The 57671-nt window shown below is 45.9% G+C and carries 57 protein-coding genes and 2 other annotated features (1 of these 59 running past the window's edge); of the genes, 14 read left to right on the forward strand and 43 right to left on the reverse strand.

The window, feature by feature from the left end:
- Positions 1-230: 230 nt before the first annotated feature.
- Positions 231-1103, reverse strand: coding sequence for a nucleotidyltransferase-like protein (locus NFR98_RS07250; protein WP_017551383.1), 873 nt, complete (start codon positions 1101-1103; stop codon positions 231-233).
- Between the two features lie 138 nt (positions 1104-1241).
- Between NFR98_RS07250 and NFR98_RS07255 the strand changes: the two genes are divergently transcribed.
- The gene (locus NFR98_RS07255; RefSeq protein ID WP_035183901.1) at positions 1242-1601 is read left to right on the forward strand and encodes a YgzB family protein; all 360 of its coding nucleotides are present in this window, start codon (positions 1242-1244) and stop codon (positions 1599-1601) included.
- Between the two features lie 111 nt (positions 1602-1712).
- On the opposite strand, the gene budA is transcribed toward NFR98_RS07255, so the two are convergent.
- Both budA and alsS read right to left on the reverse strand, forming a co-directional pair.
- A complete protein-coding gene (budA, locus tag NFR98_RS07260) occupies positions 1713-2462 on the reverse strand; it encodes an acetolactate decarboxylase (RefSeq protein ID WP_017551385.1) in 750 nt (249 codons plus the stop codon).
- 84 nt (positions 2463-2546) lie between these two features.
- Positions 2547-4235 (reverse strand): acetolactate synthase AlsS, encoded by a 1689-nt coding sequence (gene alsS, locus NFR98_RS07265; protein WP_017551386.1) that lies wholly within the window; start codon positions 4233-4235, stop codon positions 2547-2549.
- A gap of 193 nt (positions 4236-4428) precedes the next feature.
- Between alsS and alsR the strand changes: the two genes are divergently transcribed.
- Positions 4429-5316 carry an acetoin biosynthesis transcriptional regulator AlsR gene (gene alsR / locus NFR98_RS07270; RefSeq protein WP_014097391.1) on the forward strand — a complete coding sequence of 296 codons (888 nt, stop codon included), beginning with the start codon at positions 4429-4431 and terminating at the stop codon, positions 5314-5316.
- Between the two features lie 194 nt (positions 5317-5510).
- On the opposite strand, the gene perR is transcribed toward alsR, so the two are convergent.
- The 3 genes from perR to NFR98_RS07285 all read right to left on the reverse strand — a co-directional run bounded on the left by perR (position 5511) and on the right by NFR98_RS07285 (position 7441).
- A complete protein-coding gene (gene perR, locus NFR98_RS07275) occupies positions 5511-5966 on the reverse strand; it encodes a peroxide-responsive transcriptional repressor PerR (RefSeq protein WP_017551387.1) in 456 nt (151 codons plus the stop codon).
- A 205-nt stretch (positions 5967-6171) separates the two neighbouring features.
- On the reverse strand, positions 6172-6726 hold the full coding sequence (locus tag NFR98_RS07280; protein ID WP_014097389.1) for a cob(I)yrinic acid a,c-diamide adenosyltransferase: 555 nt from the start codon (positions 6724-6726) through the stop codon (positions 6172-6174).
- Between the two features lie 310 nt (positions 6727-7036).
- Positions 7037-7441 carry a potassium channel family protein gene (locus NFR98_RS07285; RefSeq protein WP_014097387.1) on the reverse strand — a complete coding sequence of 135 codons (405 nt, stop codon included), beginning with the start codon at positions 7439-7441 and terminating at the stop codon, positions 7037-7039.
- A gap of 143 nt (positions 7442-7584) precedes the next feature.
- Here NFR98_RS07285 and NFR98_RS07290 point away from each other — a divergent pair, with 143 nt between their 5' ends.
- The 5 genes from NFR98_RS07290 (at position 7585) to NFR98_RS07310 (ending at position 13429) form a co-directional block, all read left to right on the forward strand.
- On the forward strand, positions 7585-8877 hold the full coding sequence (locus NFR98_RS07290) for a glutamate-1-semialdehyde 2,1-aminomutase (protein ID WP_061086968.1): 1293 nt from the start codon (positions 7585-7587) through the stop codon (positions 8875-8877).
- Between the two features lie 807 nt (positions 8878-9684).
- Positions 9685-10689 carry a sulfonate ABC transporter substrate-binding protein gene (locus NFR98_RS07295; RefSeq protein WP_014097385.1) on the forward strand — a complete coding sequence of 335 codons (1005 nt, stop codon included), beginning with the start codon at positions 9685-9687 and terminating at the stop codon, positions 10687-10689.
- The gene (locus tag NFR98_RS07300) at positions 10686-11468 is read left to right on the forward strand and encodes an ABC transporter permease subunit (RefSeq protein ID WP_014097384.1); all 783 of its coding nucleotides are present in this window, start codon (positions 10686-10688) and stop codon (positions 11466-11468) included. The genes NFR98_RS07295 and NFR98_RS07300 overlap by 4 nt, the downstream gene beginning before the upstream one ends.
- Before the next feature lie 16 nt (positions 11469-11484).
- Positions 11485-12273 carry an ATP-binding cassette domain-containing protein gene (locus NFR98_RS07305; RefSeq protein ID WP_061086969.1) on the forward strand — a complete coding sequence of 263 codons (789 nt, stop codon included), beginning with the start codon at positions 11485-11487 and terminating at the stop codon, positions 12271-12273.
- A gap of 514 nt (positions 12274-12787) precedes the next feature.
- Positions 12788-13429 carry a YitT family protein gene (locus NFR98_RS07310; RefSeq protein WP_061086970.1) on the forward strand — a complete coding sequence of 214 codons (642 nt, stop codon included), beginning with the start codon at positions 12788-12790 and terminating at the stop codon, positions 13427-13429.
- A gap of 104 nt (positions 13430-13533) precedes the next feature.
- Here NFR98_RS07310 and NFR98_RS07315 read toward each other — a convergent pair whose 3' ends face one another.
- Complete coding sequence (locus NFR98_RS07315) at positions 13534-14805, reverse strand: MFS transporter (protein ID WP_230951750.1); 1272 nt, start codon at positions 14803-14805, stop codon at positions 13534-13536.
- Between the two features lie 130 nt (positions 14806-14935).
- On the opposite strand from NFR98_RS07315, the gene NFR98_RS07320 reads away from it, so the two are divergent.
- Positions 14936-15157 carry a hypothetical protein gene (locus NFR98_RS07320; RefSeq protein WP_230951749.1) on the forward strand — a complete coding sequence of 74 codons (222 nt, stop codon included), beginning with the start codon at positions 14936-14938 and terminating at the stop codon, positions 15155-15157.
- A gap of 410 nt (positions 15158-15567) precedes the next feature.
- Here NFR98_RS07320 and NFR98_RS07325 read toward each other — a convergent pair whose 3' ends face one another.
- Positions 15568-15846, reverse strand: a complete 279-nt coding sequence (locus NFR98_RS07325; RefSeq protein WP_081092971.1) for a YqhV family protein — start codon at positions 15844-15846, stop codon at positions 15568-15570.
- 237 nt (positions 15847-16083) lie between these two features.
- On the opposite strand from NFR98_RS07325, the gene NFR98_RS07330 reads away from it, so the two are divergent.
- Positions 16084-17163, forward strand: coding sequence for an aromatic acid exporter family protein (locus NFR98_RS07330; protein WP_061086990.1), 1080 nt, complete (start codon positions 16084-16086; stop codon positions 17161-17163).
- 156 nt (positions 17164-17319) lie between these two features.
- Here NFR98_RS07330 and NFR98_RS07335 read toward each other — a convergent pair whose 3' ends face one another.
- The 10 genes from NFR98_RS07335 to gltC form a co-directional block, all read right to left on the reverse strand.
- On the reverse strand, positions 17320-18189 hold the full coding sequence (locus NFR98_RS07335; RefSeq protein WP_061086971.1) for a MurR/RpiR family transcriptional regulator: 870 nt from the start codon (positions 18187-18189) through the stop codon (positions 17320-17322).
- Entirely contained in the window at positions 18189-19658 is a 1470-nt protein-coding gene (locus tag NFR98_RS07340) for a PTS transporter subunit EIIC (protein WP_017551400.1), read from the reverse strand. Before NFR98_RS07340 ends, NFR98_RS07335 begins: the two co-directional genes overlap by 1 nt.
- 17 nt (positions 19659-19675) lie before the next feature.
- Entirely contained in the window at positions 19676-20563 is an 888-nt protein-coding gene (gene murQ / locus NFR98_RS07345; protein ID WP_017551401.1) for an N-acetylmuramic acid 6-phosphate etherase, read from the reverse strand.
- Complete coding sequence (locus NFR98_RS07350) at positions 20554-21633, reverse strand: DUF871 domain-containing protein (RefSeq protein WP_026104614.1); 1080 nt, start codon at positions 21631-21633, stop codon at positions 20554-20556. Before NFR98_RS07350 ends, murQ begins: the two co-directional genes overlap by 10 nt.
- A 331-nt stretch (positions 21634-21964) precedes the next feature.
- Complete coding sequence (locus NFR98_RS07355; RefSeq protein WP_017551404.1) at positions 21965-23713, reverse strand: ABC transporter ATP-binding protein; 1749 nt, start codon at positions 23711-23713, stop codon at positions 21965-21967.
- Positions 23714-23814: 101 nt separating this feature from the next.
- Positions 23815-24345, reverse strand: coding sequence for a nucleoside tri-diphosphate phosphatase (ntdP, locus tag NFR98_RS07360; protein WP_014097372.1), 531 nt, complete (start codon positions 24343-24345; stop codon positions 23815-23817).
- Positions 24346-24499: 154 nt separating this feature from the next.
- Positions 24500-24754 (reverse strand): YgaB family protein, encoded by a 255-nt coding sequence (locus NFR98_RS07365; protein ID WP_014097371.1) that lies wholly within the window; start codon positions 24752-24754, stop codon positions 24500-24502.
- 146 nt (positions 24755-24900) lie between these two features.
- Positions 24901-25131 carry a gamma-type small acid-soluble spore protein gene (locus NFR98_RS07370; RefSeq protein WP_014097370.1) on the reverse strand — a complete coding sequence of 77 codons (231 nt, stop codon included), beginning with the start codon at positions 25129-25131 and terminating at the stop codon, positions 24901-24903.
- A gap of 95 nt (positions 25132-25226) precedes the next feature.
- Positions 25227-25976, reverse strand: coding sequence for an enoyl-[acyl-carrier-protein] reductase FabL (gene fabL / locus NFR98_RS07375; protein ID WP_251459889.1), 750 nt, complete (start codon positions 25974-25976; stop codon positions 25227-25229).
- Positions 25977-26163: 187 nt separating this feature from the next.
- Positions 26164-27069 carry a glutamate biosynthesis transcriptional regulator GltC gene (gene gltC / locus NFR98_RS07380; RefSeq protein WP_206691610.1) on the reverse strand — a complete coding sequence of 302 codons (906 nt, stop codon included), beginning with the start codon at positions 27067-27069 and terminating at the stop codon, positions 26164-26166.
- Positions 27070-27202: 133 nt separating this feature from the next.
- On the opposite strand from gltC, the gene gltB reads away from it, so the two are divergent.
- Together gltB and NFR98_RS07390 are read left to right on the forward strand one after the other, a co-directional pair.
- A complete protein-coding gene (gene gltB / locus NFR98_RS07385; protein WP_251459891.1) occupies positions 27203-31768 on the forward strand; it encodes a glutamate synthase large subunit in 4566 nt (1521 codons plus the stop codon).
- A 304-nt stretch (positions 31769-32072) separates the two neighbouring features.
- A complete protein-coding gene (locus NFR98_RS07390) occupies positions 32073-33530 on the forward strand; it encodes a glutamate synthase subunit beta (protein ID WP_104851549.1) in 1458 nt (485 codons plus the stop codon).
- 131 nt (positions 33531-33661) lie between these two features.
- Here NFR98_RS07390 and NFR98_RS07395 read toward each other — a convergent pair whose 3' ends face one another.
- From NFR98_RS07395 to NFR98_RS07415, 5 genes are all read right to left on the reverse strand, one after another.
- Positions 33662-33970 (reverse strand): YfzA family protein, encoded by a 309-nt coding sequence (locus NFR98_RS07395; protein WP_035190004.1) that lies wholly within the window; start codon positions 33968-33970, stop codon positions 33662-33664.
- Positions 33971-34004: 34 nt separating this feature from the next.
- Positions 34005-34643, reverse strand: a complete 639-nt coding sequence (locus NFR98_RS07400; RefSeq protein WP_104851550.1) for an ABC-2 transporter permease — start codon at positions 34641-34643, stop codon at positions 34005-34007.
- On the reverse strand, positions 34621-35496 hold the full coding sequence (locus tag NFR98_RS07405; RefSeq protein WP_104851551.1) for an ABC transporter ATP-binding protein: 876 nt from the start codon (positions 35494-35496) through the stop codon (positions 34621-34623). Before NFR98_RS07405 ends, NFR98_RS07400 begins: the two co-directional genes overlap by 23 nt.
- 330 nt (positions 35497-35826) lie before the next feature.
- Positions 35827-35985 (reverse strand): small, acid-soluble spore protein K, encoded by a 159-nt coding sequence (locus tag NFR98_RS07410; RefSeq protein ID WP_014097362.1) that lies wholly within the window; start codon positions 35983-35985, stop codon positions 35827-35829.
- Between the two features lie 86 nt (positions 35986-36071).
- Positions 36072-37052, reverse strand: a complete 981-nt coding sequence (locus NFR98_RS07415; RefSeq protein ID WP_014097361.1) for a metal-dependent hydrolase — start codon at positions 37050-37052, stop codon at positions 36072-36074.
- Positions 37053-37230: 178 nt separating this feature from the next.
- Between NFR98_RS07415 and mutY the strand changes: the two genes are divergently transcribed.
- Positions 37231-38349 (forward strand): A/G-specific adenine glycosylase, encoded by a 1119-nt coding sequence (mutY, locus tag NFR98_RS07420; RefSeq protein ID WP_061086974.1) that lies wholly within the window; start codon positions 37231-37233, stop codon positions 38347-38349.
- A 261-nt stretch (positions 38350-38610) separates the two neighbouring features.
- Here the strand turns inward: mutY and NFR98_RS07425 are convergent, their stop codons facing one another.
- Together NFR98_RS07425 and recX are read right to left on the reverse strand one after the other, a co-directional pair.
- On the reverse strand, positions 38611-38928 hold the full coding sequence (locus tag NFR98_RS07425) for a YfhH family protein (RefSeq protein WP_071452049.1): 318 nt from the start codon (positions 38926-38928) through the stop codon (positions 38611-38613).
- Between the two features lie 2 nt (positions 38929-38930).
- Positions 38931-39725: a recombination regulator RecX gene (gene recX, locus NFR98_RS07430; RefSeq protein ID WP_071452050.1), complete on the reverse strand. Its 795-nt coding sequence runs from the start codon at positions 39723-39725 to the stop codon at positions 38931-38933.
- Between the two features lie 87 nt (positions 39726-39812).
- On the opposite strand from recX, the gene NFR98_RS07435 reads away from it, so the two are divergent.
- Positions 39813-39935, forward strand: coding sequence for a YfhE family protein (locus NFR98_RS07435; RefSeq protein ID WP_073193833.1), 123 nt, complete (start codon positions 39813-39815; stop codon positions 39933-39935).
- Positions 39936-40015: 80 nt separating this feature from the next.
- A complete protein-coding gene (locus tag NFR98_RS07440) occupies positions 40016-40198 on the forward strand; it encodes a YfhD family protein (protein WP_017552868.1) in 183 nt (60 codons plus the stop codon).
- Positions 40199-40445: 247 nt separating this feature from the next.
- On the opposite strand, the gene trpA is transcribed toward NFR98_RS07440, so the two are convergent.
- From trpA to NFR98_RS07530, 18 genes are all read right to left on the reverse strand, one after another.
- Positions 40446-41237, reverse strand: coding sequence for a tryptophan synthase subunit alpha (gene trpA, locus NFR98_RS07445; RefSeq protein WP_251459893.1), 792 nt, complete (start codon positions 41235-41237; stop codon positions 40446-40448).
- Complete coding sequence (locus NFR98_RS07450) at positions 41230-41634, reverse strand: hypothetical protein (RefSeq protein WP_035183857.1); 405 nt, start codon at positions 41632-41634, stop codon at positions 41230-41232. Before NFR98_RS07450 ends, trpA begins: the two co-directional genes overlap by 8 nt.
- A complete protein-coding gene (gene trpB, locus NFR98_RS07455; RefSeq protein WP_017551421.1) occupies positions 41627-42832 on the reverse strand; it encodes a tryptophan synthase subunit beta in 1206 nt (401 codons plus the stop codon). The genes NFR98_RS07450 and trpB overlap by 8 nt, the downstream gene beginning before the upstream one ends.
- The gene (gene trpCF, locus NFR98_RS07460; protein WP_017551422.1) at positions 42810-44234 is read right to left on the reverse strand and encodes a bifunctional indole-3-glycerol-phosphate synthase TrpC/phosphoribosylanthranilate isomerase TrpF; all 1425 of its coding nucleotides are present in this window, start codon (positions 44232-44234) and stop codon (positions 42810-42812) included. The genes trpB and trpCF overlap by 23 nt, the downstream gene beginning before the upstream one ends.
- Positions 44235-45260: an anthranilate phosphoribosyltransferase gene (gene trpD, locus NFR98_RS07465; RefSeq protein WP_061086977.1), complete on the reverse strand. Its 1026-nt coding sequence runs from the start codon at positions 45258-45260 to the stop codon at positions 44235-44237. It abuts the gene before it with no gap.
- Positions 45244-45843 carry an anthranilate synthase component II gene (locus tag NFR98_RS07470; protein WP_035190608.1) on the reverse strand — a complete coding sequence of 200 codons (600 nt, stop codon included), beginning with the start codon at positions 45841-45843 and terminating at the stop codon, positions 45244-45246. Before NFR98_RS07470 ends, trpD begins: the two co-directional genes overlap by 17 nt.
- Entirely contained in the window at positions 45824-47206 is a 1383-nt protein-coding gene (gene trpE, locus NFR98_RS07475) for an anthranilate synthase component I (protein ID WP_061086978.1), read from the reverse strand. The genes NFR98_RS07470 and trpE overlap by 20 nt, the downstream gene beginning before the upstream one ends.
- A gap of 171 nt (positions 47207-47377) precedes the next feature.
- Positions 47378-47627, reverse strand: a binding site (T-box leader).
- A 46-nt stretch (positions 47628-47673) separates the two neighbouring features.
- Positions 47674-47916: a binding site (T-box leader), on the reverse strand.
- 272 nt (positions 47917-48188) lie between these two features.
- Positions 48189-49370: an ABC transporter permease gene (locus tag NFR98_RS07480; protein ID WP_017551428.1), complete on the reverse strand. Its 1182-nt coding sequence runs from the start codon at positions 49368-49370 to the stop codon at positions 48189-48191.
- Entirely contained in the window at positions 49367-50050 is a 684-nt protein-coding gene (locus NFR98_RS07485) for an ABC transporter ATP-binding protein (protein WP_014097348.1), read from the reverse strand. Before NFR98_RS07485 ends, NFR98_RS07480 begins: the two co-directional genes overlap by 4 nt.
- Positions 50051-51109 (reverse strand): efflux RND transporter periplasmic adaptor subunit, encoded by a 1059-nt coding sequence (locus NFR98_RS07490; protein ID WP_014097347.1) that lies wholly within the window; start codon positions 51107-51109, stop codon positions 50051-50053.
- 72 nt (positions 51110-51181) lie between these two features.
- Positions 51182-51379 (reverse strand): hypothetical protein, encoded by a 198-nt coding sequence (locus NFR98_RS07495; RefSeq protein ID WP_014097346.1) that lies wholly within the window; start codon positions 51377-51379, stop codon positions 51182-51184.
- A gap of 15 nt (positions 51380-51394) precedes the next feature.
- Complete coding sequence (locus NFR98_RS07500) at positions 51395-51622, reverse strand: DUF5970 family protein (RefSeq protein ID WP_014097345.1); 228 nt, start codon at positions 51620-51622, stop codon at positions 51395-51397.
- Between the two features lie 13 nt (positions 51623-51635).
- The gene (locus NFR98_RS07505; protein ID WP_035190618.1) at positions 51636-52160 is read right to left on the reverse strand and encodes a stage II sporulation protein M; all 525 of its coding nucleotides are present in this window, start codon (positions 52158-52160) and stop codon (positions 51636-51638) included.
- A complete protein-coding gene (locus NFR98_RS07510) occupies positions 52153-52854 on the reverse strand; it encodes an ABC transporter ATP-binding protein (RefSeq protein ID WP_014097343.1) in 702 nt (233 codons plus the stop codon). Before NFR98_RS07510 ends, NFR98_RS07505 begins: the two co-directional genes overlap by 8 nt.
- A complete protein-coding gene (locus NFR98_RS07515) occupies positions 52841-54157 on the reverse strand; it encodes a hypothetical protein (RefSeq protein ID WP_152598496.1) in 1317 nt (438 codons plus the stop codon). The genes NFR98_RS07510 and NFR98_RS07515 overlap by 14 nt, the downstream gene beginning before the upstream one ends.
- Before the next feature lie 397 nt (positions 54158-54554).
- The gene (locus NFR98_RS07520; protein WP_035190623.1) at positions 54555-54893 is read right to left on the reverse strand and encodes an uberolysin/carnocyclin family circular bacteriocin; all 339 of its coding nucleotides are present in this window, start codon (positions 54891-54893) and stop codon (positions 54555-54557) included.
- Between the two features lie 53 nt (positions 54894-54946).
- Complete coding sequence (locus NFR98_RS07525; protein ID WP_035190626.1) at positions 54947-55519, reverse strand: hypothetical protein; 573 nt, start codon at positions 55517-55519, stop codon at positions 54947-54949.
- A 645-nt stretch (positions 55520-56164) separates the two neighbouring features.
- Positions 56165-57671: the 3' portion of a bacteriocin-associated integral membrane family protein gene (locus NFR98_RS07530; protein WP_061086979.1), read on the reverse strand. The gene runs 467 nt beyond the window's last position; only the last 1507 of its 1974 coding nucleotides appear in the window; its start codon lies beyond the right edge, outside the window — the gene reads right to left on this strand; its stop codon occupies positions 56165-56167.

The raw sequence follows: 57671 nt of genomic DNA on the forward strand, positions 1-57671 counted from the left end.
AACTCTCAGTAAAGATGTTTGATAAAAGCTCAAAAAGAATTTGACGTTTCGTTTTGTCCAGTTTTCAAGGAACAATCCGTTTTGACAGTGACTAAATTATTATACCATCATAACGAAGTCTTTGTCAATAACTTTTTTCGTCTTTCGTCGTTGCTCTTTCATGTTCATCAGCGACGTATATAACTATACCAAGTTATTTATTATGCGTCAATACTAAATTTGATATTTTTTTATTGTTTTTTTGGAATCCGGTACCGTCTATGGAAGATTTCAGGCCCCTTTGTCGGCACTGTAATTTCCTCGATCATATTTTTTTCAATTAAAAATTCAAGCAGAACAGGCAAGTCAATACTGTACGATTGAAGGCCTGGATGGAAAAGCAGTTCGTCAATTGTCCATTCTTCCCGTTCTTCCATCAGTTCCAGTAAATGCTGCGCGCCAAACGATGTCTTCGAATAAATGTGGAATTCACTCGCAAGAAAGAGCAGTTCAAGGCGCTTTTCCAGCGACTCTTCACTTGTTACCAGTTCTTCGTACAACTTGAAGATTTGCAGATCAATTTGCTTTACCTGGTTCCAGACGGTTATTTCCGGGTGAAAGCCGTTTTCGATCACCGCGAGTCTGGCGAGATGGTGCAAGGCGTGAATGATGTGATTATAGGCATCGAGGTACTGGCGCTGTTTGAAGAAGTCTTTCCCGTTTAAATACCGACGGATCAATTTGGCAAATTCCGTGCCGATTTTGACCTTTCGTTCATGAAACGGAAAATCCCTTACTTCATCTTTTAAACGTGCCATGTACTCATTCCGGTCAAATAAGATCAGCCCTTCTGTAATCCATTCAAATATATTGCTGTTTGTCCCGTACAGCATCCACTCTTTCAACTGGTTCTCTGCCACGACATATAAGGCGGCTTTTTTGTCTTCATAGCGGTAATGCTTGACGTAGAGCGGCTGGTCCTGCTCTTTGACAATGATGAAGAGAATGGCGTCGAACAAATTGGTTGCGGCATCTTCATCCGGCTTTTTTTCAATATACAGGACAGAAAGGGTATTTGGAAGGCTTGCCCTTTCCTGGTAAATCGGCCTTAAAATGTCTCTCATGCGTCATTCCTCCATCATGCTTTCTATGAACGTATTTCTGCAAATCCCGGGAAATCCCCTGCAAATTTTCGAAACAAATTTCAGTATATTGCATTCCTTCCTTTTTCGCCAGTTATGTTATATTAAAAGAAAGGGGGAATGGTATTGGCAAAGTATTCAAGCAAAATCAATAAAATTCGGACATTTGCCTTAAGCTTGATTTTTTCCGGATTTATCGTCATGTATATCGGGCTGTTTTTCCGGGCGCATCCGGTTGTTGTAACCCTTTTTATGCTGTTCGGCCTGTTCTTTATTTTATTGAGCACAGTGGTTTATTTCTGGATCGGCATGCTCTCGACGAAAGCGGTGCAGGTTGTATGCCCGGGCTGCGGCAAGCCGACAAAAATGCTGGGCCGGGTAGATATTTGCATGCATTGCAACGAGCCGCTGACACTGGATCCTGAGCTTGAGGGAAAAGCGTTTGACGAATCATATAATCGTAAGCGATTGCAGAAGTGACAGGCGGGGTGGAGATGAAAAAGCCTAGGTTGCCGGAGTCAGGCAAGCCCCGCCCAATTTGAAGAAACCCGCATCCGGTTTTCGCCGGATGCGGGCCGTCTTCGCCTTCGTTCAGCCTTCTGTCTTTTCCAGTTCCTCTGCCAAATTGGCGCGGGAAAGGTTCGCATTTAAAAAAGCGTCTGTTTCCGGAAGTTCCAGATGCATATGCGTTTTTTTGCTGATCCGGATCGTCCCGTAGTCAAGCACATAGTCAAAGACATGGCCGCCGCCGGTGCGTTTGTCGTCAATAAAATGGAGGTGGAAGCCGGCGACCGCGATTCCTTGTGCAAACATCGGCGTCCAAAAACCAGCAAGCGTTCCTTTTGTATTTTCAAACGAGTAAACCGGCTGGGATTTCACCGCTTCCGTCATGGGAACCGGTTTTTCCTGGTAGGAGACGGTTCTTGTGTTCATTTTTTTAAAAACACCGTCCACACGAATGGCATAAAATAAATTTTCGCTGCGGACGAGATCTTTGATCAAGTCTTCCAGTTCGGGTTTTGCTAGAGGACCTTCAGCTGTATAGGTGATATCCTCCGAAAAATGTGCAAGCGAGCAAAACGGTGACTTGTCTTCAGGCTGTACACGTTTTGCCGTCCCGTCCTTCAGCTGATAGAACGCATTGTCAAAGGCAATCAATTCCCCGTCCAAATGGTTGAAAGTGCCGATGCCGAAATCGCCGAACTTTTTTAATTCAGCAAACGTCTTGTCGCTTTCGTATACGCCGTCAAGAAGCGATGTCATCGTGGACAATTGGTATACTTCATCGGTCCGGCTTGTTAAAATTTGCTCTGTATTTTGATTTTCTGCAGCAGTACGCATGGTAAACCCCTTCTTTCTATCGTATCCTGAAAAATTTGTGCCGGCTGAGTCCAAGTTATAGCAGCTGCCCGCCGCAGTAAGTGATTATACCAATTGGTTAGGCAGCAGTTTTTTCGCCAGTTCCAGGTTGTCGCTATAATCAACCGGGACATCGACCACGACCGGGCCTTCTGAGTCCAGCGCTTCCTTCAGTACAGAAACCAGCTCATCAGGTGCATTCACCCGCAAGCCTTTTGCGCCGTAACTTTCCGCGTGTTTTACAATATCAACGGGGCCGAAGTCTGCTCCCGATGTGCGCCCGTATTTCATTTGCTGCTGGAACGCCACCATGTCATACGTGCCGTCGCGCCAGACGATATGCACAAGCGGTGATTTTAAACGGACGGCCGTTTCAAGTTCCATGGCGGAGAACAGGAAGCCGCCGTCTCCGGAGATCGATATTACTTTTTCATCCGGATTGACAAGCGTTGCGGCAATCGCCCACGGAAGCGCAACCCCGAGCGTCTGCATGCCATTTGAAAACAGCAGGCGGTTCGGTTCATATACCCTGAAATGGCGCGCCATCCAAATATAATGGGAACCGACATCGCATGTCACGGTCACATGGTCATCAATCAACGAACGCAAATCATGAATGAACTGGAGCGGATGCACAAGATTTTTATCCGCCTTTTCCGATGGTTCGTCGCGCAAATTCAGCTGGTTGCGGAGATGTTCCAAAAGTTCCATGGACTTACTGCTCATATTTAAACGGGCCAGCTGTTCTTTGATGCTGTCAACGCTCGCTGAAATGTCACCGACAAGTTCGATTTCCGGCTGGTAATCATGATCGATATCGGCGCGGATTTCATCGAGATGGATGATTTTTCTTTCCCCTTCGCTGTTCCAAAACTTCGGATCGTACTCAACAGAATCGTAACCGATCGCAAGCACCACATCCGCATGCTCAAGCAAAATATCGCCCGGCTGGTTGCGGAACAAGCCGATGCGGCCGAAGAAACGGTCTTCCAAATCCCTTGAAATCAAGCCTGCCGCCTGGAATGTTTCAACAACTGGCAACGCGATTTTTTTCAGGAGGGACCGGACCGCATTCACGACTTTCGGGCGGCTCGCACGCATCCCGACCAGAATGACCGGCAATTTGGCATGCTGGATCGCTTTTACAGCTTCTTTAATCGCTTCTTCATTTGCTTTCCCGAGTTCCGGGCTTTCAAGCGGACCCAAAGCTTTGACAGACGCCGGCTCCATCAGCACATCCTGCGGGAAGCTGATAAAAGCTGCCCCTGCCTGTGCTGAAGCGGCAGAACGAAATGCATTTGTCATCACTTCCGGCACTGTATCCGGATGAACCACTTCCGCTGCGTATTTTGTAATCGGCTGAAACAGGGATACATTGTCCATCGACTGGTGCGTTTTTTTCAGTCTGTCTGCGCGCGGCACGTTTCCTGCGATTGCAACGACAGGATCGCACTCCGTATTCGCAGTAGCAAGCCCGGTGGCAAGGTTGGAAGCCCCCGGCCCGCTCGTTACCAGGCAGACACCCGGTTTTCCTGTTAAACGCCCGATAGCAGCGGCCATAAAAGCGGCATTTTGTTCGTGGCGGCATACAATCAATTCCGGGCCGCGTTCTTTTAGGACATCAAATACGGCATCGATTTTTGCGCCCGGAATGCCGAAAACGTACGGCACTTCCTGCTTTTCAAGGCAATCGACAACCAGGTCTGCAGCTGTTTTTTTCGTCGTATTGGTTGGATTTGAATTCTTTTTTTCCACAGTTCCCACTCCCAAGGACAGCCCTATTTTGAACTTTCCCCCGTTTATTACAGGGGAAAACGTTCATCTATAGGCTGAGCGAACTTGTTTCTATCTATACTTTACACCACACGAGGAAATGTTTAAAATATATTATTGTGCTATAAATAATATATAATAAATATTAATCCCAATGAGGGAGGAGGAAATACAGATGGAACTGCGCCATCTTCATTATTTTTTAACGGTCGCGGAAGAACTACATTTCGGAAAAGCAGCAGAGCGGCTGCAAATGACCCAGCCACCGCTTTCCCAGCAAATCCGGCAGCTGGAAGAAGAAATCGGGGTGGACCTTTTTATCCGCAATAAACGTCATGTTGAACTGACGATCCCGGGAAAAGTTTTTTTAAAAGAGGCCAAGCAGGTCCTTGAGCAGCTGGACAGGGCAGTGGAAAATGCACAGCGGGCTGAGCGGGGGGAATTCGGGAATGTGGTAGTCGGCTTTGTCGGTTCGGCGACTTATGACATTTTGCCGGCTATCGTCCGGGAATTCCGGCTGAAATATCCGAAAACGGCCGTTTCCCTTCATGAGTTGTCAACCCCGGACCAGATTCGGGCGCTGCATCGGAAAGAAATCGATGTCGGCCTGCTGCATCCGCCGATTCATGATCCTTTAATTGAAACGGCTGAGATCCAGACAGGTGCGGCTGCCCTTTCAATGCCGAAAAACCATCCGCTTGCCCAAAAGGAAAAAATCCGCATCGAGGATCTGGCGGACGTCCCGTTTGTCGTTGTGTCGCGTGATATTTGGCCGGGCCTTTATGATGAATTTCTGTCTCTTTTCAAGGACGCCGATTTCAGCCCGAAAATCGTCCAGGAAGCCACCGAGTACCAAATGGTCGTCGGTCTTGTGACAGCCGGAATTGGAATCGGGGTGCTACCACGGACAGCCGAAAAATTATTTAATCTCGATATTGTGTACAGGGAGATTGAAGGGCACCCGTTAAATGCCGTTTTGTCCATTGCGTACCGGAAGGAAGACCAAAACCCGGCCCTTGCCAATTTCTTAAACATCTCCGGCCGGGTGGCAGCAGAATTTTAATGGATTTTTGACCGATTGCATAAATACTAATGAAAAATCCGGCCTCCCAACGAAAGAAGAGCCGGATTTATTGCATAAAAGTGTATAAAGTTGCACCGCTAAAACTTTTTAAAAACCTTGCTTGCGGTTTATCAGGTCCCGGTTTAAAGCCGCAAAAAAAGAACCGGACGAACCATTTCGCCGGCATTTGCGCTTTATTTTGCTTCCAGGTAACTGTGCTTTTTCATACATTCCGGACAGGTACCGTAAATTTCCATACGGTGATGGCTTACTTTAAAACCGGTCACATGCGCGGCAAGCTGTTCCACTTCATCCAGGCCAGGATAGTGAAAGTCGACAATCTTTCCGCAGTCTTCACAAATAATATGGTAATGGTTGGATGTGACAAAATCAAAACGGCTTGAAGCATCGCCATAGGTCAGTTCCTGCACCAATCCGATTTCCTTAAAAACGCGCAAGTTATTGTAAACGGTAGCCACACTCATATTCGGGAATTTTCCCTCAAGAGCCTTATATATTTCATCGGCGGTTGGATGTGACATGGATTCAATTAAGTATTCCAATATCGCATGACGTTGAGGGGTAATACGAACGCCCGACTGTTTCAAGGTTTCCAGTGCTTTATTCAACTGTTGCTCGGACACCGCCATGCACCTCTTTTCTAACAATTATCATTCTTAATTTATAATCTTTATAAAGAGTTTACAAAATAAACCCCTGTTTTGTCAAACAAATTAGCGAATCAATCCGCCGGTAATTTGCTTTTTCTGCGCTCTTTGGGGCTCAAAAAAGAAGGAAACCCGTTCATTAGGATGCCTTTTTTCAGTCGGGAGTATGTATAACCACACACCCTTGCTATTCCTCAAGCGGTTGGAGCGGGCGGTCTTTCACCCCAAGACAGTAATTGATATATCTTGCCGCAACGAACAGGAAATCGGACAGCCGGTTTAAAAACGACAGCACAAGCGGATTTACACCATTGACCGCAACACTTGCCCGCTCCGCCCTTCTTGCAACTGTGCGCGCCGCATGCATCGCCGCTGCTGCCGGATGCCCGCCCGGTAAAATAAAGGTTTTTAACGGTTCCAATTTTCCATCCCATTTGTCAATCAAAGCCTCAAGTTCATCGATATATGCCTGTTTCAATTTCCAGTGCACTTCTTTTCCCTCGGGCGTGGAAAGCTCCGCACCGGCATGGAACAGCATTGTCTGGACCCTGCTAAAACATTGTTCTATTTCTTCTTTTTCCGGAAATTGTTCGCCGTGCAAAAAACTGAGTGCAACGCCGATCGCCGAATTCGCCTCATCCACTGTTCCGTAAGCTTCCACGCGCGGATCGTTTTTCGCTGCTCTTACCCCGTAAACGAGCGATGTCGTCCCTTTATCACCAGACCTTGTGTAAATTCTCATCTTGTCCCCACCACATCAATTTAATGGATCAGCCGTATATAAACGCAACCACGCTATTTTTCTCAATCTGCCCTTTCCCGTAAAACCATATATTAGTTTTGTATCACGAATTCGTAAAAATTGCCATAAAAAAAGAAACCGAACAAGTCGGCTCAAAGATATCGTTATTTTTTTGAGGAGGTAATATACACTATGAACCCACGGCAAATCCGCGTGGACAAAAGCCGCCCCGGCCGCAAAAATAGGCACCGGCCACATTTTAATCTTCCCTGGCAGACAACTGCCGGCATGTGGGAATCCTCCTGCCAGGCTATTTTCTTTCCGAGTCAAAAGCAGATCTTACGACAAACGCCGCCGGGATGGTATAGCCGATTAACGCTTCAATGATAATAAGAATCCGCGCAGCCCCGATCGGCACAATATCCCCGTACCCGACGGAGAACAGCGTGACAGCACTCAAATACATATAATCGAGCAGCGTGTGAAAATCATGCCCTTCCAACAGCTTTCCGTGATGGAGCGCAATTTGAAATCCCATCATATCGAGCAGTAAAAACAACAACCCGAACCCGATCATGATATTGGTGTAGGTAAAAGCAAGAAAAAGGAAACGTTCAAATGAAAGCTGCTTCGCGCGCCAGGACGTCGGATAAAACAAGGTGCGCAGGCTCATTACAATACAAAGGACAACCAATATGCCGAGAAAATAAAACATGCCCGATACCCCCGGCGCCTTTCAAGTTTGTCCTTTCATTGTATGCCTCCGCCGACCGGGTTATGACAGTCTTTACGGGAAGAAAATGGAAGGCTACAATAGAATGGTGAAATTGGCCAATGCCAATGAGGAGGGAACGATAAATGGATTTTTCAAAATCTGAAATCTTGTATAAAGAAGCACTTGAGCATATTGTCGGCGGCGTAAACAGCCCGTCCCGCTCGTATAAGGCGGTGGGCGGCGGAGCCCCAGTTGCCATGGAAAGGGGAAAAGGCGCGTACTTTTATGACGTGGACGGCAACCGCTACATTGATTATCTGGCGGCATACGGCCCGATCATTACCGGCTTTGCCCATCCGCATATTGCTGCTGCCATTAAAAAAGCAGCCGACAACGGCGTTTTGTTCGGCACGCCGACCCCGTATGAAGTGCAATTCGCAAAAATGCTGAAAGAAGCGATCCCGTCCCTGGACAAAGTCCGCTTTGTCAACTCGGGAACAGAGGCGGTCATGACAACGATCCGCGTTGCCCGCGCCTACACGGGCCGCGACAAAATCATTAAATTCGAAGGCTGTTACCACGGCCATTCTGACCTCGTGCTTGTCGCAGCGGGTTCAGGCCCGTCGCAGCTCGGCATGCCGGACTCAGCCGGCGTAACAAAAGCCATCGCAAACGAAGTCATCACCGTCCCTTATAATGATGTGAAACCTTTTAAACAGGCACTCGAAAAATGGGGCGATGAAGTTGCCGCCGTACTGGTTGAACCGATTGTCGGCAACTTTGGCATTGTGCCGCCGAAACCGGGATTTTTGGAAGCCATTAATGAACTGGCGCACAAAGCCGGCGCCCTTGTCATTTACGACGAAGTGATCACCGCTTTCCGTTTTATGTACGGCGGCGCGCAAAACATGCTCGGCGTTACCCCGGATTTAACCGCCATGGGCAAAATCATCGGCGGCGGACTGCCGATCGGGGCATACGGCGGCCGCAAAGACATTATGGAAGAAGTCGCACCGCTCGGCCCTGCTTACCAGGCCGGAACCATGGCAGGCAACCCGGCTTCAATGCTTGCCGGAATTGCCTGCCTTGAAGTGCTCCAGGAAAAGGGCGTGTATGAAAACCTCGACCGTCTCGGTGCCATGCTTGAAAAAGGCATTTTGGAAGCAGCTGAAAAACACGGCGTCACCATTACCATTAACCGCGTAGTCGGCGCCTTTACCGTTTACTTTACGGGCGAAAAAGTCGAAAACTACAAGCAGGCTGAAGCATCCGACGGCGAGTTGTTCGGGAAATTTTTCAAACTGATGCTCGAGCAAGGCATTAACCTTGCCCCGTCAAAATATGAAGCCTGGTTCCTCACAACCGCGCATACGGAAGAAGATATCGCAGAAACAATCAAAGCCGTCGATCATGCTTTTTCACATTTAAAAGGATAATCCTTTAAAAATGACCCTGCCCCATTTCGGGACAGGGTCATTCTAACTACTACCGTGATAGATATGGGGAACTTTTTATAACGCTTATTATCTTTAAACAGAAGTTTTACTTTGTTATAATTTAAAAGATATAAACTATATAAAATGAACAAAATATCGCGGCTCTGTTGTCTGCTGTAAAAAGCTTCCATTATGCAATGGTGCCCGGGCTTGACGTAAAAACTTCAGTTTATTTTATATAATCATTTTTTTGGAAGGCGAAAACAATGGACTTAGTAATTTTTATATTTGCAATATGTATCATTGTATTTGGGATATCTGGATTTTGTTTTTGGATGGCTTATAGAAACCTAGTAAAACTATTAGACCAATGCAAAAACTAAAATAACAGCCTCTCAGATGATGAGAGGCTGTTTTAAATCACCCGTGACCCGTAACTTTGTATGCGTTTTTAACCACGGCTGTTTAGGTCCCCATTTGTGACAGGCCTTATCCATTCCTAACGTGTAAGCATCTTTTAAACCTTATTCGCTAAGGTAATTTGCACTGCTCCCCAAAGCACTACATTAAAAATCGCCATCATTGTCTGTGCCGGTGTAGCAGCATTCCCGGCCTTCCCTTCTTAAATGATACCATTGGAACTTTATTCCTCATTTGATGATAATTGGGCTTTTTTGCTTTCAACCGTTTTTATGATTTTTTAACCGGGACAGGTACCTATTTAAAATTTGTGTATATGTTATAAAGAATATTGCGCAAGTTGTGAACAGCCAAAGAGAATATGGAATGAAGGGAAGTGTTTTTTCAATGATGAAAAATTTAAACAAACGCGTATGTTTCATGTTATTTAGTTTCATACTTGTTTTCGCCTTACTAGCAGCCTGTTCCAATCATGGAAAAAAAGAAAACAAAACTGCACAGACAGTGAAATCTGAAAATACAATTAAAATCGGCTATCAAAAAAACTGCCCGCTTTTGATTTTAAAAGCAAGCGGCACCTTGGAAAAAAGGCTGAAACCGCTCGGCGTAAAGGTGGAATGGTACGAATTCCAGTCCGGAACAGCGCTTCTCGAGTCCTTGAATTCCGGAAATATTGATTTTGGCAGGACGGGGGACTCGCCGCCGATTTTTGCACAAGCTTCCGGTTCCAATCTGAAATATGTCGGGGTCGGAAAATCAAAATACGAAGGTGCAGCCATCTTGGTGAAAAAGAATTCCACAATCCGTTCCGTGGCAGATCTGAAAGGAAAAAAAGTCGGGTTTGCAAAAGGAAGCAGTTCCCATTATTTTCTTGTCAAAGCACTCGAAAAAAACGGCCTTTCGTACAAGGATATCACGCCGGCTTACCTGCAACCGGGGGATGCCAGAGTCGCCTTTGAACAAGGCACAATCGATGCATGGGTCATATGGGATCCGTTTACCGCCGATGCCGAAGTAACAGGCCATGCACGGACACTTGTAACAGGAGAAGGATATACGACGGACCGCGATTATTTTCTCGCCACTCCGGCATATTTGAAAAAACATGAAAAAATCGTCCAAATCGTCCTCGATGAAGTAAAAAAATCGAGTGCCTGGGCAAATGAACACCCTGCCGAATTAACGGAATTACTTTCAAAAGCCCTCGGTATAGACCAAAAAGCGATCAAAATCGCAGTAGACAGAAGGGAATACGGCCTCGATCCGTTTACCCCGGCAATCATCCAAGAACAGCAACAGATCGCCGACAAATTTTACGAACTGAAATTGATCCCGAAAAAAGTGAATGTAAAAGACAATATTTACCATTTCAAAAAGGATGAAGGAAAGTGAAACATTTTACCGGCTTTTTCATCCAAAAACTGATTCCATGGGGCATCCCGGCCGTGATCATCATCATTTGGCAAATTTTTGCAAAAGAAGGCATCGTATCACCAAAAATTCTGCCGGCGCCTTCAGATGTCCTGATTGCGGCAGTGGAACTGGCAAAAAGCGGCGAGCTCGGGCATCATGTCTGGATCAGTCTGCTGCGGGCTGTGACCGGTTTTCTGATTGGCGGAAGCATCGGCTTTATCCTTGGTTTGGTGAACGGGCTGTTCCGCACAAGCGAATTATTGCTCGATACTTCTGTCCAAATGCTCCGTACCATTCCGCATCTGGCGTTAATTCCGCTTGTCATTTTGTGGTTTGGGATCGGGGAAGAAGCGAAAATATTCCTCGTTGCCCTGGGGGTGTTATTTCCGGTATACCTCAACACTTTCCACGGCATCAAGTCCGTTGATAATGGATTAATTGAGATGGGGAAAATTTACGGATTAAAGGGCTGGCGGATGTTTGCCCATGTCATTTTCCCGGGCTCCCTTTCCTCCATTTTGGTTGGCATTCGGTTTTCATTGGGCGTGATGTGGATTACATTAATCGTGGCCGAAACCATCTCTTCCACATCCGGTATCGGATACATGGCGATGACGGCAAGGGAATTTATGCAAATGGATGTCATTCTTTTAAGCATTCTACTGTATGCCCTTTTCGGGAAATTGTCCGATGCTATCGCCCGCTTTTTTGAAAAAAGATGCCTGAAATGGCATACCAGTTACCAGGAACAATCTTGAAATCGGAGGGACAAATATGGAGAGCTTCCTGCAATTCGACCATTTAGAAAAACGCTATGGAAACAGGGACGTTTTGAAAAATATTACATTATCGGTCAAGAGGGGGGAGTTTATCGCCATTGTCGGCAAAAGCGGCTGCGGAAAAAGCACGCTTTTGCGGCTCTTGTCCGGTTTGGAAAAGCCGAGCGGCGGGCGGATTCTGATCGACGGGAAACCGCTCGGAAATCTGAACAGTAAATCGTGCATGGTCTTTCAGGACGGGCGACTGTTGCCGTGGAAGCGGGTGATCGACAATGTTGTCCTCGGTCTGGATGGCGATCACAAAAAGGAAGCAATCGAAGTATTAAAACATGTCGGGCTTGAAAACTATACCGATGAGTGGCCGGGCAAATTATCCGGCGGACAGAAACAGCGGGTGGCGCTGGCACGCGCGCTTATGCATCAGCCGGAACTGCTGTTGCTGGACGAACCGCTCGGCGCCCTCGATGCATTGACCCGGCTGGAAATGCAAAATCTGATCGAAGAAATCCGCAGATTAAACAGTTTTACCGCCCTGCTTGTAACCCATGATGTGGAAGAAGCCGTGGCTTTAGCCGACAGGGTCGTCCTGCTGTCGGACGGCATCATTGCTGAAGATGTCCCGGTGAAACTGCCAAGGCCGCGGCAAAGAGACCGCGAATCTTTTGCCACTCTCGTCAACAAAATCCGGAACCGGATTATGGGCGGCCCCGTGCAGGCACCGCCCAAACAAGCGAACAGTTTTTCAGACAGCCGTTCTGTTTATCCCCTGCCCGGCACCCACTAACCCGGGGAATGGCGCTTTATGACCCGCGCCACTCCCCGTCTGCTGCTGCGTTTTTAACAGCCTCATAAAAAGCCGTAATAGCTGTAACTGAACGGCCTGGAGAGTTCAGCATGCTAAACGGCTAAATCCCGGTTCGGCACGGCAACACAACATCAGGAGTGGCCGTGTTTTTCTGCAGAGACAAGCGCCGGCCTTCTCTCACGTTTCAGAAAACTGGCATAGGATATCTGAGCGTGCGAGAGAGGCATTTACTCCTTCTCTCCCGTTTCAAAAGAGGTCCCTCCCGGCCGCATGACGCAAACCGCGCCCGCCAGTAAAAAAGAACCAGCTTTAGCCGCACAGCCAGAATCCCCCTCCACATACGGAGGGTTTTTCTCTAAAGTGTGCTTTTCATTGGCAGCGGATGAGCTTCCTGATGCACCCCTCGCACTTTCTTGAAAGACCGGCATGTGGCCGATTGTACAAGCATATAGTAAATTGTAAGGCATTCTCATTCAGTTGAGGGATGATTTTCTTGAAAAAGCAACATAGCCGGAATGTAAAAAAATTGTTGATGATTATGGCCGGGGCTGCCCTTCAAGGCTACTCAATGGGTGTATTTTTATTCCCGAATGCCATCCCATCAGGCGGGGCCGGGGGGCTTACAGTGCTTTTCCACCACTGGTTCCGCATCCCTCTTAGCATTGCACTCTGGATGCTGAACTCCTCCATGCTTGTATTCGCCGTGTACTTTTTAAGTGCTGCCAGTGCAATGGGTACGCTTCTCGGGATTACGGTTACATCTGTTTCGGTCAATCTTTCCGCATTTTTATGGGAAACACCATTCCATAACGAATGGCTTGACCTTGCCTTAGGCTCCGTATTGCTCGGCATCGGCATCGGCATTCTGCTCCGGCAAGGTGTTTCCAACGGCGGCATCGGCATTGTTGCCCTCATCATTTCCAAATACAGGAGCGTCAATCCGGCCACCCCACTTTTTATCATCAACGGGCTCATTTTTATTCTGACGGCGTATGTGATCGACTGGGAAATTGTCGTACAAGCCGTCATTTGCCAATATGTGTCAACCAGAATTGTCGGCTGGATTTATCAATTTTCCTTTCAAGCCATTTACTTAAAGCTTCCCTTTCTTCCGTTAGGCTGGAGAAAAAAATAAACGGGCCAGGATCGATGCCGGCAATTCATGCACAAACCACTCTTATCATCCCAATTGAAAAAATTACCAGCATCCGGATTCCATCCCGTTCTTGAAAAATCCGTTTACCTGCCGCCCACCGGTTCCAAAATGGTGTGCCGGCTTCTTTTCTTTTTTTCTTCCCCGCCGGATGAGCCTTTTTCAGTCTGCGGGCGGATCAATAATAACGACAGTAACCCGACTGCAAATGTAAAGCAGGCAATCGAGATAAACATCCCCGGCCGCGACCACGCCATCAGCCTCCCGAACACCGGCGGCCCGACAGCCACCCCGAGAAACCGGACAGATCCGTACAGTGACGTGACAAATCCCCGTTTTTCTTTTCCAACGGCATTCGTAATAAAGCTGTTGACACACGGCAAAATCAACCCGGTGCCGAGGCTGCCAATGGCAAGGACCGGAATAAACAGAAAAAGCCCTCTGAAAAACGTAAGAAGCGCGTAAGAAAGGGTCATCAGGCAGAAGCCCGTGACAATCAGTTTTTTCATCAAGCGCTGGTTTTTCCCGATTTTGCTGCCGGTAATATAAGATGTGGTACACATGACAAGCAGCGGAATCGCCAGAATCAGCCCTTTCATCACACCGTCAATTTTATAACTTTTTTCCAACACATTGGATAGGAAAAAAAGAATACCAAAAAGGGTAAACAAGCATGTCGCGCCTGCAAGATAAGCAGTGCATAGCCACCGCCCGTCGTCTTTAAACACACCGGCAAGTCCTTTTACATATTTCCCGAGCCCAGGTGGTTCTTTCTTTTTTGGTTTTTCTTTAATAAAGACCCATGTTAAAAAAATGGAGACAGCGACCACTACCGGAAAAGCAAAAAACGTGCCGTACCATACGAGCAATGCGATCAGTGCCCCTAATATCGGAGACAGCACTTTTCCAAACCCGTTTGAGGCTTCCACAAGGCCGAGCACCCGGCTTTCTTTATCGCCTTTAAACAGATCCCCAGTGAGGGCCATGGCGATTGGTGCTGTACCGGCTGCCCCGATTCCCTGAAGCGTGCGGCCTGCCAGGATCCAGGCGAAAGCATGGGAAAACAAAGCGGCTGCGATTCCCGCCAGAATGCCGCCTGCCCCGTATAAAAACAATGCCGGCAAAATTACGGCTTTCCGGGAAAAGCGGTCGGAAAGATAGCCGAGCACCGGGATGAACACGGCCGCCACAATGGAGAAAACGGAGATCGTCAAGCTTGCCTGAAAGGAAGTCAAGTGAAGTTCAGACTGCATTTTCGGCAGGACAGGAATCAGCATCGAATTGCCAAGCGTCATAATTAATGGAATGGAGCCGATTGCTGCCACTGTCATTACAGAAGGTTGTTTGCTTGCCATAATATCCTCCCCGGATTTCAATTTTTGCTCTGTTAGATTATCCGGAAGCAAACATTTTATTCTTTTGCCCAAACGAATACTGCAGCCCATTACGGGAAGGATATGGTTACCTGTTACGCAAGGAGGAAAAAACGTGAAATTATTTATGGAATACATTTTGGAGGAAATCGAAAAGATCGGGGTGCAGCAAGGTTACAGGGTCTCTTTGTCGCAAAAGATAGACGAGCAGAATTATATTCGCGGTGTGATGCAATTTTTTGACAGCGGATTTGACATTTATTATGCTTTGATTTTCAGTTTCCCCGAAAGCCATCCGAAGCTGCAGTATACGTTCTGGGTGCTGAACCAAACCTGAAACTGGGCTGTGATCGAAAAAGACGGATCCGGGGAAAAGATGATGGAGACGGTCAAGGAAACGGCATTGAAAGAAATCCATGTCAACCTGATGGAAGGTGGCGAAATCCGGCATCTGCTTAAAGAAATAAAGCAAACGATCGGCACTTGCCCGCAATAAAAAGGGGTGCTGCTTAAAGGGTTTGAAAAACAGGGAGCTGCCGGGTTCCTCCCTCATTACGCTTCCAGTGGATGCAACAGGTTCCGGCCTAAAGGCATAGGGGTTTACGGCCCTCATGACAAAACAGGGCTTTCGATTGCGGAGATCCCCCACGGCAAACCGAGATCCCCTGCTGTAACCCGGCATTACCATCCCCCAACAAGCTGGCCGGTTGCTCACTCCAGCCCTAATCCGCTTTCTTTTCACAAAGCTTACCCGTTGCTTTTGATCCCGTACAAAATGCAGCCAACCCCGGCCAGAATCCACAGCATTTTGGCAAACGAGATTTTATCGGAAATTCCGATCACCCCGATCGCCGTTGTCGTAATTAAAACAACAGGCCCGACAATAGCAAGAGAACTGTTGATGAGAAGCGCTTTTTCCACTTGATTGTATTTGAGCATCAAAATGGCCGCGGAAATTTCGGTCATTCCTGAGATCAGCCTGAGCGCAGCCATACTAAGCACATACTTTTCAATCAGCCACAACATCGTTTCCCCTCTTCATACGCGCATTTTGGATTCATTTACCTCATGTATATTCCGTGCCGAGCAAAATTAGGACAAATTCTCCGGTCTTATCCCACGCACGTCTTCCGGCAAACATGTTATAATGACAAAATCAAAGGGTCTGCCGGTTTAAAAAAATTTTTGGACGGAAATAGTTTAGTGCAGCCTTTTGGAACATATCATGTAAATATCTTTGCAAGGAAGAAAGGAATTGCCAATATGAGGGTTGGAGCCCGCATTGTCAAAACAGGAATTGCCATTACGATTGCGTTGTTTATCGCGCAATTATTAAAAATGCCGTCCCCGGTGTTTGCCGGGATCGCTGCCACTTTTGCGATTAAACCTACGATATACCGGTCTTACCGGTCCATTATCGATCAGGTCCAGGGCAATCTGATCGGCGCTTTGCTTGCGGTCATTTTTGTCATGGCCTTTGGCAACCATTTTTTAGTCGTCGGTCTCGGGTCTGTGTTGATCATCATTTTAATGTTGAAACTGAAGCTCGATGATACGGTCGGCCTCGCGCTTGTAACCATGATTGTCATTATGGAAACGCCAAGTGACAATTTTCTGCAGACGGCCGGCATCCGCTTTGCGACATTGTTTATCGGGATTTTCAGCTCGTTTCTTGTGAATTTGATTTTCCTGCCGCCGAAATACGAGGCCCGGCTGTATGTCCGTCTCACCCATGTGACAGAAGAACTGCTCAAATTCATCCGGATTGCAGCGCGCCAGGAAGCCGATTACCAGCTTTTAAGAGAAGAACTTCCCGGCATTAAAGAGCGGGTGTACAAAGTAGAGCAGCTGTATACTTTATTTAAAGAGGAAAAAATCTACGGGAAAAGCAACAGGATCGAGCGGCAGCGGAAAGTGGTGCTGTATAAAGAAATGGTGGCCATTTTGAATTTAAGCTATATTATTTTAAAACGGCTGCACCAATACAAAGCGGATATTGCCGGGCTGCCAGAAACATTCCGGAGCATGCTGCAGGAACAAATGGAATACCTTGTGAACGAACATGAAAAATTGCTGCTCATGTTTCTCGGAAAAGTCAAAGCCCATGCGCAAAAATGCGATACGGCTGACAAACAGCGGAATGAGCTGATGGACATTTTTCTGCAGAACTTAAAAGATGAGACTTTCCGCGCTGATCTCCAGTCCTATCACGTGATGAACTTGCTGGCGCTGCTTGTGGATTACCAGGAAGAGCTTGAACATCTGGAAAAATTGATCACCGTGTCCCAAACCTATCACCACGAACAATCAGAACTCAATCTTGACGAATTGGAAGACCAATAGGGGACGGCAGACCTGCCGTCCCCTATTGGATGCATGGCCCTGTTTTCATCCCGGGCCGGTGCGCCTTAGATTTTGCACTTTTGGTAAAGATTTTCCGCTTTTCGAAACGGCCGCTTTATTTGCTGCGCTTTTCACGCCGGGCTTATGGGCCGGTTTTTAGTTGTTTTCTTTGCGGAAAAAAGTCTGGATATTGATTTTTGAGTTTTTTAAGCGGCCCATGATTTCATGGTAATGCTGTGCAACATAGGCGAAGTACAAAACATCAATCGTGAACAGTTGTGCAGCCAGGGATGTGGTTGCCGCGCTCCGCAGCAGGACCGCTTCCCCACCATGGTGGATCAAAGGCGCATCCACGATACTGGCAAGCGTACTGTCCCGTTTTTGTGTGATGCCCGCTGTAAAAAGCCCGTTCTGTTTGGCAATCTGCGTCAGCTTGATGGCTTCATTGGTTTCGCCTGAATTTGAAATCGCCACAAACATACAGTCTTTGGAGGCGTTGATCAAAGAAGAACCGAGCAGATGGTGATCCAGCGTGTGGACCACCGGCTTGCCAATTCTTGAAAACTTATGCGTGAAGTCTTCAGCTGCCACATGGGAGGCGCCAATTCCGTATACGTATATGGCCGGGCTTTTATCCACCATGGCCGTTATCTTTTCAATACAGCTGGTCTCAAGAAGATTTGCAGTTTGTGTGATCGACTGGTTAAACCGCAAAGCCAGTTTATCAGCAATCATGGCAATATCTTCATTCGGTGTGATATCCGTATAAATTTCCCGGTCCAGCCCCCCGGAGGCATCCGCATACAATCTGATCTTTAATTGTGAAAAGCCGGACAGCCCGATCGACCGGCAAAAACGCACAACGGTGGCCGGGCTGACGCCTGCTTTTTCCGCAAGTTCGCTCGTATTGTCATTGACCGTTTCCACAGCGTGGCTGAGAATATACTCGCCGAGCTTTTTTTCTGATTTTGACAGACTGGTTAATTTGGATTTAATTTGCAGAATAATATTCTCTTCCAATTCCATCACTCACGATCTGCGTCGGTCTCCTTCATCGCATCTTTTGGAATACCGAAGAAATAAGTGGCAACGAAGCCCCCAATATAACCGGCTACCAACCCGGCGATATAACCGAGCCAGCGTCCGTGCGCAATCAGCGGAATTAAATCAATCCCGCTTGTGCCGATTGCGATCGCGCCGATATTACCGATGCCCGCGATCACTGCCCCGCCGATGCCGCCGCCGATACACGCGGTAATAAATGGGCGCCCAAGCGGCAAAGTCACACCGTAAATTAACGGTTCGCCAATGCCCATAATGCCAACCGGCAATGCCCCTTTAATCAACTGCACGAGTTTTTTATTTTTCCGGCACCTGATCCACAAAGCAATCGCCGCGCCGACCTGCCCTGCGCCTGCCATTGCAAGGATCGGTAACAGCGGTGTCATCCCTGTCTTATTGATCATTTCAATATGGATCGGGGTGAGGATCTGGTGCAGGCCGAACATGACCATCGGCAGGAAGAAAAGCCCCAGTATAAAGCCTGAAAAAGCGCCGCCGACTTTCAACACCCACGTGATCGAGCCAACAAGAGCGCCTGATACCGCGCCTGCAACCGGCATGACGATGAAAATAGTAAAAAGTCCGATAACTAATAATGCAATTGTTGGCGTCACAATGATATCCACAGCATTCGGAACAATTTTATGCAGCCTTTTTTCAACAAGCGCTAAAATCCACACTGCAAAAATAACACCGATGATCCCGCCTTGTAAAGGGGAAAGGGCATCTCCGGTAAAAATATTTGGAAGCGGATTTTTCGGATCCATGCCGGTCAGCATCGTCACAGCCCCGATGACCCCGCCAAGGCCCGGTGTCGCCCCGAACTCATTTGCGCTATTGATCCCGACATAAATGACCAAATAGAGATACAATCCGTTTTTAATAATGTTTAATGTCGTAATAACGGACACCCAGTTCTGGCTGAGGGCTGAGGAGTCCGCAGCCATGATATTTTGGAAAATGGCGGCAACCCCGCCGATAATCCCGGCGCCGACAAAAGCCGGAATAAGCGGTACAAATATATTGGAAATCGATTTTAAAGCCCTTTTGAAACCGTTACTTTTATGTTTCGCCTTTTCCCTTGCCTTTACTTCGGCCGCTTTGGCTTCCACCATTTCGCGGTTTGACCGCCCGGCATCTTGATGGCCCGTAGCCTTCGGAAAATTTTCCCCAAGTTTTACACCGGCCTGCTGTACCATAAGGTTGGCGACTTTGTTGACGATACCAGGGCCAAGCACGACTTGGAGCGTTTCATCCTCCACGACGCCGAGCACGCCATCAACCGCTTTCAGGCCTTCGATATTGACTTTGCTGTAATCCGCAATGGTAAGCCGGACTCTTGTCATGCAATGGATGATCTTTTCGACGTTTCCCATGCCGCCGACATTTTCGTAAATTTCCCTTGCCAGTCTTTGTTCTTTCGTTTCGGTCATTTTTTTCATCCCCCGGTTTAAACGATTTTTCTAATAAAACCATTTGCCTGTGCCATTTTCTCCTCTGCCTCTTCCTTGGAAAGATTGGTTAACAACATGACAATGGCCAGCTTCACATTTTTGCCGGCTGCGTAAAAAGCCTGTTCAGCTGCTTCATAGCTGCATCCGGAAGCCTGCATAATAATCGATTTCGATCTCTCCACCAGTTTTGCGTTTGTCGGCTTTACATCCACCATTAAATTCCCGTATACTTTTCCAATTCCGACCATTGAAGCAGTTGAAATCATATTCAATACGAGTTTCTGGGCGGTGCCTGCTTTTAGCCGGGTTGATCCCGCCAATACTTCAGGCCCGGTTTCCACTTCGATCGGAATATCGGCATGGCGGCTGATTTCAGCATTTTTGTTGCAGGAAAGCGACGCCGCCACAGCACCGGTTTTTTTCGCGTAGTCCAGCGCGCCAATCACATACGGTGTTCTGCCGCTTGCCGCAATACCGACTACTGTATCCTTTTCCGATAAATGGATGTGCTTTAAATCTTCTTCCCCCATCTCTTTCGAATCTTCCGCCCCTTCAACGGCAACCGTCATTGCCGCACTGCCGCCTGCGATCAGCCCCTGCACCATGGAAGGGTCCGCACTGAATGTCGGTACACATTCGACAGCATCGAGAACACCGAGCCGACCGCTTGTACCTGCTCCGCAATAGATCAAACGTCCACCCTGGTTAAAAGAACGGATAACAGCTTTTACCACTTTTTCGATTTGTGCCAGTTCCTTCCCAACACGGATTGGAACCGTTTGGTCTTCCTCGTTCATCAATTGCAAAATTTCCCTTGTTGACAACGTATCAAGATCCATTGTTTTTTCGTTGCGCTGTTCTGTGGCGAGTTTTTCTAAGTCCATTCGTTTTCACCTTCATTGTCCGTCATTTTAAACCGTGTACCCGAACCAATAAAATCAAGGAGCAGCAAGTCGCGGCCGGCAATCTGCCCGATAACGTTTACTTTTTTATCGGCAGGCAGGCTCCGCTTTGTGATTTGCAATTCCCCTTTGTATCTTGCGTACAGGTTGTTGTCGAGCGTAATACTCCCTTTGTGGCGGGGAATGTTGTTTTCAGGCCCGATATCGTCCTTTTGATTGCATGTTCTCGACTGCTCGCTGCGGATGGCGTCCCTTGCCACATCCAGCCGGTTCCGGTGGGTTTTGAAAATATACGGGCGCCATTTCGGCCCTGCAGCGGTTGCATGAAGCAGTATGGTATCATGGCAAAAAAATTCCCTGATCTGGCTGCGGGATTGCGGCGTTAACCCCGGATCCCCGATATAAGCATGGTCAACCGCATAATCCCTTAGCAGCGAGCAGATGGCTGCCAGCGGATTTTGATGGCGGTGGATTTCCAATGTTGGCAGGGATTCGTATAAAGGAAATCTTAGTTTTCCATCGCCGGGTGCAAATGCCGTAATGCTGAATCCTTTGCTTTTCAGCCATTTGTTTTTTTCGTAAAACCAATTTTCATCCAGTCCGGTTCCGGGCCTCGGGTAATAATTATGCCAGGCCTCCAGACGGCTGAAATCAGCGTCATGTTGTTTCAGCTGCTCATAATCCTGTTCCGTTAATGTGCTGGCGTTTAATCCGACCGTCATCGTGTTCGACAGGCGGGCAACCTGTTCCCAGCTGACACCGGCATCGATGCGCAGGCCATTGATACCGCTTTCAATAATGCGTGCAGGATCATCAATGGACAGCCCGATATGGCGGAGCACGTTTCCAGAGACGTCGATCATCACTTTCATCCCATTCTGTTTTGCAGACTCCAAGAGCGGAGCAAGCCTTTTCCGATATTGGGACGGGTCATCTTCCGGTAGCTGTAAGGATGTAAATATCCCTTCCATTCCAATTGCTGCCATTCGGTGAATGCAGGCTTCCTTCTCTTCTGACCAGTCTTCATTCAAGTATATTGAAAATCCAAGCAATCATGCATCCCTCCTTTGATACTATTATATGCACTTTGAAACAATATTTCAACATATTTTTATTATTATATTTATAAAAGAAATTTTGTTTCATTTCCTGACAAAAAAACGGAGGCCCCGCGTTTTTAAACGGGATCTCCTCCATTTTTTGCCGACGAGCGAGCGCCCTCCGCTTTTCTTTGTCCAGCTCCGGCTCCTAGCGGCTAGCGGATTTTTACGTCTTCTCCTTTCGATAAGCGGGCATCGATTCGCCTATCGGCTCATCGTGTTTCCTTTATCTCGGTCGAAGACTACAAAATCCGTACGCCGCTGTACAGTCGCCTCCGCTTTTCTAATCATCCAGTTGTTGGATTTGGAATAGGTTGTAATAGAGCCCTTGTTTTGCCATTAATTGTTCGTGGGTGCCGGTTTCTTTGATCTCTCCGTTTTCAATTAAGACAATGCGGTCTGCGTGGGTAATGGTGGACAGCCTGTGGGCAACGATCAAGGTCGTCCTGTTGCGCGCCAGTTTTTCAATGGCTTCCTGAATCAAATGCTCGCTTTCTAAATCAAGCGCGGATGTCGCTTCGTCAAGAATGAGAATCGGCGGGTTTTTCAAAAATACACGCGCAATCGCAATCCGCTGCTTCTGCCCCCCGGACAATTTAACACCCCGCTCGCCCACCGTTGTTTCATATCCGTCGGCAAGATTCATAATAAACTCATGGGCGTTCGCTGCTTTTGCCGCCTGTACGACTTCCTCGTCCGTCGCCTGCGGATTGCCGAGCAAAATATTGGATTTCACCGACTCGCTAAACAAAATATTGTCCTGCAGCACCATCCCGATTTTATCGCGCAGGCTTCGCACTTTAAACGTGCGGATATCCTGGCCGTCCAGATAAACGGCCCCTTTTGTCACATCATAAAACCGGGGGATGAGGCTCACAAGGGAAGACTTACCTCCCCCGCTCATCCCGACAAAGGCAACCGTCTCCCCTGCCCTGATCTCAAGATTGATATTTTTCAGCACCGGCTCTTTTTCATCATCATACCGAAATTCGACACCATCAAACCGGATATTGCCGCGTACATTCCTGCACTCCACCGCGTCCGGCCGGTCATCAATATCATATTTTTCATCCAGCAGTTCAAACACCCGGTCCATTGAAGCGAACGCCTGCGTCAGCGTCGTGCCGGAATTGACGAGCCTTCTGAGCGGACTGTACAAATTATCAATATAAGCGATAAACGCCGCGAGCGTACCGACAGTAAGGCTGCCTTTAATCACGAGATAGCCGGATACAAAAATAATGAAAAGCGGCGCGATATCGGTAATGGTATTCACAACCGCAAACGATTTAGCTGTCCAGCTTGTGTGCGCTAATGCTTTTTCCAGAAAATTGTGGTTATGCTTGTCAAACTGCTTCTGCTCATGGTCTTCAATGGCAAAACTTTTAATAACAGCCATGCCTTGCACCCGCTCATGGAGATAGCCCTGCACCTCTGCGAGCGCTTGCGACCGTTTCCTCGTCAAAAAACGCAAATTGCCAAAAAAATATTTGACCGAAAAAATATAAAACGGAAAAACGGCGAGTGAAATTAAAGTCAGCCGGGCATCCATCATAAACATCATGACAATCGCAATCAGAACCGTTGTCATATCGAGCCAGACGTTCATCAGCCCGGTAATGACAAAATCTTTCGTCTGCTCGACATCATTAATCACCCGGGAAATGACTTCCCCTCCGCGTGTATTGGCATAAAACCGGAAACTTAATTTTTGAAGATGGGTAAAAAAGCGGCCGCGGATATCATACAAGATTTTGCTTGCCGTCCACTGCGCAAAATATTGCCGGTAATATTCAACGGGCGGCCGGACGATGACAAAAATGGCAAGCATGGCCGACATCACCCAAACAAGCTTATGTAGCTTCTCATCCGGTGAAAGCCCGTGGTTGCCGATAATATCATCGATCACATATTTAATCAAAAGCGGGATTAAAAGCGGGATCGCAAACTTGATGATCCCGATGATGATCGTCGCAACGATTTGAAACCAATACGGCTTTACAAATTTCATGTATCTTTTCACACTACCCATGCATTGAACCTCCTGAGCAAACAAAACGTACCATTTATTTCCCTCATTTTTTCAAAATTTACGCATACAAAAAACCTGTTGGCGTTCAACAGGCGGTTTGCTTAACGCAAATAGGTCAGATAGCGTTCGTACCAAATATCAATAAAGTCGGGGCTGAACGGGCCCTTCCGCTGCCGGATCCAGTGGATGAGAATGTCCACGTTCCGCTTTAAAATATGGTCGATGACATCGGGATAGCCCATTTTTTTGCGATGGTATTCATATTCATCCTCATCCAGCAGCGTAAACGTCATATCCGGATAGACTTTGATGTCGAGATCATAATCAATATATTTTAACGCTTCACTGTCATAAACAAACGGCGACCCCAAGTTGCAGTAGTAGTAGACGCCGTCTTCACGGATCATGCCGATAATATTGAACCAGTGGTCGGCATGAAAGTAGCAAATTGCAGGTTCTCTCGTAATCCATGTCCTGCCATCCGATTCGGTTACCAAAGTCCGGTCGTTTCCCCCGATCACTAGGCTTTTCGTGCCCTTCAAAACGGTTGTTTCTTCCCATATCCGGTGAATATGGCCGTTATGCTTATAGCTTTGAATTTGGATTTTATCACCTTCTGCCGGGATTCCCATCATCTCATGCCCACTTTCATGATTGTTTATATGTAAACCTGTGCCCACTACGTGCCGGAATAAAACTTATGTAATCAATCGATCTGTTTTCTATCTATTATAACGGTTTCTGAACGCGATTAAAACTAAACAATCCTATTTGAAATAGGATTGTTTATGTGCAAATTTTTGAACTGTGGTAAACTCGGATCAGTTCAACCGTCTGCGATTCAAAAACTTTTTCAATTTCCTGCAATTCTTTATTCATCCGGCCGATTTCATCAAGGATATCTTCCGCCATTGTTTCTTCCTGCAACTTCAATAGTTCGCTTTTCACTTCGTTGCATCTCTCCATTTCCGATTGCAAAAACAGCAGCCTATCCATCGTGTCCATTTGCTGTGCGACAAGCCGATTAAATTCTTCCATCAAAGTTTTTTACCCCCTAAAGGATGAATTGAACTTTTCATTTACACATATTCTCGATGGGAGGGCAAAATCCTTTGACTTCTTTTGTCGAACACCGCAGCCATAAAAAGAAAAAAGAGGCCCCCGTTCGGGAAACCTCTTTCTATCGGTTATTGCTGGCCGAATTGTCCAGCGTTTTGCGATTTTTTCGCTTCAGCTTTTTGGTTTTGTTTTCTTACTTCCTGTGCGTTCGTTTCGCTTGCAAATTCAGAACCGAAAGAACCTTGGCCGGAAGCAGACTTCGCGTTTTGCTTTCTTACTTCCTGCGCATTCGTTTCGCTGGCAAATTCAGAACCAAAATTTCCTTTGGCAGCCTTTTTGAAGTTGTTGTTGTTTGCCATCGTTATCACCTCCACGGGTATTAATGTAACCAGAGGTGCAACGATTTATCCTTATCATAAAAACTGGAAAATAAAGGAACTCAAGATTGGCGTACTCAACTTAAAAGAAGCGAGCGGCCGCCGTCCACGATTATCGTTTGGCCGCGGATCATAAATGCCTCATCCGAAATTAAAAAGCGTACGGCGTTCACCATATCCTCGACCTCGACCATTCTTCCTGCCGGCGTATGTTTCCGCGCGTCTTCCAGCAGTACTTCGCGGTTCGGGAAAGACTTGAGCGCATCCGTATTGAGGACCCCGCCCGAAACTGCATTCACGCAAATACTCGGCGCCAGCTCAACTGCCAAATAGCGGGTTAAAGCTTCAAGCGCTGCTTTCGACACACCGACCGCCGTATAATTTTCGATATAGCGGATCGAACCGAGCGAACTGAGGCTCACAATTTTCCCCCCGCCGTTTTCTTCCATGAGTTTAGCGGCTTCCTGTGCACAAAACAGGAGTGCCCTGCTGTTAATATTCATCGTCCAGTCCCAATGGCGATCTTCCAGCTCCATTGCTGGGCGTTCGACACCTGAAGCGGCATTATTGACAAGCACATCCAGCCTGCCGTATGTATCCCGGATTTGTGCGAACATTTCTTTTATTTTTTTCACGTCCCCGACATTTGCTTTGATCAGAAGCGCTTTTTGCCCCAGCTTTTCAATTTCTGCTGCCACTTCTTCGGCTTTGGGCCGGCTGCGCGCATAATTGATGACCAGATCATAGCCGCTCTTTGCAAGATCGAGCGCAATCGCCCGGCCCAGCCCCTTGCTTGATCCGGTTACAAGTGCCACCTTATTTGCCAATGATTCCACCTTCTCCGTTTTCTTTATGATTTTTGCAACGCTCTCCCTTTTTCAAAAAGCCGCGATGCATCCTGCTCCTTATCACCCTGGAATGCGGCATTTTCCACGCCTGCCTGAAGCCCGGTTTACAGAAACGCGGCTGTCCCTTGTTCCGGAACCGATTCGGATTGCGCGGCGCTCCGCTGGCTTATCTTTGGAACCGGTTCAGCCTGTCATAAAATGATGTTAAAAATGCATAAAGGGCTTTTTCTGAAGCCGCCATTTCCCTTTTTTTCGGGATCATCACGCCGACCGGGCGCATCAGTTCTACATCGCTGATTTCCGCTTTTACGATTTCTTCAGACAGATTAAATAATAGCGCAGGCTCAGGCAGAATTGCAACACCCGTTCCGCTTGCAACAAGGCCTTTAATCGTCTCCATGTCCTCGCCTTCAAATGCAATCGCAGGCTCAAAACCGGACTTCCGGCAGGCGGAGAACAGAATTTCACGAATCGAAAAGCCCTCCCGGAATGTAATGAAACGTTCGTTTTTCAGCTGGGCGAGCCGGATCATTTCCTGCCCGGAAAGCGGGTGGTCGCGGCGGAAAAGCAGCATGAGCTTTTCCATGTATAAAATTTCACCGCTAACCCCGGGATGGTCATCCGGCACAGGAGAGGCAAGCGCCAGCTCAAGTTCCCCGTTTTCAATCAACCGGATCAAATAGCCGGGGGTCCCTTGCACAAACTGGTACTCGAGGCCGGGATGTTTTTCGCGAAACTGTGCCAACAGGGAAGAAAAGGTCTGGACCGATAACCCGGTCGAAAAACCGAGGCGGACCGTCCCGTTATCCGGATCGAGGAATTCCTGCATTCTTTGCTTGGCTTTATCAATTTCGAGCACGACTTTTTCAGCGTGTTCTAAAAAAACTTTTCCGATCGGCGTCAGCCTGACATTCCTTCCTTCACGCCAAAAAAGGGAAACGCCAAGTTCGGCTTCCAAAAGGGAAATTTGCCGGCTGATGGCGGATTGGGCGACATGCAGCTCATCTGCAGCGTGTGTCACATGCTCCCTTTTGGCGACTTCAATAAAATAAATTAACTGTCTTAACTCCATGCGAATCACACCATTCTCAATTTGAGATTAATTTCATCTTAACTATATATTGTAAGAAAGAATCACAAGAGGGTAAAATTTAAAATAATCTTACTTTTCGGACTCGACCTGATGATGGAAGGAATGTGAAGCAATGAATAATCAACATTATGGACTTTACCGACCTGAATTTGAACATGATGCATGCGGCATCGGCTTTTACGCGGACATCAAGGGCCGCGCGTCTCATAAGATCATCACCACTGCTTTGGAGATGCTGAGAAGGCTGGACCACCGCGCCGGTAAAAATGCCGACGGGACAACGAGCGACGGCGCCGGTATTTCAATGCAAATCCCGCACGCGTTTTTTGAGGCCGTATGCTCCTTCACCCTTCCAAAAAAAGGGGAGTATGCAGTGGGAATGCTTTTTCTGCCGCATGATCCGCATGCTGCGGAGGACATTCTGAATGAATTCCGCATCCAGGCTGCATCACTCGGCCTTTCAGTGAACGGTGTCCGTGAAGTTCCGGTAAATCCGGAAGTTCTTGGGCGCCAGGCGGAAGAATCGCGGCCGCACATCGTTCAGATTTTCGTTTCTTCTTCTTCAAACGATAACACGGAAGAAGCGGTTTTTCAAAGAAAGATCTATATATTGCGGAAACTGGTTGAGAACAAATTCGGTTCCTCTTTTTATGCCGCCAGTTTTTCGAACCGGACAATTGTATATAAAGGCATGCTTTCGGCGGAACAGCTCCCTCTGTTCTACACTGATCTTGCGGACGAACGGTTTCAATCGGCCCTTGCGCTGATCCACTCGCGGTTCAGCACCAATACGTTTCCGAGCTGGGAGCGGGCCCACCCGAACCGGATGATCGCCCACAACGGAGAGATCAACACCATCAAAGGGAACGTCAACTGGTTCAATGCAAAAATCGAATTGTTTGCAAACGAACTGGACCTTGGCACATTGAAAAAAATCCAGCCTGTGATCAACAAAAACGGTTCGGATTCGGCGATTTTTGACAATGTCCTTGAATTTTTAACAACAAACGGCATCTCCCTTCCGCATGCGATCATGATGATGGTGCCGGAGCCGTGGGAAGACAACGAAGACCTGCCGCCTTACTTAAAATCATTTTATGAATACCACAGCCAGATTATGGAACCGTGGGACGGACCGATGGCGCTCGAGTTTACGAACGGAAAGCAGATCGGGGCGGTACTTGACAGAAACGGCTTGCGCCCGGCCCGTTACTACATTACCCATGATGATAAAATCATTTTTGCCTCCGAAGTCGGCGTCGTCGATGTGGAACCGGAAAACGTCAAAGAACGGCGTCATTTAAAACCGGGGCAGCTTTTGTTCGTGGATCTTGAAAAAGGTGTCCTTATCCCAAGCGATGAACTAAAAGCACAGGTCAGCCTTGAAAAACCGTATGCCGAGCATCTCGAAGATTCAGTGATAGACCTTGAAGAAAGCCATTTTATCCCGGCTGCATCCAGTCTTGAAGAAAATGAATTGGCTTATCGGCAGACATTATTCGGCTACACTTATGAAGAATGCACAAAGTCCATCGTGCCAATGGCGCAGGAAAAGAATGAACCGATCGGGGCAATGGGCGTCGATACACCGATTGCAGTTTTATCGGAGCGCCCGCAGCTTTTGTTCCATTATTTCAAACAAAGCTTCTCGCAGGTCACGAACCCCCCGATTGATTCCATTCGCGAATCATACGTTATATCTACGGTTACCTGGCTCGGCCCGCAAGTATCGCTTGACGGTCATGACGATACCGCCCATAAAAAAATCCGGCTAGAACACCCGTTTTTAAGCACGGACAAATTTAACGCCATTTTAAACCAGGGAATGAAAACCGCTTTTCTTCCCGCGTACTATTCGCCGGATATCACCCTTGAAGAGGCGCTGGAACAATTGCTCAAGGAAGCGGACGAAAAAATCAGGGAAGGCGCGGAAATTTTAATCCTTTCCGACCGTGCGCAAGGGCATCGTGCCGTGCCGATTCCTTCCCTGCTTGCCGTATCAGCCCTGCACCAGCATATGATCCGCTTGGGCACAAGGCCGAAAGCAAGTATCGTGCTGGATTCCGGAGAACCGCGGGATTCACATCATATGGCCGCTCTTTTAGGTTACGGTGCCGATGCGGTACACCCGTATCTCGCGCTTGAAACGATTCAAAATTTAATCGACGAAGGGCATATTGATCTGCCGTATAAAAAAGCAAGTGAAAACTATTTAAGCACACTAAAGAAAAGCGTCGTCAAAATCATGTCGAAAGTCGGAATTACGACGATGCAAAGCTATCGCGGGGCGCAAACATTTGAAGCGCTCGGCATTGCAGAAAGCGTCTGCGACCGCTATTTTACCGGCACTGTCTCGCAGCTTGGCGGGATCGGGCTCGCAGAAATCGGCCAAGAATCATTGAAACGTTATAAAAAAGCACAGGAATTGCTTTTCCAGCACAACAAAGCGCTTGATCCGGGAAGCGAGCTGCAATGGCGGAAAGACGGCGAGTATCATTTGTTCAACCCGCAAATGATGTACACTTTGCAGCAGGCAGCCAGAACGAACAACAAGGAACTGTACCGCAAATTTTCTGAAACGTACCACCACGGGCCATACGCCACGATCCGGAGCCTGCTGGCAATCGAGAGCAACCGGAAACCTGTCCCGCTTGATGAAGTGGAACCGGTCGAATCGATTTGGAAAAGGTTTAAAACCGGCGCGATGTCGTACGGGGCATTAAGCAAAGAAGCGCACGAAGCACTCGCGATTGCGATGAACCGCATCGGCGGAAAAAGCAACAGCGGCGAGGGTGGCGAAGAAAAAGAACGTTACACGCCTGATGCGAACGGGGATTCAAGACGGAGCGCCATTAAACAGGTGGCATCCGGCCGTTTCGGCGTCACCAGCCTGTATTTAACAGATGCGGATGAAATCCAAATTAAAATGGCCCAGGGTGCGAAACCGGGCGAAGGCGGCCAGCTTCCAGGCTCGAAAGTTTATCCGTGGATTGCTGAAGTTCGTGGCTCCACTCCGGGCGTGGGTTTGATCTCGCCTCCTCCGCACCATGATATTTACTCGATTGAAGACTTGGCGCAGCTGATTTACGATTTAAAAAGCGCCAATCCGCACGCCCGTATTTCGGTGAAACTGGTGGCAAAGTCAGGCGTTGGGACAATCGCGGCCGGTGTCGCAAAAGGCCTGGCCGACACGATATTAATCAGCGGCCATGACGGCGGTACCGGGGCGAGCCCGCAAACGAGCATCAAACATGCCGGCATGCCGTGGGAACTCGGCCTTGCGGAAACCCATCAGACGCTGACGTTGAACGGCTTGCGTAACCGTGTTGTCCTTGAAACAGACGGGAAACTGATGACCGGCCGGGATGTCGTCATCGCCGCCTGTCTCGGCGCCGAAGAATTCGGATTTTCCACTGCGCCACTTGTTGTGCTTGGCTGTATCATGATGCGTGCCTGTCATCTTGATACTTGCCCGGTCGGCGTGGCCACCCAAAATCCGAAGCTGCGCGCCAAATTCATGGGCAAACCGGAATATGTTGTTAACTATATGCGGTTCATCGCAGAAGAAGTCCGCGAAATCTTGGCTGAATGCGGCTACCGCAGCCTCGATGAACTTGTCGGCGAAACAGGTTTGCTGAAAGTGAAAGATGAGGTTAAAAACCATTGGAAAGCAAAACAGCTTCATTTCGATAAATTATTGTTTAAAGCGGATGAAACACCGTTTGCTGTGCAAGGCAAAACAGTTCAAAACCATAAACTGGAAGAACGCTTTGACAGCCGTGAATTGAACCATTTATCCGTATCCGTCCGAAACAGGCAGAAAACAGCGGTCACCTTGCCTGTGCGCAATACGGACCGGGCAATCGGCACCACTTTGGGCCATATCATTACAAAAACATACGGTGACGAAGGGCTTCCGGAAGATTTTATCCACATTCATCTGCACGGTTCAGCAGGGCAAAGCCTCGGTGCCTTTATCCCGAAAGGCCTGACACTGAACCTTGAAGGAGATGCCAATGACTACGTTGGAAAAGGATTATCGGGTGGAAAAATCGTTGTGAAGCCGGGGGCCGGATGGATTCGGGACGAAGAACAGGCCATCATCGGAAACATCGCCTTTTTCGGGGCCACATCGGGCGAAGCATATATCCGCGGAACGGCCGGCCAGCGTTTCTGTGTCCGTAACAGCGGCGTACATGCCGTTGTCGAAGGCATCGGAGACCACGGCTGCGAATATATGACCGGCGGACGCGTTGCCGTGCTCGGTTCGATCGGCAAAAACTTTGCGGCCGGGATGTCCGGCGGGATTGCCTACATTTATACCGGGGCAATGGGCGAAGATGAAGTTTTGGCGCGGATTAACCAAGAACTTGTCAGCATTGAAGGTGTTGATGCTGATGAAGATATGCGTGAACTTTATCATATGATCCAGAAACATTATCAATACACCGGCAGCCCTGTTGCCAAACGGATTTTGAAAAATTGGGAGCTGTCCCTGCATCAGTTTGTCAAGATCGTTCCACGCGAATATAAAGCGATGATGGAACTCATCCAGTACTTCCTGGATCAGCAAATGCCGCTTGATGAAGCCAGGCTTGCCGCTTTTGAATATAAAAAATCCGGAAAGCACCTGCCGGAAATTGAAAAAGAAAAAGCTTTTCCGACAGAAGTAAAGTAGACGGGTAAATCCATCCGGGCGCTTCCGGATGGATTTACAGGATTGTATGTGGGATAGATTAAAACACTGTTTCGTAAAGAAAACGGAGACCTATCATACTTCCGGCAGCAGCCGGATAAGAAGCACAAAGATGGCTGTTTTTTTTAAGAAAAAAAAGGCATCCCACGCAAGACGGAAATTTTTCCGGAAACAAACCGGAATGTACTCCGTGGGCCATTATTGTTTATCCAAAACAGAAACCTGAAATCGTACGACATCTATATCCCTCCGGCAGCGGCCGGGTGATTTGTGAGGAGTGTGAGACATGCGCGGAACGACAGATTTTATTGAACAGAAACGCGAAAAACCGAAAGAACTGGATGCCGCAAAGCGGGTGGCTACTTGGAAAGAATACGTGCAGCCTTTCCCGGAAGCAAAATTGAGGACACAGGCATCCCGCTGCATGGAGTGCGGCACCCCCTTCTGCCAGATGGGAGAACTGATCGGCAGGCAAACGAGCGGCTGCCCTTTATATAATTTAATTCCGGAATGGAACACCCTTGCCGCCCAGGGAAAATGGGAAGAAGCCTACCAGCGTCTCCTTTTAACCAATAATTTCCCTGAATTTACATCCCGCGCCTGCCCGGCACCATGTGAAGGCTCGTGCACAGCCGGGCTGGTCAGTGAACCTGTCACCATTAAAAGCATTGAAAGAGCCATCATTGACCGTGCCTGGGAAGAAGGCTGGATCAAACCGAGAATACCGCTGAAACGAAACGGCTTAAAAGCAGCCGTTGTCGGAAGCGGACCCGCCGGATTGACGGCAGCTGACGATTTAAACCAGGCGGGATACGATGTGACCGTCTTTGAGAAAGAAGACCGTTTTGGCGGGCTGCTCATGTACGGCATTCCGAATATGAAAATTGAAAAACAGTATGTAGAGCGCAGAGTAGACCTGTTGCAGGCAGAAGGGATCACGTTCAAAGCCAATACCGAAATTGGTAAAGACATCACGCTTGATGAACTCGAGTCTGCGTTTGACGCCGTCCTGCTTTGCATCGGTGCAGAAAAACAACGTGACATGGACATCCCGGGGCGCGATTTAAAAGGCATCTACCCGGCGATGGAATATTTGAAAGCCAATACGAAACACCTGCTTGACCATGGGGAAAACGGCGAACCGCAAATTTCAGCAAAAGGAAAAAAAGTGATTGTCATTGGCGGCGGCGATACCGGCGCGGACTGTGTGGCAACCGCGATCCGGCAAGGGTGCAAGAGCGTCGTACAGTTCGGAAAACACGGAGAACTGCCGAAAGAACGCCCGGAACACGAACCATGGCCTGTGAACCCTTCCCTGTTTACGTTAGATTATGCATATGAAGAATCATTTAAGGTGTTCGGGGAAGATCCGCGGCAATACTATATTCAAACCACCGCATTTCACGGCAATGAGAACGGCGAAGTAACAGGCCTCGTCACCGTGCCGTTTTCGGATCATCTGGGAGCGGAACAGCAAGTATGGGAAGCGGATCTTGTGCTCATCGCCATCGGATTCCAAGGTGTCGATGATTCCAAATCAGCCGGCATCGAACTTCAAAACGGGCTGATTCAAACCTTACCTGGAAGTTTCCGGACAAACCGGGAAGGCATTTTTGCCGCCGGCGATGCGAAACGCGGCGCAAGCCTGATTGTCTGGGCCATGCAGGAAGGCAAAAAAGCAGCAAAAGAAATAGACCTGTATCTCTCTCAAAAAGACAAAGCGGCCGGCCAGCCGTCTGCATAAAAAACGGCCCAAAGCTTTTTGAAAAAGCTTTGGGCTTTTTTTTGCGTTGCACGATGCCTTTATGGCTTGCGGTTCGTCCTTTTTTATCATGGTGAAGGTGGCACTTCATAAATCCGGTTTAATATGAACACTCATTGGGAGTAGCTGTGGCGCTTGGGCAACATTCTAATAAGACCATCTATGATTAAAATAGCCCCCCATATAACAAATATTAAGTTAAATTGCGGACTTTTATAAATTTGAAGCCAGTCATAAATCGGGCTTATTGCGGATACAGACCATTTTCCATAATCATTCAAGTTGAAAATATTTTTTGACGCGGAAACATTGTCAAAGATAAAGAAAACAAGCTGTGCAAGGACAAATATCAAAAGATGAATATACCAACCGTACCGTTTTTTGGCTGCGTTAGCATGCCCATTTTTAACTGCTTTCGCCATTCTGCTTTCCCCTCCTTCTTTCCCCTTTAAACTATCAAAATTCTTTTTTTCGGTAGATGATCACCGAGGTAGCGTATGAGAGAATGAATAAAAAAATGGATACCAATAAGAAACTTAAAGAAAAAATCTCCTCAGCTCCCTTCATTTCCCCTATAAACACTTTCATCAAAAAGGATATGAAAAAGAACATTACAAAGGCGAAACCTATACTCCCCATTGTAATCATATCTGATTTTTCTATTCCAAATATATATGTCAGTGGATATACTAAAGAGGCAGCACAAAACATCATTCCCATACCCCGTAATCCAATGTTAAAAAAATCATCCATAACGGTTGGTGAGATAAAAATACTTGCACAATAAAACAAAGCGAAAGTTAATAACAAACTCGTGAACACTAAAAGCAAGAATGTGATAAACTTACTTTGAATAATTTTGCTTTTTTTCAACGGAAGCGTGATTTCAAATTTATTCCAACCCGACATACTATCCTGTTTTAATACTTCAAATGCATTCATGGGTATAATTAAAAATGGTAATAATACAGCGATCTTCAACGCCGTGGGATTTCCACTTATAATAAGCGGAATGATAGCTGCTGTAGATATAAGCAATGAAAATTTAACACTTTTATCTATAGAATATAAATTATTTAAAATGAGTCCTTTCATAATTTTCTCCTTTCATTAATAATAAGGTAATATCATCAATGGAAAAATTCTTTTTATGAAATTTTGCAGGCAGCTCATTTTTATTTGAAACAAGCACATCCACATAATCTGTTTGGTTTTTATATGCAATAATGCCATTTAAACGCAAGTCATTTAACTCATGCTCTTTACATTGTATGATCGCATAGTTATTTAAAAGGTCATTCTTACTTGTTTTTAACACAATTTCACCTTTTTTTATGAAAACCAGGGTATCCGCAACCTTTTCAATATCACTGGTGATATGGGATGATAACAAAATAGCACCTTTCTGATCTCTTACAAATTTTAGCAGTGCTTCTAATACGTCTTCCCTTCCCACAGGATCTAGCCCTGATGTCGCTTCGTCTAATATTAACAATCTCGCACCATGTGAAAGAGCAACAGCGATCGAGAGCTTCATGGCCATTCCCCGAGAAAAACTATTTATTTTTTGCTTTTTAGGCAGCGAAAAAAGTTCAATATAATTAAAATATTCTTGGTTATCCCAATTATGATAAAGATAGCGAAATACTTTCGATAACTTTATCACATCCAAATTACCGGAAAAATTCATGGCATCATACACTACGCCAATGTGATTGTTGATTTCTTTTTTGGCTTCAGCTATTCTCTCTCCAAAAATTTTTATGCTTCCGCTATCGATATGTAACGTTTGCAGGATTGCCCCCATTGTGGATGTTTTCCCCGCGCCATTTTCACCAATAAATCCTGTAATGGATCCATAGGGTACGGAGAAAGATATGTTCTTTAAAGCGAAGCGGGACTTGGAGAATGACTTGCACAACCCTTCAATTTCTAAAGCATATTCCAAAGTAAACCCTCCTCAAATCACAAAAAACTCGCTATTTTTTCCAATAATCATTATAGCAACAATTCTTCATATTTTCCAGCAAGCCTTTCATCATTATTTATTGATAATGCAAAAATTGAGATTATTGTGATGATCATCTATGTTGTAGCATACAGCAGAGGTAAAATGATGATGACCGCCTGTAACCGGCCAAAAAAACGAATAAATTTTCTTCCTCTGAGAGAACGATCTCTATCCGTACCATTACCTGCCTTGCTCTTAAAAGAAACCATTTTTATTCCTGCCGATGAAAATATAAGAGCTGCCGGTGTAATCCAGCAGCCCTTTCTGTTATGACTCGCCGCGGCGGCCGGATGCGTGCATGCGTTCTTGCGGGTGCGTGTTGGTTGTGCCGTCCGCGCGTTTCGAAGCATATTCAGCTTTTGCCCGCGGTTTGCCTTCATATACATTGTCATGATGGTACGGGAAACCTTTTTCTTTATTCCGCATGTTAACGCCCTCCTTAACAAAATAACCGGTGGGGAATGGCCCCCGCACCGGTTATTTTGCGCGTTTTCAGATGTAAAATCCGATCCTTATCTTGGTACAACATCAAGTTTTTTCTTTAGCTTTTTCTTATTAAAAATCCATCCGGTGTAAGAACCGGTTATTTCCAGATCTTCATTCAATTTCACAACAGCAACAAACGGATAATGCCCGTTTTTCCGGTAGCGGAGGTCGGTAAAACGGACCTCCCAGCCGTTATCAAGTTCTTTGACCTGCCAGTTATAGACAGGGGAAAAACTTAAGAAAGCTGACAAATTTTTATCCTGCTTTGCCGCTTCAATAATTTCATTTTCCGGTACCGGAAGCCGTTTGAATTTGTCCAGAATGGTGACCGCCGACTTAAATGCGGATGCAACATAGTAGGCATCTTTCGTTCTTACGGCAATCTTCCATTGGTGAAAACGGACAGTCGGGGAAATAATGATATTTTCCGCATCCGGAATCCTGGCCAGGACGGCTTTTTTTACATCGTGACGTGCCGCGAATCTGGCGATATAATATAAAAATATGAAGATGTACATGGCCAGGAAAGTTGGCCCCGGTTGTGCCCCGAACAGCCAGGCGGCAATGCCGATCACATGGATGGTGAAAATGAACGGGTCAAATGTATTGATCACGCCGAGCGCGACCCATTTATATGAGAACGGCCGCAATGCCTGTGTCCCGTACGCATTAAAGATATCGACGAACACATGCAAAAAAACAGCCAAAAAAGACCAAAGCCATAAATGAAGCGCATCCGTTCCAGGGAAAAAGATGCTGAGCACAGCTGTAATGGCAAGCGGCCACAGCAAGACGGCGGGAACAGAATGTGTAATGCCGCGGTGGTTGCGAATATAAACCGCATTATTTTTAAATTTAAGCAAAGTATCGATGTCTGGTGCCTGTGAACCTAAAACCGTGGCAATGAGAACGCTGTGAAAATGAACCGCATCTTGTGCGACCACAGGGTCCAACGTTGCCAAACCTCCAAGTGCAAATCCCATAACAACATGGGTTCCTGTATCCAATCTTATTCCTCCTAAAAATGGTTCTGGCTCCTTATTAAAGCGCTTATTTCTTTCATATGCCTTCATCATATGGTAAATTAAAAAGAATTGCAATAGACAGAAGCGGTCAATTCAGGATTTCCTGATTGTATTTTTCCCGTTTATAAAATGTATAGCAATCATTTGGGGGAGTTAAACATTGAAAAATTTGCCAATCGACGACTTTGATATAAAATCTTTTCAAGATGATCTGATTTCCTGGTTTGAAAGGGAACAGCGGAAACTTCCGTGGCGGGAGGACCGTGACCCGTATAAAATTTGGGTATCGGAAATCATGCTGCAACAGACAAGGGTGGACACCGTCATCCCCTATTTCCGGCGTTTTATGGAAAAATTCCCGACAATTGAAGCGCTGGCGGATGCCAGTGAAGATGAAGTGCTAAAAGCGTGGGAAGGACTCGGCTACTATTCGCGCGTCCGGAATTTGCACGCTGCTGTAAAAGAAGTGGAGGAACATTACGGCGGCACGGTTCCGGACACGCCGGAGGAGGTATCGAAGCTAAAAGGCGTAGGGCCATATACGGCCGGTGCGATTTTAAGCATTGCATACGGCCTGCCGGAACCGGCTGTGGACGGCAATGTGATGCGGGTGCTGGCAAGAATTTTATCCATATGGGAAGACATTGCAAAGCCTTCTGCAAGAAAGGTTTTTGAAGAAGTCGTCCGCAAGCTGATTTCCCGGGAGAATCCGTCTTTTTTTAATCAGGCTTTAATGGAACTCGGGGCGCTCGTTTGCACACCAAAATCGCCGTCATGCCTGCTTTGCCCGGTCCGGGAGCATTGCCGGGCGTTTAGAGAGGGAACCATTGATGAGCTGCCTGTGAAATCAAAAGGGAAAAAGCAGAAACAGATCCGGCTTCAGGCAGCCGTTTTGGAAGATGAAGACGGGCGCATTTTGATCCATAAGCGTCCGGATAAAGGGCTGCTTGCAAATATGTGGGAATTTGTACAAGTGGAAGAAAGCACCGTTTTGCCGGCAAGACAGGTGCTGAAGGACTATCTTGGAGATGTTTTTAAAATTGAAGCAGCGCTTGAAACCGAACATTTTACGGAAATACGCCATGTTTTCACCCATTTAATTTGGGATATCCGGGTATACCACGGGAAAATTTTAAATCAGGTACAGGAAACGAATGAATTAAAATGCGTGCCTCCTGATGAGATTGAAACGTTCGCATTTCCTGTCCCCCATCAAAAAATTTGGAAAGCCTTCCGGGAACAGGTGAAAAGCGAAAAGGTGAAGGACATCAAAGGATAGGCTTCGTTTCAAAATGTCTTTCATAACCGGGATGAAGGACAAAAGAGGGCGAACCGCGGGCTGAAATGTCTTTCATAAGCGGGATGAAAGACAAAAGGGGGTGAGCACACTTTCGTCTTTTTGCGCCTCTGTAAAAAGACATTCCCGCGACAAGCGCGCTGTTGGCCCTTAAATCCTTTAAAACCATTTCGCCCGGCAACGCGCCCCCTTTTAACCCTGTAAACGACCTCCCAGCCGGCGGCAAAGACGCCCAATAAGCTTTCAATCCACCAGTTTCAGCATCGAAATCGGGAGGGCTTCGATCGGTTTGCCGCCGCTGACCCGGTAACCCCAGGCAAAGACGCCATCGATATAATCAATTTTAAAATAGGCGCCGGGGTCTCCTTCAATTTCATAAATTTCCCCTTTTTGAAAAGAAGCCGGGTCCAGCAAATACGACTTTGCCATCGCAATTTTCCGCTCGAGCACGGCAAACTCATTCACAATACCAAGTTGTTCGGCCTTGCGCGCTTTCTCCGTCAATTGTGCAATTTCCTGTTTTAACTCATATTCACTCATTTGACTGTATCTTTTTTCCATCCTTAATCCCCCTCTTCCCGCAAGTAGCGGTCTATTAAATCAACCGGGAACCCTTTCCGGTATAAAAACTGCTTCATTTTTTGCCTGTAGGCGGATCCCGAAAACTTTCCGTATTTGCGCTTTGCTTTTTCCGCATGCTGAAGAAGGGCTTCCCACTCTGCTTCTTCATCCTTTTCAACATGAAGTGCCGCCATCGCAGCGGAAATCACTTCAGGCGGATAGCCTTTTACTGTAAGCCCCTGCTTCACTTTTTGTTTTAAAAGCTTCTCCGACAACCGGGCATGCTGCCTGGAAAGTTTTTCTGCAAGGGCACGGGCATGTTCCACTTGCTGATCAGCATCAAAAATTTCAAGCGCTTTTTCGATCAGCTCTGGTGCAATGCCTTTTTGCTGAAGTTCCCTGTTAATGACAACAGGCCCTTTATGGGTTGTATTCATTTGTGTCCGCACGAAACTTGCGGCAAATTCCGCATCATCAAGATACTGCATTTCATAAAGCTTTGATATGACACTCCGGACGACTTCCGGCGCAAATTCCTTTTTTATCAAATCATCACGCACTTCTTTTTCCGACCGCATCCGGTAGGAAAGAAAATGGATGGCGGTATTGACGCCTTTCCGGATATCATCCTCGGCAAGGATTGCTTCAATATCAAGCTCATCCAATTCTTTCCCCTTTAAAAGCTGGTACCGTGCCAGCACTTCTTCATCAACACTGAACCGGTACTTTCCGTCAAGAAAAATATTGTAACGTTCTTTATTGTTTTTTTGAACCGAGATTTTTGTAATGACAGGCACATGAATTCCTCCCTTGTCTATTTTACCATTGAAAGTGTAGAAAGCGGTATTACCGGGAACAATAATCCAAAAAAGGAGGTTTTGCGAATGCCGAAAGATAAAAAAGTTCAGACGAAAAGCACATTAAGAAGCATGCAGGAAGTGACTTACCAGCACGAATTTAAAAAAGCCGACCGGGCCGGAGGATACACGGACAGAGGGCGCAAATAATTACCTGTTTAAGAAAAACCTTTTACGCAAAAAGTAGTTTTGCGGAGGCAACCGCAAACTGCTTGAAAGGGGTTTTTTAAATGGGCCGCGGGCATCAGCATAAAACACGCGATAAAAATAAAGCAACATTGCCGCAAGTACCGAAGAACATGAAAATGGACGGAAAAGACATTGAATATTCGAGGGAACTCGCAGACGGGGAAGATTTGGAAGCACAGGCCCGTTCCGATGCTGCGGAAAAAAGAGCGAAAAACAGGCGGTAAAATAAAAACGGGCGGCCTTTCCATTGGGCCGCCGTTTTTTGTGGATGATGTGCATAAACCTTTCAATGCCTCTATTGACAATATCCTTTGATGTGTATAAAATTGTGCACATTTTTTGTGTATAAAATGTGGATATTGTGGATAACCTCCCCTATATCCTTTTCTTTACATATTCCGGATGTGGATAAACCTGTGGGAAATGTATGGGCAGCATGTGCGCCGGTTCGGAGCATGCATCCAGGCATTTTTACAGCTGGTTTGGTGCTGCTTGTTGCTTTGCGCTTTCCACAAGCGCACGGATTTTTTCCGTTTCCCCGTTCTGAAAGAGCTCGATAATTTTGCTCCCGGCCACAACGCCGCTGCAGTAGCGGGTTAAACGGCGTACCTGCTCGGGGCTGGAAACGCCAAAGCCGGCGAGAACAGGTACCCGGCTGATGCTTGATAAGAAAGCGAGGTAATCCTCGATATTGTCGTGAAAACTTGTGCGGGTGCCGGTTGTGCCGGTGACCGTAACAGCATACAGAAACCCTTCAGAGCGGGAGGCGATTTTCTTAAGCCGGTCTTTCGGGCTTGTAATCGCAGCCAGCCGGATGAGCGCAAGGCCGCATGTTGCCAGTTCTCCGGCAATTACCTCTTCTTCCTCGATTGGCAAATCCGGAATAATCAGTCCGTCAACACCGGCATTCGCGCAGTCTGCTGCAAATTTTTCCAGCCCGTAGGCAAAAACCGGGTTGAAATACGTCATGAGAATAATCGGAACTTGCCTTGGATGGGCTTTTAAATGGTCCAGCACTTTTTTCATTGTCGTACCTGCCTTAAAAGCGCGGAGTCCTGCCGCCTGGATGACCGGGCCGTCTGCGACCGGGTCGGAAAACGGAATGCCAAGTTCAATTGCCGTTGCCCCGCAAGCTTCTAAAAACGCAAGCCTTTTCTCCGTCTCTTCCATTCCGCCGTCCCCTGCCATAATATAAGGGACAAACGCTTGATCACCGCGTGCAAGAACCGTTTCAAACTGTGCTTCCAATTTTTGTTTACCCATTGTTTTCCCCTCCAAACAAGCGGCTGACCGCTCCTTCATCTTTGTCCCTGCGCTCCAAGAGGCTAGCAGCGACCATTTTTGCCGGTTTCAGCGCAAAACTGCTACCATGTATGCTTTCCAGGGCCGGAATGTTACCTATTCCAAACAAGCGGCTGACCGCTCCTCCATCTTTGTCCCTGCGCTCCAAGAGGCTAGCAGCAATCGTTTTTGCCGATTGCAGCGCAAAACTGCTACCATGTGTGCTTTCCAGGGCCGGAATTTCACCTATTCCAAACAAGCGGCTGACCGCTCCTCCATCTTTGTCCCCGTGCCCCAAGAGGCTAGCAGCAATCGTTTTTGCCGATTGCAGCGCAAAACTGTTGCCATGTGTGCTTTCCAGGGCCGGAATTTCACCCATTGTTTTCCCCTCCAAGCAAGTGGCTGACTGCTTCTACATCTTTGTCCCCGCGCCCCGACAGGCAAACGGCGATTGTTTCGTCTTTCCCCATTGTTTTTGCCAGTTTCAGTGCAAAACTGATAGCATGTGCGCTTTCCAGGGCCGGGATAATGCCTTCTGTCCTTGAAAGCAACCGGAATGCATCCAATGCTTCATCGTCATTCACGGACGTATACGTAACCCGGCCCGTTTCTTTTAAATAGCTGTGTTCCGGCCCGACTCCTGGATAATCAAGCCCGGCCGATACCGAATAAGCTTCCTGGATTTGCCCGTCGTCATTTTGCAGCAGATATGTTTTCATGCCGTGAAGCACGCCGAGTTTGCCGTCGCTTAAAGACGCCGCGTGCTTTCCTGTTCCAAGGCCGGCGCCGCCCGCTTCCACGCCGAACAATTTTACGGACTTATCTTCCACAAATGGATAAAACATGCCGATCGAATTGCTGCCGCCGCCGACACAGGCGACAACTGCATCGGGAAGTTTGCCTGTCTGTTCTACAATCTGTTTTTTCGTTTCTTTCCCAATCACACTTTGGAAATCGCGGACAATTTGCGGAAACGGATGCGGGCCGACTGCTGAACCCATAATGTAGTGCGTGTCTTCCACATGGGCAACCCAGTAGCGGAGTGCCTCGTTGACCGCATCCTTCAATGTGCCGCTGCCCTGCGCCACACTTTTGACCTTTGCACCGAGCAATTCCATTCTGAATACATTGAGCTTTTGCCGGCGGATATCTTCTTCCCCCATAAAAATCATGCATTCAAGGCCGAGCAGCGCGCACACAGTTGCTGTTGCCACTCCGTGCTGGCCGGCGCCCGTTTCGGCAACGACTTTCTTTTTTCTCATTCTAAGCGTAAGCAGCGCCTGGCCGACTGTGTTGTTGATTTTATGTGCCCCCGTATGATTCAAATCTTCGCGTTTCAGGAAGATTTTCGGGCCGCCGCCAAGCTTTGTTAAGTTTTCTGCAAAATAAAGCGGGGTTTCACGACCGACATATTGCTTCAGCAGTTTCTCCAATTCCGCATGAAAAGCCGGATCGTTCATGGCTTCATGATAAGCTTGCTCGAGTTCTTTAACAGCTGGCATCAAGGTTTCCGGGACGAATCTCCCCCCGAAAGTCCCGAAACGGCCGTTTGTATCAGGCAGTTTGTATGTTTGCATTATCGTCACGCTCCTCTAATTTTTGAAATGCTTTTCTTGCTGCTTGCACAAAGGTTTTGATTTTATCCGGGTCTTTTTCCCCGTTTGTCTCCACCCCGCTTGAAACGTCGACGATATGCGGCCGGGCGGAAAGAATCGCGGCTTCGACATTTTCCGGTGTGAGCCCGCCGGCAAGCACCACCGCCCGCTCATCCGATAGCGCCTTTGCCAATTCCCAGTCAAACGCCTTTCCGTTACCGCCGCGATATTTTCCGCCGGCGCTGTCCAAAAGCACCAGATCGCACCGGTAATCGTGTATCGCTTCGAGATCAGCATCTGTCCTTACCGGGAAAGCCTTGATTACCGGATAAGGGATTTGCGCGACGTCTTCTGCTGTTTCATCACCGTGCAGCTGCAGGTAATCGAGCCCGGCCCGCTCTGCAATTTCCGCCATTTTTTCAGGCGATTCATTGACGAATACGCCCACTTTTTCGATAGAATCCGGCAACGCTTCTGCAATCTGTGCTGCTTTTTCCGGTGTAATCTTCCGTTTGCTTTCGGCAAATACAAAGCCGATCATGTCCGCCCCTGCAGAGACAGCCGCTCGGGCCGCTTCAAGCGTGCGAATGCCGCAAACCTTGACTTTCCGTTTCTCCGGGAGACCGGTCAGTCTTTTTATTGCCGTTTCCGGGTCGTTTGCACGCATCAGCGTTTCCCCGACTAAAATCCCTTTTGCCCCGGCATGTTCAGCGCGAACGACATCTTTCCGGGTGCGGATGCCGCTTTCACTAATCACAAGCACATCCGGATTTGAGATTTTTGGCGCGAGCTTTTTGGCAACGCCGAGATCAACGTCAAACGTCTTTAAATTGCGGTTGTTGATGCCGATAATCCGGGCCCCTGTTTCCACAGCGGTTTCCAGTTCCGCTTCATTGTGCACTTCAAGCAGCACTTCAAGGCCGGCGCCCCGGGCATAATCGTACAGCTGACGGAGCCTTTCGGGGGAAAGAGCCGCTGCGATCAGGAGAATTACGCTTGCACCATATGCTTTTGCCCGGTCGATCTGGATTTCGTCGATAATAAAATCTTTGCAGAGAACCGGAATCCGGACTGCATCGCTTACGGCTTTCAAATCTTCCACCGACCCTTTAAAAAAGGCTTCATCCGTTAAAACGGAAATGGCGCCGGCGCCTGCTTTTTCGTAGGCAAGCGCCTGCCGGATGGGATCCACGCCCGTTCGGATATCCCCTTTTGATGGGGAGGCCCGTTTGATTTCAGCAATGATGCTTGTTTTTTCGGCGTGCATAAATGTTTCATAAAGAGAAGGGGCTTTGCGCGCGTTTGGGGCAAAAGCCTTTCCTGCAGCTTTGATACGGGCCACTTCTTTTTCTTTTTCGGCTAAAATCTTTTCTAAAAATGCCATTTAAATCGCCTCCTGCGTGAGTTTCCGGCTCGCTTCAATGAGCGCGTGCAGTTTTTCAAGTGCCGCGCCCGATTCGATTGCCTGCTCCGCAATCTGGATCCCTTCTTTTACCGTCTCTGCCCGCCCTGCAGCAAAGAGCGCAAGCCCGGCATTGAAGAGCACCGTATCACGATAAGCACCTTTTTCTCCCTTCAATACTGACAGCAAAATATCGCTGTTTTTTTGTGCATCGCCGCCGCGGATCGCTTCAAGCGGGTAATACGGCAAACCGACTTCTTCCGGCGTCAGCGTAAACGTGGTAATTTTCCCGCCGTCGAGCAGCGCAAAATGGTTTTCCCCCGATAAAGATGCTTCATCAAGATAGCCGGCGCCATTGACAACGAGCGCGCGTTTTCTGCCAAGGCGGCCAAGTACTTCTGCCATCGTCCTGAGCATATCGCGCCGGTAAAGCCCAAGCAGTTGTGTTTCCAGGTTCATCGGGTTTGTGAGCGGGCCGATCAGGTTAAAAATCGTCGGGATCCGCAAATCTTTCCGGATTTTCATCATTTTTCCGAGGGCCGGATGGACATTCGGGGCAAACAGGAAGACGATGCCGATTTCTCTCAGCAAGCCTTCAATTTCTTCCGCCGGGAAAGACAAGGAAATCCCGAGTTTTTCAAGGACATCGGCGCTTCCGGTCTGGCTTGAGACGCTGCGGTTGCCATGTTTGGCGACCTTCACGCCGCTTGCCGCCAGCACAAACGCGGAGGTCGAGCTAATATTAAAACTGTGGCTGCCGTCCCCGCCCGTCCCGCAGTTGTCCATCAGTCCGGGAACGCTGCACGGAACCGGCACGGCTTTTTCACGGATCACTTCGACCAGCCCGGCAATTTCTTCCGCCGTTTCGCCTTTGCATTTCAAGACGGCCAAAAATGCGCCCATCTCCCCTTCTGTCACTTCATCTGAAAACAGTGCGCGGGATGCTTCCCGCATTTCTTCAAACGTCAGCCCTTCTTGTGCCAAAATTTTTTCAAGATACGGTTTCAACTTTCTCATCCTTTCTGATTTCGCGTAAAAAATTTTCAAGCATCTGTTTGCCGGTTTCCGTCCCGATCGACTCGGGATGAAACTGGACGCCGAAGCATGGGGCGGATTGATGTTGAATGGCCATGATTTCGCCGTCATCAAGAGATTCGGCAACCACTTCCAGGACTTCCGGGATCTTTGTCCGGTCCATGACAAGCGAGTGGTAGCGCATCACTTCGACCGGATCCGGCAGGCCGCTGAAAATTCCTTTCCCCTCATGGCGCACAAGCGAAGTTTTGCCATGCTTGATTTCTTTTGCTTTTGTGATCCCTCCCCCGAATGCCGCGGCGATTGCCTGATGGCCGAGGCAGACGCCGAGCAGCGGGATTTGCCGGTAAAATGTTTTAACGACTTCAATGGAAATGCCGGCATTTTCCGGCACCCCGGGCCCCGGCGAGAGGACAATCGCTTCCGGCTTGAGCCTTCTGATTTCATCCACGGTGATCCGGTCATTGCGGAACACCTTTACTTCCTCCCCAAGTTCGCAAAAATACTGATACAAGTTGTAAGTAAAAGAGTCATAGTTATCGAGCAATAAAATCATGTGTCTGTACCTCCAGAATCGATCTCGCCTTGTTGAGCGTTTCTTCATACTCTTTTTCCGGATCGGAATCGTAGACAATGCCTGCGCCCGACTGCAAATAAGCGGTGTTGTCTTTAATCAGGAGCGAGCGGATGGCGAGCGCAAAATCGATGTCGCCGTTCAGGTTGATATAGCCAACCGCTCCCGCGTACATGCCGCGCTTCAGGGTTTCCAGGCTGTTGATGATCTGCATCGCGCGGATTTTCGGCGCGCCTGATACCGTGCCGGCCGGGAGACAGGAGATGAGCGCATCAATTCCGCTAAAACCGTCCCGCAATTTTCCCCGTACTTCCGAAACGATGTGCATCACATGCTGGAACCGCTCGACTTCCATATATTTTTGCACCCGGATGCTGCCGGGCTCGCACACCCGGCCGAGGTCGTTCCGGCTCAGATCAACGAGCATTTTATGTTCGGCAAGTTCTTTTTCATCGTGTAAAAGCTCGTTTTCAAGTCGCTCATCTTCTTCCGGGACTTTGGCGCGCGGGCGCGTTCCCGCAATCGGGTTCGTATATACCACACGCCCCTTCGTTTTGATCAGGCTTTCCGGCGATGCCCCGAGGATGACATAGCCGCCGAAGTCGAGATAAAACATGTACGGGGACGGGTTCGCTTTCCTTAACTTCCGGTAAAAATAGAACGGGTCGTGTGAGAGCGTCCCTTTCATGCGCTGTGAGAGGACAACCTGGAAAATGTCCCCGTTTTCGATATGCTGTTTTGCGGTTTCGACCATCTTCATAAATGCCTGCTTTTGAATGGCCGGGGCAAAATCAACCGGGCCATAGTCGACAAATGGTTCTGCGCTCGTCTGCTGGCGAATCGCTTTTTCCATTGCCGCAAGATTTTTTTCTATTGCCTCCCCGTCTTCCCCGGTTGAAACAAGGTAGACGGTCTGGCTTTTATGGTCGTAAACAGCTATGTTTTGGTACAGCATCAAATGCAGATCGGGGATTCCTGTTTCATCTTCCGGCGTATGGCCGATCTCTTCATACTGGCGGATGGCGTCATAGCCGATATAGCCGACCGCCCCGCCGTAAAACGGAAAGGGAAGCTGAATGCCAAGACGCGGCAACAGGTCTTTGACAAGATCGAGCGGCTTTCCTTTTTTTATTTCTCGCCGTCCTGTCATCCGGTCAATCACTTCCAGTTCATCATCCCGCCCGATGAACGCTTTTACCGGATCAGCCCCGATAAAAGAAAACCGGCCGTTGCTGTCATTTGGCAGCGAACTTTCGAACAAAAACTTGCATTTTCCTTTCAGTCTCTTAAAAATCATGATAGGTGTTAAAACATCGCCGTTTAGCTTAACCATTTTGTATTGCATCCGTCCGCTCTCCTTTTTTATTAATGGTCACAACTAGATGGTTTTTCGCGCTCCGACTGCCACCTGGCTGAACCGGGTGAATATCCTTCACTTAACAGGCGGGTTCCGATTACAGATCCCGGCTCCCGGCTAAATAAAAAACGTCCTCTGCCCGCAGCTAGATGCTGCAGGACAGAGGACGTTTTCCAACGCGGTGCCACCTCTTTTGAAAGGATTTAAAACCTTTCCGCTCATTCGGGTACGGAGCAAGCCACTCTTTATACCCTATCCCTGTAACGGGGGAAGCCGTGTTTCCCTACTGCACAGTTCAGGAAACCTCTCATAAGCCCATTCTGCAAAGGCAGTTCGTGCCGGACTCCCACCCGCGCCGGCTCTCTGGAACGCTTGCCATTTGCATACTCTTCTTACTCAGCGATTTTCTTTTATGGAATTTTTTTAACGGAACGCAAAAAGGGTTCCCAATCCATGTAAAGGACGGGGAACCCGCGGTGCCACCTTTATTGGCTTAATCAGCCCGGCTTTGACGGTATCAGGGAAAAACCGTAATACCTGCCTTTTGTAACGATAAGGCATTCGCCAAAGTCTACTCCGGAATCGTTTCGGTTTGGAAGCTCGGAAGCCCATTCGCCTGCACGTCATCACCGGTTCGCACCACCCACCGGCTCTCTTCGGAATCCACACAGGTTACTCTTCTTCTTCATCGCCTGAAAAATGTTTCATTGATTGATTATTATCTTAATGCTGAAAATAAGAATTGTCAACCTTCATTTCAAAAATTTTTTTATTTTTTTCAGCCCATTTTTCCAAGTAACATTTGGCGGACAAACCTTGTCTTCCTTGTGAAAAAGTGACTTGGCCTACCCGGGAAAAAATACGCGAAAGGGCACGCATGGCCACTTCGTTCGAAGAAGGGGTCCGGTTAGGACATTTTACTTTGCACATTCATCATTGTTTAGACCACTGTATTCTTCCAATCAACATCCTAACGCAAAATATCGATCAAGTTCTTATTGGCTGCATTTTTAGCCGGCAATATGCCAAATAGAATGCCGACAAAGGTAGAGACGCAAAAAGCGAGTAAAAAGCTTCCTACACCGATCACGGCACGGAAAGGTAAGAAGAGCGAAATGAGCCACGCGAGTCCACCACCTATCCCAAAACCAATCAAGCCGCCTATTCCCGTCAACAACACCGCTTCCAAAAGGAACTGGAATAGGATATTCTTTGGGGTTGCGCCGATAGCGAGACGAATGCCAATTTCCCGGGTACGTTCAGAGACAGAAATATACATCATGTTCATTACCCCAATCCCAGCAATAAACAGCGAAATCCCGGCAATTGCGCTAATGAAGTAGGTTAAACTGTTAATGACTGATCCAATGCCTTTCAAGATTTGCCCCATTTCTATATGCTCATAGCTCCCCTGCAAATGATGGCTGCCCTGCTTGTTGAGCAGGCTGACGATTTTTTTTGTTTGTTTACTGACGTTTTCCCCGCGATTGAAGACCAGTTTTAATTTATTTCCCACGTTGCTGATATTACTTTTCTTATAAACCTTTTTGGGAATCATTATATCATGAAAATCATCGGCATTTTCAAAGACTCCGATAACATGGTAGCTAATCCCATTCACGATGACAGCCGTATCTAAGGCACGATTGGGTTGAATATAAATAGAAGCCGCCAATTTTTTTGAAATTAAAGCAACAGGATCAGCGAATGTGATATTATTTTGAGAGATATTATGGCCAGCAGAAATCTCTTGTTCCGAAGAAGAACGTTTAAGAAGCTTTACTGTTACGTTTTGTTCGCTACCATTTAGCGAAGCCTGGACATCGACTGTCCCATTGTCATCGTTAATAATATGAGCCTCTGCCAGTCCGAAGCTTGCCCCGGCGGAATTTAATAACGATAGATCCGACTCATTAAAACCAGATTCGGCCGCGTTCAAATCGTCAGCATAATACTCCACGACAGTTGACTGCTTGCCCGAATTGGACGCCTGTAAATTTTTAAGAGTTGCTTTCTCAACGCCTTTACCTAAGGAAATAATCGTAATCACCGAGGCAATGCCGATAACGATGCCCAACATTGTTAAAATACTTCGCCTTCGATTCGCCAAAAGCGAACGTATTGCAGTAAAAAACAGTTCGGCTGCCCTCATTTGCTGACGCTCCTATCGCTTTCAATCCGGCCATCCATAATTTGAATCATACGTTGGCTCTGGCTGGCAACTTGGTAATCGTGCGTAACCATAATAATGGTGGATCGTAATTTTTGATTTAAGTCAAGGAACAGTTTTAAAATCTCTTGCGAAGTATGCCTGTCAAGTGCGCCAGTGGGCTCATCGGCCAGTAAGAAACTCGGCTTGGATATAAGGGCGCGGGCAATGGCAACACGCTGTTGCTGGCCGCCCGACAGCTGGGACGGCAACTTTTTAGCAATTCCTTTTAAATGCACACTTTGCAATACATTATTCACTCGTTCGCCGATGTCCTTTCGGCGGTATCCGGCATAAAGCAACGGTAAACCAACATTCTCAGCAACCGTTAAATTCGCAATCAGTTTAAAATTTTGGAAAACGAAGCCCACGTTTTGATTTCGCAACTTTGCATAGTCTTTTGATGACTTGCCAATTACCGAATTCCTCTTAAACAAGTATTCACCCTCAAATTGATTATCAAGAAAGCCAATGATATTAATGAGCGTTGATTTGCCCGAACCCGACGGCCCCATAATTGCCACGAACTCTCCTTGATTAATTTCCAAAGAAATATCCTTCAGCACATGAATTTTTTCATCTCCTTGTTGATAATACTTGTTGAGCCGTTCTAATCGAATCAATCAGTTCACCTTCGCTCCATCTTTTAGTCGTTTGTCCGGATCAGCCACAATACGATCGCCGGGGTGCAATCCGCTTTTGAGGGTGTAGAAACCGTTCTGTTTCTCTACCGCCACAGTGCGAAAACGTGCTTTTCCATTTACGACTAAATAAACGGCCGTTTGACCATTCTTTTTGATAATGGCTTTGCTCGGAAGCTTTATTTGCTTTTGTGGTATTGTGATTTGCACGCTTTGGCCTGCCATAAAGCGGCGATCCACATCGACCGTGAAGTCATACATTGAAAAGCCTTTCTTAGTAGCGGTTTTTGAGGGTATTTTGGAAATAAACTGAATGGTTGTGGTCTGCCTCTTCCCGTTTGCCAAGGCCTTAATAACCACTTTACTCCCTACACGCAACTTGTCATAGTCATATTCGGAAACACTCGACTGGACCTCTAAAGCATCCGAGCTGATGCTGTATTGCGATTGGCCGCTATTATTAGTGGAAATACTCACCACACCATCAAACGGTGCTTTTAACCTGCCCTCCACTCTATTCTCCAGCTGATTTAATTGATCCTGTTGATTTTGCAAACCAGCTTCTGTATCTCGATAGGTATTCTGATCTCTTGCAATTTCAAGATTCAGCTCCTCTTTATTCTCTTCTTGGTGTACTGCTGATAATTTCTTTTTAAGATAAGCAATGTTTTGTTTTTGAACCGCTAAGTCGCGCTGCATTTTTAAAATACTCTGTTTCACGTCAGTAATCTTCTCTATGATTTCGTTATTATGGGTTGTTAAGAGAACATCCCCTTTTTTCACTTCATCACCGTTCCGTACATTTACTTTTTGTACTGTACCATCCGGTATTTGCAAATTCTGTGTCTGCTTTGCTGAAACCTTCCCTGTTTCAACTAACGCCGGAGTATATTTGACCACATATTGCTGGTAATGGGGTTCGCTTTTTAAACTTGCATGCGTCCTTAAAACAATTACCAAGCACAGCACTCCAAAAAGGGCGGCAATAATAATCAAAGCAATAATGAGATTTTTCTTCCCGTTAGCTGTCTCTTCATTCATGATAAAACCTCGTTCATAAATATGTTTTTATTTCTTGTTAATAAATGTGGCTTAAAACGCAACTATGGAAATCTACTTTTTAAAATCGATAACGGCAATGACGGCTGTTATTAACGATATGCAAAGTGCGAGGAGGCCAAAAATAACTGCCACCATATTTAATGTTCTATCCGGAAGATTCCAACCTATAAGTTCAAAAACCGGCTTGACTGTAACTGCTAGAATAAAAAATATAAGTGCAACTATAAAAATTGCATACTTGTTAACCAACTATCCCATCTCCTTTCAGGCAAAATATAAAAGAACACTGCCGATTAAGTTTACAATAAATACTGTGATAAATAGTATTCGTGCAAAAATCTTTTTAAATGGGCTAAACAAAAACATATATAAACCAAATAACCCGAAAGTACTTACTGGCAATAAAAATGGATAATAATGGGATATAATCAATCCGAAAGCTAAAACAAGCGGAATTCCAATCAAATATAAGATTTCACCTATTTTTTTCATTTTCCTATCCTTTCTATTTGAATAATGGTGTCAAATAGGTTTCTATTAAACCGCTGATCATAATAAATAGCATTACCACAATTAGTAATAGCAGTATATTTGTAAAATAATCTTTGATAAAGTTGCTGATATTTTTCTTGTGGAACAATTGAGGAATTAGAGTAATACCTTTAAAACCAATTACTCCACTTACAATTAAAGCAGGAATTTCGAATATTCCATGTGGTAAAATCAATAAAACAATTTTTAATACACCAAAGTCCAGATTATTCATAATGGATTCGCCAAGGATTAATCCATTTGTAAATAAATATAAAATTGTAGTTAAACCAAACGTAAAAAAACCGGAAATGATCAGACCGCACGCTAATAAATTATTGTCAATTAGATGTATCAGACTAGATGTTGTATTTAAACTTCCGCTTTTATTAACTGGATCAGCGGATGTGATACCGTATACAAAACCCGAAACATAGATTGCTGTTGTAATCGTCAACAAAATCCAATTGTTTCTTAAAATAGAGGGAACTTTATACATATATGTTTTCTACTTCCTCCTCTAATTTATCCAAGCTATAATCTTGCACGGTTATTTTTCTGGCAAGTTTGCCTTCATGGATGATTGCTATTTGGTTGCAAACAGAATGAGCTAATTCTAATAAGTGAGTTGTTATGAGCACTGTTTTTCCTTTATCCGTGTAATCTTTTAGAAATTTCCTTATAACCTTACTTGATTTTAAATCTATTCCCGTAAGCGGTTCATCTAATATTAAAATTTGAGGCTCATGTATTAGAGCAGCCGCTATCGAAATCTTTTGCTTCATTCCATGAGAATACGTTTTTATTAATTGATCTTTCTCATTATACAATTCAAAATCATTAAGGATATTCGCGGCAAATTCGACAATTTTCTTTTTTGGCACATTAAACATTCCGCCAACAAAATACAGATACTCTTCTCCCGTAAGATATTCGTATAAAATAGCGTGATCCGGTACAAATCCTATAAGATTTTGCAATGCATAATTTTTAATGTCTTGTTTTTCTCCATTTATGGTGACTTCCCCACTATCAGGAACCATCATCCCTGCAATAATTTTTAACAAAGTTGTTTTCCCTACACCGTTTGTCCCTAATATTCCAAAAAAATCGCCGTCTTTAATTTCCAGAGAAAGCCCCCTCAGAACAATTTTTTTATCGAATCGTTTTTTAATATTTTTAATCTCTATCATTCAAAATGTACCTCTCATTCATGTTAATCTTTTTTAGATATAACATAGAGAATAAATAATTAAGTAAAGTAAAAACAATCATAACTGTCCCAAGGCTTAAAAGTATAATTGAAGAAAAAGTACTGAATTTCATTAACAGGAAACTGACGAGACTTATCATTTGTAATATAATGACAAAGATACATCCTTCGTAGATATGTTGAAATGTTTTTGCTTTACTTGATTCCCCGATTTCATAGAAATGCTCCCAGTTCTTTTTTGGATACAGTAAAACACTACTTGTTTGAATAAGGCTATATAAATAACCGTTACACAAAAATATAATAAAAAATACAAAATGAAGCAGAATGAAATAAGGTTGCCAGAAAAAAGAAATAAAAGTTAGAAAAATCGTTAGAAACCAAACAATAAGATTATAATTTCTTAATTTTGGTTTTGCTAATTCCCATAAATTAAATACATTAGAATAAAAAATATGGTAATTTTTTAAATCTAATTCAACGGAAAGAATCATTTTTATTGCATCTCCAACAAGCTGATAGAACAATGAAGAAATTAAAAAAGCGGAAATAATCGATGCTTGAACAGGATAGCCACTAAAGTATCTTAAGATAAAAGGGAAACCAAATCCAAGAAAAAACATAACCAAAAATAGCATGTTGCCAAGATTTCTAAAAAAGAAACCATCGATTCTTAATAGAAAAGCTCTATCTTTATGTAAGATACAATAAAATATTTTCTTTTTATTTGCTAGCGGTATTGTGTTTGAGTAAACTCGATTATTTAATTTCGTGTACTCTATTAAGTCGAATCTCTCTAAAGTTTTGCTCCATATTATATATACAAGCACACATGAAACCGCCAAAATTGAAACAATGATTAAGTCGGAGGAAATGTTATTTTTACAAATTACTTGATAAGGGTTTGCCACTTTAAAATAATAAAATATTTTAGTATGGGATAATTCATACAGGGACTGTACAATATTAAATTTATTCAGCAAATAAAATCCGAAGAAGCCAATAATCACAGGTACCAATAGGTTAATAATTAATGCAATTATTTTTATAATGGATGATTTTAATGCTCTTGACCATAAAATTGATAAAATATATGGAATGTAAGAGAATAACAACGACAAGAAAAAGTTAACAAAGAAATACATAAGTACTATGAGAAGCAAATCAAATATACCGATAATTGAGTTTTGGGTTAGGTTTAAAGCTAATAAAACGGGTATTAATATTAAAATACTTGTTAGCATTGCTTTTTCAATAGTTTTATATACTAAAACAGATTTCAACTGAACAATCCTAATCCTTCTATTTTGATGGATTAACTTTCTTTCATCTTTTAAAAAATAGTCTCTATTGTTTTTGAAAAAACTTAGGGACGAAGCGATTTGTTCAATGAAAATGAATACCAACAGTAACTGTAAATATGTATTTGGGAGCATGTATTTCTTACTAATATAAAACGACAAAATAAACACTAGTAATGAAGTGAGAAAGATAAAGGATAATAAAGCATAAAAGGCCTTTTTAACCCCAATATGATTCAGATTCCAATCGTCTAATTTTTTTCTTGTCTTTGAGAGCATATTAAATTTCACAATATAATACAGTATACTATAATTATTATTTTTCATAAACTCGTCAACTCTTTCTTCAAACTAAAAAAGGGGGGGCAGGTAATGCTAATTACCAAGCTGCCGCGTACTTTTTACCGTATTTTTTGATCATCGCTTTAGCAGTAGCGACAACAGCGTAAGAGATAGCTCCAGCGCCTGTAACAACACCAATTAAAGAAATAATTGATGCAATCGTTGAAGCAGTATCGATAATATCGATAGCCTTCTTTGCTGCGGCGGTGGAAATGCCAAGAGTGCTTGCTAAGTAAGCATTGCCAGGCAAAACTGCAGTTTGATGAATAGTGATTTGTAGTGTGCTGATATACGCAACCGATGACAGAGTGGCGAGTACCAGCCCAATTACCACAAACAGAAATACCCTTTTTTTGTTAGATAAGCTGTTTACCATACATTTCACTCCAATCTTAATTTTTATATATATAGTTTAATAGCCCCCCATTATTAAACTATATAATTTAGAAAATAAGAGAGACCGATATTTACAAATTTAATCAGCAAATAAATGAGTGTTAAATAAAATACTTTTTTTCTGTTGCTTGATAAAATATTAACTCCTAAAAGGAAAAATAAAACAGTACTTAACCATAAAAAAGGATCCGCTATTTGTGAAAGAAAACTCTGCTTTCCAACAATATAGATTTTGCTTGTATTTGCATGAAACAGATTTACTATGCCTGCTATGACAAGTTTAAATGAAAGAAATAATGAAGTTAGGGAATAAACTAATAAATAATCTTTTTTCTTTTTTTTAATTCCAAACAGGAATCCAAAAAAAGCAACCACTAAAGCTCCTATTAATATGCCAACTATTGACGTAAGCACCGTAAAACTTTGAACAGCATAAAATATTACATTAATTGAAGAGCCAAGATGATTTTCTTTATCAACCTGAGACCAAAACAAATTTAGCGCTTTTTGATGAATACAGTATTGAAAAAAAGCATTAAATATTACTATAAAAAATAAAGAAATAAAAATCCAATAAGTATTTGATGATGTTATTTCTTTTTTCATTTGTTTATCTCTCCATTAATTGTTTAATATTGTTAATAGTTGAATTCTTCAATCCTTTTTCCTCAACCCATAAGAAAATCAAGGATATTTTTTATCAGTTATTAAGGACATTAAAAACTTTAGAAAGATACACTAATCAATGTATCTGATACTCATATTTTAATAGGCCCTAGAGCCATTGTCACCGAAATCTTTGTGTGGTATTACCGAAAAATTTGTGTGGTATCACCGAAAAAAAGTGGACAGATGCTACCCAAACATTGATGGCTAATACAAAAAAGCGGAATTCTGTGCGAATCCGCTCTATCCATGGATTTTTATATGAATCAGCGAAATAATCCTCATTTTTTTACTCTATCTGCTGGCCTCAGGCATGTACCTTATTTTTGTTTTAATTTCAAATGTCTTTTATTATTCCTTATGTTCTACAATGGTTATTACCCTAGAAACAATAGTAGTAAAAAGAATAATCCAGCGATTTCCCTAAAAAGAAAGAAGTCCCACAAAAATCTCAATCCAAAAAATATTTCATAGAATGAAAAGTTGGAAACCAACTTCGTTTATATAACAGAAAACAGTTCAGATTGCACATTAAATAAAATGACCATTTAAACATTTTTCATATAAAATTGTCTGAGACTGCCATCAAATTCGACGTCTGATAACACCATTGAAACAATAGCGCGTAGCAAAAAGATGACTTAACGGTACGACAAGCAATCCATATACTGCTATCACAAGTACGGCTTCCATCGCATCTGGCCTTTGTAGCATGACAACAATGCCCGCAAGGCCGGTACCAATTAGCAATTCCTTGACCACACGATTCCATAAAATCCGTGCCCAAGATTGACCCGCCAACCGAAGCGGGAAGTCATGTTTCGCCCGTAATATCGCGGTAATCAACGCACTGATCACTGTTGCGACAGTGAAAGCAACCACCAAGGCAATCAGCGCAAAGCTCTGCAACCTTACAACATTCGCTGCAAACTGCGCTTGAAGAATCCCATCTTCAGCAATGTAAGCAATATGAAGTTCACCATGAATGCCGTGTTCGCGTAACGCGCGCACATCAAGGCCGTGATTTTTTAACAATTGCTGTGTAGCAGCCACACCGGTAAACACAATGTTACTAGTTGAAGCCATGGAGGTTAGTGTAGAATCGTTAAATGCATCATAAATCGATGGCACAACAACGACCAGGACATCGTCAGCAAAGTGAAGACTTTGGCCCCCACCTCCTTGGGCCACTGGTAACTGAAACCCTTTTACTGGTTGCATAAACTGAAGCTGTCCGAATGATTCCCTAGAAAAACCATGCCTTGATAGAAGTTTAGTCTCTTCACGAACCATTTGAATGAGTCCCTTTGGAATACTACGATAAGGTACCGGTTTAACAGCTGACTGTGGTGCACCCTTAGTCACTAGGTCGAGCCAACGCTGGTTCACGAATGAGACTGCTGAATACTTTCCAGAATCAGCCGGTAACCCCATTTCTTTGGTAAAAGTATAAGATAGAGCAACCTTATCACGCGATTCAGCTTCTTTTACTAATTTGCCAATTTGGGGTTCCAAGCTGTCCATTTCATCAACATCTGTTGCAAATACAATGGCGACTTGGTCTGCCAATTGCTTCCACTGTGCCATTTCAGCTGCCATAGCTGAAGAGTGTTTGTATGTAGACCATGCGGGTCCGGCCGCAGCAACCACCAGTAGAAAAGTTAATATTTGAATCACAATTGCCGCTACACGCAGGCTCTTTACTGCTGGTTGTCTGGTGGCAAGCATGGTGGCGCTCGGCCAGGCAGAAGCCGACATAACAAACGCTACGAATAGGGATACACCGATGATTGCAACTTGTAGACTTACTAAAGCTTTGAGAAAGGCACCTACGTACATCCAGCCATGAAATATACCTACATAGCCTGCTGAAACCACCACCACGACTAACGCCGCAAGCAGTAGTGCACCACCGAACCCTGATAGATCCTGCATTTGGATTTGTACGGTTGGACATCCACCTAAAACACGGAGCGCTCGCCCGCGTGCTCTCAACGACAACCAAAACAACGCCAGTGCGGCGATTAGCGCAAAAGCTGCAACAACAGCAGCAGCAAATCCCCTTTCCCGCACCACAAATTCTAGACTGCGA

It is taken from the genome of Weizmannia agrestimuris (assembly GCF_943193165.1).
GTDB classification, from domain to species: domain Bacteria; phylum Bacillota; class Bacilli; order Bacillales; family Bacillaceae_C; genus Weizmannia; species Weizmannia faecalis.

Bases quoted from the DNA above. Each gene is read 5' to 3' on its own strand.
- NFR98_RS07250 (WP_017551383.1), bottom strand. From the start codon at position 1,103: ATGAGAGACATTTTAAGGCCGATTTACCAGGAAAGGGCAAGCCTTCCA.
- NFR98_RS07255 (WP_035183901.1), top strand. From the start codon at position 1,242: ATGGTATTGGCAAAGTATTCAAGCAAAATCAATAAAATTCGGACATTT.
- budA (WP_017551385.1), bottom strand. From the start codon at position 2,462: ATGCGTACTGCTGCAGAAAATCAAAATACAGAGCAAATTTTAACAAGC.
- alsR (WP_014097391.1), top strand. From the start codon at position 4,429: ATGGAACTGCGCCATCTTCATTATTTTTTAACGGTCGCGGAAGAACTA.
- perR (WP_017551387.1), bottom strand. From the start codon at position 5,966: ATGGCGGTGTCCGAGCAACAGTTGAATAAAGCACTGGAAACCTTGAAA.
- NFR98_RS07280 (WP_014097389.1), bottom strand. From the start codon at position 6,726: ATGAGAATTTACACAAGGTCTGGTGATAAAGGGACGACATCGCTCGTT.
- NFR98_RS07285 (WP_014097387.1), bottom strand. From the start codon at position 7,441: ATGTTTTATTTTCTCGGCATATTGGTTGTCCTTTGTATTGTAATGAGC.
- NFR98_RS07290 (WP_061086968.1), top strand. From the start codon at position 7,585: ATGGATTTTTCAAAATCTGAAATCTTGTATAAAGAAGCACTTGAGCAT.
- NFR98_RS07295 (WP_014097385.1), top strand. From the start codon at position 9,685: ATGATGAAAAATTTAAACAAACGCGTATGTTTCATGTTATTTAGTTTC.
- NFR98_RS07305 (WP_061086969.1), top strand. From the start codon at position 11,485: ATGGAGAGCTTCCTGCAATTCGACCATTTAGAAAAACGCTATGGAAAC.
- NFR98_RS07325 (WP_081092971.1), bottom strand. From the start codon at position 15,846: ATGTTGTGGCTGATTGAAAAGTATGTGCTTAGTATGGCTGCGCTCAGG.
- NFR98_RS07330 (WP_061086990.1), top strand. From the start codon at position 16,084: ATGAGGGTTGGAGCCCGCATTGTCAAAACAGGAATTGCCATTACGATT.
- NFR98_RS07335 (WP_061086971.1), bottom strand. From the start codon at position 18,189: ATGGAATTGGAAGAGAATATTATTCTGCAAATTAAATCCAAATTAACC.
- NFR98_RS07340 (WP_017551400.1), bottom strand. From the start codon at position 19,658: ATGACCGAAACGAAAGAACAAAGACTGGCAAGGGAAATTTACGAAAAT.
- murQ (WP_017551401.1), bottom strand. From the start codon at position 20,563: ATGGACTTAGAAAAACTCGCCACAGAACAGCGCAACGAAAAAACAATG.
- NFR98_RS07355 (WP_017551404.1), bottom strand. From the start codon at position 23,713: ATGGGTAGTGTGAAAAGATACATGAAATTTGTAAAGCCGTATTGGTTT.
- ntdP (WP_014097372.1), bottom strand. From the start codon at position 24,345: ATGGGAATCCCGGCAGAAGGTGATAAAATCCAAATTCAAAGCTATAAG.
- NFR98_RS07370 (WP_014097370.1), bottom strand. From the start codon at position 25,131: ATGGCAAACAACAACAACTTCAAAAAGGCTGCCAAAGGAAATTTTGGT.
- gltC (WP_206691610.1), bottom strand. From the start codon at position 27,069: ATGGAGTTAAGACAGTTAATTTATTTTATTGAAGTCGCCAAAAGGGAG.
- gltB (WP_251459891.1), top strand. From the start codon at position 27,203: ATGAATAATCAACATTATGGACTTTACCGACCTGAATTTGAACATGAT.
- NFR98_RS07390 (WP_104851549.1), top strand. From the start codon at position 32,073: ATGCGCGGAACGACAGATTTTATTGAACAGAAACGCGAAAAACCGAAA.
- NFR98_RS07395 (WP_035190004.1), bottom strand. From the start codon at position 33,970: ATGGCGAAAGCAGTTAAAAATGGGCATGCTAACGCAGCCAAAAAACGG.
- NFR98_RS07400 (WP_104851550.1), bottom strand. From the start codon at position 34,643: ATGAAAGGACTCATTTTAAATAATTTATATTCTATAGATAAAAGTGTT.
- NFR98_RS07410 (WP_014097362.1), bottom strand. From the start codon at position 35,985: ATGCGGAATAAAGAAAAAGGTTTCCCGTACCATCATGACAATGTATAT.
- NFR98_RS07425 (WP_071452049.1), bottom strand. From the start codon at position 38,928: ATGGAAAAAAGATACAGTCAAATGAGTGAATATGAGTTAAAACAGGAA.
- NFR98_RS07435 (WP_073193833.1), top strand. From the start codon at position 39,813: ATGCCGAAAGATAAAAAAGTTCAGACGAAAAGCACATTAAGAAGCATG.
- NFR98_RS07440 (WP_017552868.1), top strand. From the start codon at position 40,016: ATGGGCCGCGGGCATCAGCATAAAACACGCGATAAAAATAAAGCAACA.
- trpA (WP_251459893.1), bottom strand. From the start codon at position 41,237: ATGGGTAAACAAAAATTGGAAGCACAGTTTGAAACGGTTCTTGCACGC.
- NFR98_RS07450 (WP_035183857.1), bottom strand. From the start codon at position 41,634: ATGGGTGAAATTCCGGCCCTGGAAAGCACACATGGCAACAGTTTTGCG.
- trpB (WP_017551421.1), bottom strand. From the start codon at position 42,832: ATGCAAACATACAAACTGCCTGATACAAACGGCCGTTTCGGGACTTTC.
- trpCF (WP_017551422.1), bottom strand. From the start codon at position 44,234: ATGGCATTTTTAGAAAAGATTTTAGCCGAAAAAGAAAAAGAAGTGGCC.
- NFR98_RS07470 (WP_035190608.1), bottom strand. From the start codon at position 45,843: ATGATTTTATTGCTCGATAACTATGACTCTTTTACTTACAACTTGTAT.
- trpE (WP_061086978.1), bottom strand. From the start codon at position 47,206: ATGCAATACAAAATGGTTAAGCTAAACGGCGATGTTTTAACACCTATC.
- NFR98_RS07480 (WP_017551428.1), bottom strand. From the start codon at position 49,370: ATGAGGGCAGCCGAACTGTTTTTTACTGCAATACGTTCGCTTTTGGCG.
- NFR98_RS07490 (WP_014097347.1), bottom strand. From the start codon at position 51,109: ATGAATGAAGAGACAGCTAACGGGAAGAAAAATCTCATTATTGCTTTG.
- NFR98_RS07500 (WP_014097345.1), bottom strand. From the start codon at position 51,622: ATGAAAAAAATAGGTGAAATCTTATATTTGATTGGAATTCCGCTTGTT.
- NFR98_RS07505 (WP_035190618.1), bottom strand. From the start codon at position 52,160: ATGTATAAAGTTCCCTCTATTTTAAGAAACAATTGGATTTTGTTGACG.
- NFR98_RS07510 (WP_014097343.1), bottom strand. From the start codon at position 52,854: ATGATAGAGATTAAAAATATTAAAAAACGATTCGATAAAAAAATTGTT.
- NFR98_RS07520 (WP_035190623.1), bottom strand. From the start codon at position 54,893: ATGGTAAACAGCTTATCTAACAAAAAAAGGGTATTTCTGTTTGTGGTA.
- NFR98_RS07525 (WP_035190626.1), bottom strand. From the start codon at position 55,519: ATGAAAAAAGAAATAACATCATCAAATACTTATTGGATTTTTATTTCT.